This window comes from Erwinia sp. GW821-FHT03D09 (assembly GCF_059420805.1).
Genome location: NZ_JBWKUK010000004.1, coordinates 1 through 57,274, shown reverse-complemented (window position 1 = coordinate 57,274; position 57,274 = coordinate 1). Strand labels below are relative to the sequence as shown.

The following is a 57,274-nucleotide window of genomic DNA, read 5'->3' as shown; positions in this document are numbered from 1 at the left end:
GGAGTATCTGGTAAGAGTAAATTTGTTTTTTCTTCCCCGCGTAAATATATCCAGGGCGCAGGCATGATTACCCAGCTGGGTGAAAATCTTGCCGACCTCGGCAGTAGCGCATTCATCGTCGCCGATAAGATCGTCTGGGGGCTGATCGGCAAGCAGGTTCGGGAATCCCTGGCCGCCAGCCACGTTGAGTTTCACTATGAAGAGTTCAACGGCGAAGCCTCCAGCAACGGAATCACCCGCCTCGCCAAACTGGCGAAAAGCAGCGGCACCGCCGTGGTAGTTGGTCTTGGCGGCGGGAAAACCCTCGATACGGTGAAAGCCGTTGCCGACGAGCTGAAACAGCCCGTCGCCATCGTGCCCACCGTCGCCTCTACCGATGCACCGTGCTGTCGGTGATCTACACCGACAGCGGCGTATTCGAAATACGTGCGCTTCTATCGCGCCATTAACATGCCGACCACGCTAAAAGAGCTGCATCTCGACAATGCCAGTTGGGAAAGCCTGTTAAAAATCGGTGAACTGGCCAACAGCGATGGCGATACGCTGAAAAACCTTAACCCGAACCTGAGCGCCGAAGATATCGCCAATGCCATTCTGGCCGTTGATACGTTCAGCCAGTCGGTGAAATAACCCTGCCCGGGACCGGTCTTACGGCTGGTCCCAGTATTCATAGCGGCTCGCGGCGGCGATATTGCGCCGGAACATGCCCACCGCCGACACTTCCATCTCCCGCGAATAGCTCAGCGTACAGTTTCCACGCTCGTCCCACAGCTGGCATTCGTCCAGCGTCGTGGTGGCGCTAAACGGGTTATATTCGCGGATATTCACCCCCAGCTCGCGCCCCTGCTTATCATAATTCCACTGAATAGTACTGCGTTCAGACCCTGACGACACCAGCTGATTTTTATCATTCCAGCGATAGAGATATTCGCCGTTACTGCTGTTGTCCGTCCCGCGGGCAACGCTGCGGATCAGCCGGTCACGGCGGTCATAATCGTTGACCGTCTCCGTGAAGCCCTCTTCTCCCTGCATCACAAACTGCTCGGATGCGCTGGTAATGCTGCCATTCCGCCCGGCGAAATAGAGTGTGGTGCCCTGCTTATGGTGCAGCACCGCTTCAGCGTCATCACGCAGGGCGAAGACGGTAATCTCGTAGCGCGCCTGCCAGCCGACACTGACCCGTTCTATTTTCATATCGAGCTTGAATCGGGTATTGGCGTCCTGCTTGTCGTAGCTGATATCGGCCTGTGTCAGCACGCCGCAGCGATCAAACTTTCCCAGCATGCGCTTTTGCTGATCGACATCTTTACCGAACTCACCGACGATAAACTGTTTCATCGGCCCTTTGGCCGTGCCGCCAAGCAGCAGCAGATTATTGTTGTCATTTATTTGCTGCTGATTAACCGCACAGCGGGGAAGCTGGACTTTCGTTTTGTTTGTCGCCGCAGTGGCCGTTTGCATAACCAGTAAACCTGATATTAAGACCAGGACACAGCTCGTCTTCCTCGTTCTCATCACGACTCTCGCAACAGTCTGAAAATCCATAGGGATAAGTGTATAAGCAACCGCCTTATATCGGCATTGCCATGATGCTTAAACGGCAAAAAAAACCCCAACAAATCATGCTGGGGTCTGGTACTTGCAAACATCACGTCAGGGTTCGGCGTGCTGCGCGGCAAAATCTTTTATCATCAGGCGACTCGTATCGGTGAACCCAGAGTGATAACGCTTTTCATGGCTTCTACTACGTCACCATCGACCACACTGCGGCTGAACTCATCGTTTTCAGCCTCGGAACACATAGAAACACCGGCTTTACGGTAGCGCATCGGTGATGAAATTCGCTGGCTGGCAGAACTGTGCAGTTCAGTAATACCCGCATCAATAAACTTCTGTAAATTGCTTAAGCGTACTCCCGCACCTGCCATGATTTTTGGACCTTGAGTAATACGAGTTAGTTCCCTTAATAACGGTAATCCGCTTTCGGCACTTTGCTGCTGACCAGAAGTCAGTATCCTTGCCACACCCAAATCCGTAAGCTGTTCAAGCGCCATCAGCGGGCTGTGGCAGAGATCGAACGCACGGTGAAAGGTGACGTCCATCCCGGTGCATAAAGGCATTATTTGCAACATGCGCGTCAGATCGATATGTCCGTCGAGATCCAAAAATCCCACCACTACGCCGGGGAAACCCAGCTCGCGGATAAAAGCGATATCCGATTTAATCTGCTCAAATTCAGTGACACTGTAACAAAAATCCCCACTGCGCGGACGTACAATTGGATGAACCGGTATGGACACGTGCTCTCTTGCGGCCATCAGTGTTCCCGCTGACGGCGTTAATCCCCCCTCAGCAGGGGACGCGCAAAGCTCTATTCGATCGGCACCAGCTTGCTCCGCTACCCGTGCGCAATCCACCCCATAGCAGCATACTTCCAGTTTTTGCATTCCATTCTCCTGTTAATTACTGCTGGCTGGTTGTTTATTCACAGACAGATCTCTAGTCTGGCGTGAAGCAATACTGATTTATATTTTAACGGGAATCATTAGCATGGCATTCGATTTTGACCAACGGATAGACCGCCGTCACAGCGATAGTCTTAAATGGCGAAAATATGGTGATCGGGATATCCTTCCGCTGTGGGTGGCCGATACCGATTTTCGTTCGGCAGACTGCATTACGGCAGCACTTCAGCAGCGTGTTGCCCATGGTGTGTTCGGTTACGGTTTTCCGCCGGAAGCGCTGATCGAAGTCGTTATTGAGCGCATGGCACGTCGCTATGGATGGCAGATCCAGCCGGAATGGCTGGTATTTTTACCCGGCGTCGTTTGCGGCCTTAATCTGTGCGTGCGGGCATTTACCTCGCCGCAGGAAAGCACCCTCGCCCCGACGCCGATCTATCCCCCATTCCGCCAGGCGGCAAAACTCGCCAACCGCGCACAGCTGAATATTCCTCTGCGACTGCAGGAGCAGCGCTGGGTGCTGGATCTGGACGCGCAGGAATCGCAGCTGAACGGCACTGAAAAACTGCTGATGCTCTGCAATCCGCAAAACCCCGGCGGTACGGTGTATCGCCGCGAAGAGCTCGAAGCACAGCTGCGTTTCGCCCAGCGCCATAACCTGATCGTTTGTTCAGATGAAATTCACTGCGATCTGCTGCTGGAGCCCGGCGCAAAGCATATTCCGTTCGCCAGCCTCAGCGAAGATGCCGCTCAGCGATCCATTACCCTGATGTCGCCGTCAAAAACCTTCAATATTGCCGGGCTGGGTGCGTCGGTAGCGATTATTCCTAATCGCGAACTGCGCGAGCATTTTTCCCGGGAGCGCAAAGGCATGGTGCCGGATGTTGACGTGCTGGCCTACGTCGCCGCTACCGCCGCCTGGCGCGACGGACAGCCGTGGCTTGACGAAATGCTGGGCTATCTGAAGCGCAACCGCGATACGCTGGTCAATCACATTAACACCCTGCCGGCGCTGAGCATGGTGTCACCGGAAGGCAGCTACCTCGGCTGGATCGATGCAGGAAAGCTGGACGTCGCCAACCCGCAGCAGTTCTTTGAACGCCACGGGCTGGGATTCAGTGCCGGAGGGGATTTTGGTGACGAGAACTTTGTGCGCATTAATTTCGGCTGCCATCGTCTGCTGCTGGATGAGGCGCTGCGCCGCATCACGCTGGCGGTGTCTTCGCACAGTCAGGCAGACTGGTAAAACAGAGAGCCGAGCTGGTGAACCGGAAACGTCACCATCTCAGGTTAATTAATGCTGCCCGCGGCCGATCGCAGCATTTGCCGGGGCGGTTAACCCGATCGGTTTCAACTGACTTCGCTGGCGACGATCTCTTTCAGGCTCCACGGATGGAACTTGATGGTCACCTGGCCGTCGGTCACCGCCAGCGTTGGATTCGGCAGGCGTTCCCCTTCCCCTTTCGGCGCACTGCTTTTCACCGAAATGCCCTGTTGAATCAGCCCGTCATCCGCCATTAACGCCAGCGCGCGCGAACCCAGCTGTGCCTCGTCGCCGCGCAGGACGATCTCAACGTGCTCCCAGCCTTCGTGGCGATACAGTTTTGCGCCCGGCCACGGCAGTTCGATCACGCTAATCTGCCACGGGCCAACGGCCAGAGGCGTATGGAGTTCAAACAGCGCAATCGGCCTGCCGGCAATCTCCTTTTCGGAGAACAGCGTACCGCACTGTAAAAGTCCCTGCTTCCAGCGCTCGGCGGTAGTGTTCTGATGGCAGCGGACCGCAATATGGTCGGCCTCCAGAGTAGTAAGATCCAGGCCAAGGCGGCCAGCAAGATGGCTAAGGGCATTAACGAAACGCGCCAAATCTACGCTTAAATCCTGCAGTTCGGGCTGAGTAGTAATATCGGTCATCTGAAAAATCCCTGGTTACGGCTCTGGCCACGCTATGAAGGCATCTGGCGCAGAGTACGCTTTCTGTGGTTGCAGCGTATGTTACCCGAAAAGACGACAAAAACTCACCCCGTCATCGCGTTAAGGTTCCTGGAAAAACCGGCGCTAAATGCAGTATACTTCCCCCCTTGTTTTTTTAACGGCGCTGCCTCGGGTGCATTTGCCCTCGCAGGCGGCGTTGCGATCGCGGCGCGCACCCTTTGCGTGTGGGCATCTTCAGCATAATTAAGGTAACTCGGTGAATATTCAGGCCCTTCTCTCAGAAAAAGTCAGTCAGGCGATGATCGCAGTGGGTGCTCCAGCGGACTGCGAGCCTCAGGTGCGTCAGTCAGCCAAAGTGCAGTTTGGTGATTATCAGGCAAACGGCATGATGGCCGTGGCTAAATCACTGGGCATGCCGCCACGACAACTGGCAGAAAAGGTTCTGGAACAGCTGGATCTGAGCGGCATTGCCCGTAAGGTTGAGATTGCCGGTCCTGGCTTTATCAATATTTTTCTCGAACCCGCCTGGCTGGCCCAGCAGGTAGACAGCGTGCTGGCCGCGCCAAAGCTGGGTGTGGCTGACGTTAAGCCGCAGACCATCGTTATCGACTATTCCGCGCCAAATGTGGCAAAAGAGATGCACGTCGGTCACGTGCGTTCCACCATCATTGGTGATGCCGCGGTGCGTACGCTGGAGTTCCTCGGCCACAATGTCATCCGCGCTAACCACGTGGGCGACTGGGGCACGCAGTTCGGCATGCTGATCGCTTTCCTGGAAAAACAGCAGAACGAACATCATGAAGATATCGCGCTGGCCGATCTGGAAGCCTTCTATCGCGAAGCGAAACGTACCTATGACGAAGACCCGGCGTTTGCCGAGCGTGCACGTGGCTACGTGGTGAAACTGCAGGGCGGCGACGAATACTGCCGCGCCATGTGGAAAAAGCTGGTCGATATCACCATGTCGCAGAACCAGCTGATTTATGACCGCATGAACGTGACCCTGACGCGCAAAGATGTGATGGGTGAAAGCCTGTATAACGACATGCTGCCAGGCATCGTTGCCGACCTGAAAGCGAAAGGCATGGCGGTAGAGAGTGAAGGTGCCACCGTCGTATTCCTTGATGAGTATAAAAACAAGGAAGGCGAACCGATGGGCGTGATCATCCAGAAAAAGGATGGCGGCTACCTGTACACCACCACCGATATCGCCTGCGCCAAATACCGTTATGAAACCCTGCATGCCGACCGCGTGCTGTACTACATCGATTCCCGCCAGCATCAGCACCTGATGCAGGCCTGGACGATCGTGCGCAAAGCGGGCTACGTGCCGGATTCCGTGCCGCTGGAACACCATATGTTCGGCATGATGCTGGGCAAAGACGGCAAGCCGTTCAAAACCCGCGCGGGCGGTACCATCAAGCTTTCCGACCTGCTGGATGAAGCGGTGGATCGCGCTACCAAACTGGTTGCGGAAAAGAACCCGGATATGCCAGAAGATGAGCTAAACAAGCTGGCGAACATTGTGGGTATCGGCGCCGTAAAATACGCGGATCTGTCGAAAAGCCGCACCACCGACTACATCTTCGACTGGGACAACATGCTGGCGTTTGAGGGCAACACCGCGCCGTATATGCAGTATGCCTACACCCGCGTGCTGTCGGTGTTCCGCAAAGCGGGCATCGACGAGAACGGCATCAGCGGCACAACGCTGATCGCTGAAGATCGTGAAGCCGCGCTGGCCGTTCGACTGCTGCAGTTCGAAGAAACCATCACCCAGGTGGCTCGCGACGGTACGCCGCACGTGATGTGCGCCTATCTGTACGATCTGGCCGGCCTGTTCTCGGGCTTCTACGAACACTGCCCGATCCTCAGCGCGGAAGATGAAGCCACTAAGCAGGGCCGTCTGCGCCTGGCGCTGCTGACGGCTAAAACGCTGAAGCAGGGTCTGGATACGCTGGGTATTGAAACCGTAGAACGTATGTAAACTGTGCGCGGCGGCAGGCCCGTTATACCTGCCGTCCTGTAGCAAAAAAACCCAGCCGGATTCAACCGGCTGGGGTTTTTTATGGCTTACCGGTCAGGCGAGTCGGGTGAAGCTCACCACCTTCTTTTCTTCACTCTCCTGCTCGCTGCGCGGCTTCAGCGCCTTAAGATCCTGCAGATAGCTTTTACGCCAGTGGGAAATGTCATTTTGCCGCAGCACCGCCATCATGTCGTTGTAGCGTGAAATACGCTCGGTGCGCGACATGGTCAACGCGCGGTCCAGCGCGGCTGCCACTTCATCGCGGTCGTAAGGATTAACGATTAACGCCGAGGTCAGTTCGTTTGCCGCACCGGCAAAGCGTGACAGCACCAGCACGCCGGGGTCGTCCGGGTCCTGTGCGGCAACGTACTCTTTTGCCACCAGATTCATACCGTCTCGCAACGGCGTGACCAGGCCAATATCGGTCAGGCGGAAGATCTTCATCAGCAAACGACGGTCAAAATGCTGATTCAGATAGTAGAGCGGGGTCCAGCCCAGGGTACCATATTTACCGTTGATCCGCCCTGCTTCGGTTTCCAGCTGGTGGCGAATATCCTGATAGGCCTGCACGTCACCGCGTGAAGTCGGGGCAATCTGCGAGTAGCGAATTTTCCCACGATGCTGCGGGAAGTTTTCCAGCAGCGCTTCATAGGCAAGGAAACGTTCCGGCAGACCTTTAGAGTAATCCAGCCGCTCGCAGGCGATAATATTCTGCGCATCGCCGAGATCCTTCTTCATCGCCACCATTTTCGGCGGCAGCGGGCCTTCAGCCATCTCTTTAATACTGTCCGGCTCTATCCCGATAGGATACACCTCGGTAGCAAAGCGATTGCCGAAGGCACGATGCTGTTTCCCCTCGGTTTGTAGCGAAGTCAGCAGAGAGACACACTCCAGAAACGCAATACGGTCGCTTTCAGTCTGGAAGCCCAGCAGATCGTAGTCGCACATCATCTCCAGCAGTTCGGCATGGGGCGGCAGCGCGTTGAAAATTTCCGGCGTCGGGAACGGAATATGTAAGAAGAAACCAATGCGGTTAGCCACCCCAAGTGCTCGCAGCTCGGCGGCAAACGGCAACAGATGATAGTCATGTATCCACAGTACGTCATTCGGCTTCAGCAGCGGCATCAGGCGCTGTGCCAGCAGTTTATTCACCCGGCTGTAGCCTTCCCAGGCTTCACGCTGAAAATTAACCAGATCCAGACGATAGTGAAAGGCAGGCCACAGCACCGCATTGGAAAATTGCAGATAGTAAAGATCGTAATCATTTTGATTCAGGCCAAACGACGCGTAGGTGATACCGTCGTGCTCCAGCATCGACAGCTCATCATCATCTTCCCCGATCTCGTTAATGTTACCGTTCCAACCGAACCAGACGCCGCCGGTGGTTTTCAGTGCATCAACGATGCCCACCGTTAAACCTCCGGCGCTAACCTTACTGCCATCGGGAACAGCAATTCGATTCGATACGACCACTAAACGACTCATAACGTTTCACTCCTTACCGACGCCTGCGCGCCCTGATCTAATTTTAATCTTGTGAGTTCCAGCCAGTGCCAGACCGCGCTAACATCCGGCAAATAGCCGCGTGCTTCGCTGGTGCCTGCACCCACCTTCACGGAAACGCCCTCCATTGCGTTAACAACCTTAAATCCGGCCTCATCAGTTAAATCATCTCCGACGAATACCGGGATGCGCCCCAAAAACGGGGGCTGCTTCATAAAGTACTTGATTGCGGCACCTTTGCTGACGCCGTCCGGCTTCAGTTCAATGACGCATTTTCCCGGCTGCTGAACCAGCTCAGGAAAGCGGGCAACCAGCCCCTCCGCCAGTTGCTGAATGGCCTGCTGATGCTCCGGTGCCCGCCGGTAATGCAGCGCAAACGCCATGCCTTTGCTTTCCAACTGGGTTCCGGGCAGCGCGGCAATAGCCGGTTCCAGTTCGGCGGTCAACAGGCCAACCGTCTCAGGTGACAGGGCGATGCGATTGATATTCCCCTCGCCATCGCGCCTTTCGGCACCGTGTACGCCCGCCAACGGCAGTACAAGCGGCTCCACCAGTGCATCCAGCTCCCGCATCGGTCGTCCGGAAATCAGCGCCAGCGCGCCGTTGCAGTGGCTGGCCAGCCGCGCCAGATTATCGCGCACCGGGTCCGGGACAGAGACATCCTCAGGCCGCGATTTAATCGCCGCCAGGGTACCATCCACATCAAAAAAGAACGCATAACGTGCCGGTTCCAGTGGGGGAACGAATTCTGTTTTGCTCACACATTCCTCCTGATTAGGCATAGGGAAACCATTCGCGCGAGAAGGGGAAAACTCAGTGAAATTGTGATCGTCGGGCAGGATAAAAATGGCCTGAATGGAGGTAATTCTCGACTACGGTGTTTCTCTCCCTGATAGAAATCAGACTCTGTGCGATGGAGTACTACCCTCATCCCCGACGTCCCTCAATGCGCATAACGTCAGCATTCAGTATAGTCAGAGATCGGGGGGCTGCCAGGTTTATTGAAAAATCAGTAGGTTCACGGCATAAGCGGCTACAGTGCAACCGACAAGACTCATCCCGCTAATCCGGCCGCATCAGCAGCGGGTTTACTTCCCCATGCAGATAAGACTCATTCCGTAAACCAGAGAATTTCCCGGTGATTAAATTCAGTGTGCTTTACCCCAATGCCAGCGACGCCCACTTTGACCATGATTACTACCGCAATGTGCATCTGCCGCTGATCAAAACGCGGATGGGTGATGCCTGCCTCTCTTATGAGATTGACAAGCCCTTAGGTGAAGACGCACCGTTTATCGCCGCCTGCCATATCTACTGCGCAAGCCTGGAAGCGTTTGAGCAGGTGATGGCCCCGCACGCGGAAGAATTTACCGCCGACGTGGTGAATTTTACCAACGTGACGTCGGTGAAGTTTATTTCAGAGGGGTAGTTAAGGGGTAACCGCGTTAGCGAGCATAGCCAGAAGCAGAAAGCCGAGCACACGTCAGGCGACAAATTCCAGCCCTAAAATAAACAGGCGGACCGGTGAGGTCCGCCTGACACGTCGATGACAGGGGTAACAGCCTTTACAGCAATTTTCTTTCCGCCAGATCCAGCGCAAAGTAGCTAAAGATAATATCCGCACCGGCACGCTTAATTGCGCCGAGGCTTTCCAGCACCACGTCGGTTTCACTGATAGCGCCAGCTTGCGCGGCAAACTTAATCATCGCGTACTCACCGCTCACCTGATAGGCGGCCAGCGGCAGACGGCTGTGCTCGCGCACGTCGCGCAGAATATCCAGGTAAGCACCCGCCGGTTTCACCATCAGCGCGTCGGCGCCTTCGGCTTCATCGATCAGCGACTCGCGAATGGCTTCGCGGCGGTTCATCGGGTTCATCTGGTAAGTTTTACGATCGCCCTTCAGCGAGGTCCCGGCCGCTTCACGGAACGGGCCGTAGAAGGATGACGCGAACTTGGTGGAGTAGGACATGATCGCCGTGTCGGTGAATCCGGCAGCATCCAGCGCCGCGCGGATCGCTGCAACCTGGCCATCCATCGCCGCGGATGGCGCGATAAAGTCGGCACCGGCCTGCGCGGCCACTACCGCCTGCTTGCCGAGGTTAATCAGCGTCGCATCGTTATCCACGCAGTGGTCGTGCAGCACGCCGCAGTGGCCGTGGCTGGTATATTCGCAGAAGCAGGTATCGGACATCACAATCATCTCCGGCACCGTGTCTTTACAGATACGCGACATGCGCGCCACCAGGCCATTCTCATTCCAGGTATCGCTACCCGTCGCGTCGGTATGATGAGAAATACCAAAGGTCATCACTGAACGCACACCGGCTTTGGCAATCCGCTCGATCTCATACGCCAGGCGCTTTTCAGGAATACGCATCACGCCCGGCATCGCGGCGATCGGCTTGTAATCATCCAATTCTTCCTCAACGAAAATGGGCAGCGCCAGATCGTTCAGGCTGAGGCTGGATTCCTGGAACAGGGAGCGAAGAGAAGCGGACTGGCGTAAGCGTCTAGGACGCTGGATGAGAGAATTCGTAGGCAAAACAACCTCGGTTTAACGACTCAGTCACCGGCAAAATCACGCGGCGGTGATGATAAAAGTGAATAGTGCGCTAACACTATACCTCCGGGCAACAGATGACAATCTTTGTGGAAATTAAAATTACCTGCGCCTTAACGGCACAGAGTGCTTTGTTCGCTACAGAAAATTCACAATTTTTCCCCCTTCCCTTCACAGAGGCTGGTATTCTGCTGTGGCTCCTGCCGTTTTGACTTTCATTATGAACATCAAAGGGAATCAAACATGTCTGACGTTCGTCCGCTCAAATTCGTGACTCTACTGGGCAGCCTGCGCAAAGCCTCGCTCAATGCCATTGTTGCTCACAGCCTGCCCGAACTGGCACCTGCCGGAGTGGAAATCAGTCCGCTGGGTTCCGTGGCTGACTTCCCCCACTACGATGCCGATATTCAGGCGGAAGGTTTCCCGGAAGCCGTGCTGGCCATGGGGGCGGCAATTGCGGCCGCTGACGGGGTGATTATCGTCACGCCGGAATATAACTATTCGGTTCCCGGTGCGCTAAAAAACGCCATCGACTGGCTGTCGCGCCTGCCGGACAGCCCGCTCTCGGGTAAACCGCTGGCGATCCAGACCGTCTCCCCCGGTGCTATCGGCGGCGCGCGTGCGCAGTATCATCTGCGCCAGAGCCTGGTGTTCCTCAATGCTAACGTCATTAACAAGCCGGAAATCATGATCGGCCAGGCGGGCAGCCGTATCGACGCGGAAAAAGGCACCGTCAGCGATGAGAGCACCCGCCATCATCTGACGGCGCAGCTGGAAGCACTGGCTAAGCTGGCCCGCCTCCCGGGCTAAGCCTCCCGGTCAGCCCGGGTTTTCAGCAACAAAAAAAGCCGGGATAATCCCGGCTTTAACAATGCAGACGATCAGAAGAAGCCGAGCGGCTGCACACTGTAGCTGACCAGCAGATTTTTGGTCTGCTGATAGTGATCGAGCATCATTTTGTGGGTTTCGCGGCCAATACCGGATTTTTTATAGCCGCCAAACGCCGCATGTGCCGGGTAAAGGTGGTAACAGTTAGTCCACACGCGTCCGGCCTTAATAGCCCGTCCAACGCGGTAGGCTCGATTGATATCGCGGGTCCAGACACCCGCCCCCAGGCCATAAATCGAGTCGTTGGCAATCGCAATCGCCTCGGCTTCATCTTTAAAGGTGGTAATGCCCACGACCGGCCCAAAGATCTCTTCCTGGAATACGCGCATGCTGTTATTCCCTTTCAGGAGCGTCGGCTGAATGTAATAGCCGCTATTCAGATCGCCCTCCAGTTTTTCTATCCCGCCACCGGTCAGCACTTCAGCGCCCTCTTTCTGCGCGATGTCCAGATAGGAAAGAATCTTATCAAACTGCTGCCGGGAGGCCTGCGCGCCGACCATGGTATCGGTATCCATCGGATCGCCACGCCGGATGGTTTTCACCCGCTTCATCACCGCCGCCATAAAGGGTTCGTAGATGGATTCCTGCACCAGCGCGCGTGAAGGACAGGTGCAGACTTCGCCCTGATTGAGGAAGCCAAGCACCACACCCTCCGCCGCTTTTTCGATAAACGACTCTTCCGCCTGCATGATGTCTTCGAAGAAGATATTCGGTGATTTGCCACCCAACTCAACGGTGGACGGGATCAGATTTTTCGCCGCCAGTTCCAGAATATGGCCCCCGGTTGCCGTTGAACCGGTAAAGGCCACTTTGGCTATGCGCGGGTTGGAAGCCAGCGCTTCACCCGCCTCTTTGCCGTATCCGTGGATCACGTTGAGCACGCCCTTCGGCAGCAGGTCGGCAATCACCTCGACGAACAGAGTGATGGACAGCGGCGTCTGCTCGGCCGGTTTCAGCACCACGCAGTTGCCCGCGGCCAGCGCCGGGGCCAGTTTCCAGGCCGCCATCAGCAGCGGGAAGTTCCAGGGAATAATCTGCGCCACCACGCCCAACGGCTCGTGGAAGTGATAGGCGGCGGTAAATTCATCAATTTCAGCGGCGGTGCCCTCCTGCGCGCGCAGACAGCCGGCAAAGTAGCGGAAGTGATCCACCGCCAGCGGCATATCGGCGGCCAGCGTTTCACGCACCGGCTTGCCGTTATCCCAGGTTTCATTCACGGCGAGGTATTCCAGCTTCTCTTCCAGCCGGTCAGCGATTTTCAGCAGGGTCAGAGATCGCGCCTGCACCGAGGTTTTACCCCAGGTATCAGCGGCGGCGTGGGCAGCATCCAGCGCTTTTTCAACATCGTCTTTATCGGAGCGCGGAAACTGGCCGATATCCGAACCATTAACCGGCGAAGTATTAGTAAAATACTGACCGTTAACCGGCGGCACAAACTCACCGTTGATGAAGTTGCCATACTGCGGTTTAAGCACGATCAGGGAATCTTTACTGCCCGGATAAGCGTAGCGCATCATCGTTCTCCTGTTGAAATTCACATCACTCGGCTACATTGATTAACAATGAAGTAATTAATTATTAACATTGTTGATAAAGGCGAGAATGCCAGATCGCGCCAGCGGAAACTGTGACGAAGCCGGAAGGAAATGTGGATTTTACGGATCGGATGTGAGGTGGCTCACGAAGAGCCACCGGCTAACTCGGGGGATGCCTAAGCGCGTTTCGCCGCAGGCTGCTGCAGCTGCCAGAAGTCCTGCAACAGCTGGCGTGGCCATTCCGGCTCCGGCTGATTGTGCATCAGTTTTCTCGCCTGCTCTTCACCCAGGCTGTTGTGCAAACAGGCGGTCATGATCTCGCCGGTAAATTCAGGGTGAAACTGTACCGATAGCGCCTGCGGGGAATAGCGGATAACCTGGCAGGGCTCCAGCGCAGAACGGGCCAGAATCTGCGCGCCCGGCGGCGGGGTCAGCACCGACTGACGATGGGAGAGCCAGGCGGAAAAATGCTGCGGCAGCGAAGCCAGCAGCGGGTCCTGATGCCGCGCCGCACTGGATTCCAGCTGCTGTAGCCCGCGCTCCCAGCCGTTCGGATTATCGCCAACCTTACCGCCCAGCGCATAGGCCATCAGCTGATGACCGTAGCAGACGCCAAGCAGCGGCAGCTTTTCCGCCACCAGATGGCGCACCCAGGCGGCGGTGCGTTCACTCCAGTCGGCATGATCGGTCACCATCGCCCAGGAACCGCTCAGAATGGCGGCGGAAATGGTTGCCGGGTCGGGCAACGCTTCGCCCAGATCCGGCCGCACCACGATATACTCACCGGCAGACAGGCCAAGCGCCTGCACAAACCACAGCTGCTGATCGCCCACCAGCTCACTGACCGGCAGCGGCGGCGTTTCAAGTTGGATAATGGCTAACGGTAACTTCACGCTTATCTCTCCTGGCTGAGTACGATTCCCAGTCTCTTATCCTGACACTTTGCTTGCTAACTGTCTTATAACTTTTCTGGCAAATTGTAAACAAAGCATCAGCTTAAGCCGCCGCGTATTTAGCGCCTTTTACGCGATGGCGTGCTGAAAAAAAGTGGCACTTTAGCGCTTCATTTGCTGTATTTCATGCCATGATATTCAGGAGTGAAACGTTATTTTAAGGATTGTGCAGTGGCGCTGCGGCATTTTTTTCTGATACTTCTGGTGGTATCAATCTGGGCATTCAACAATATCGCCATCAAATGGGGCCTGATGGACCTTCCCCCGTTGATGATCACCACCCTGCGCTTTGTGGTGGTGGCGCTGATTCTGGTGCCGTTTACCCGCGTGAATCTTCAGCAGCTGCGTTATCTTATCGTCCTGGCCTTTACCTTTGGCTTTATGCACTTTTCGCTACTCTTTATCAGCCTCAACAACACCGATGCCGGAACGGCGGCGGTGATTGTCCAGCTCGGTACGCCGATTGCTATGCTGCTGGCGATGGTGATCCTGAAAGAGAAGCTGCGGCTCGTCCAGCTGGCGGGAATCGCGATTTCACTGAGCGGCGTGGTAGTGCTGTCCGGCAGCCCGACAATCCCCAACTGGTGGGTGCTGGTTCTGCTGCTGCTGAGCGCGCTGGGCTGGGCGATCAGCAATATGATTGTGAAAAAATCACCGCCAATCAGCCCGCTGACGATGACCGGCTGGCTGTCATTTCTGGCGATACCCATCGTTGGCTGCGCTTCCTGGCTGACCGAATCCGATCAGCTGACGCTGCTGGTTAACTCTTCCTGGCGTGGCTGGTTCAGCATTCTGTTTAGCGCTATAGGTTCGTCGATTGTGGCGTATTCGTTGTGGTACAGCCTGCTGAAGCACTATAACGTCAACCTGATCATGCCTTACTCCCTCCTGACGCCGGTGCTGGCGGTGATCATGGGCGTGCTGGTGCTCGGCGATGAGATGAACGGTTTCAAGGCTGCGGGCTCGCTGCTGGTTATTCTTGGAACGGCAATTGCGGTGATCAACCTGCGCAATCTGCGTATGCATGCAAAACTGGCGCGGTTCCGCTATGCGGGGCGCAGCAAACGACATTAAATATTTCCGGGGGTTGATATGAACGATCGGATAACCGCCGAGCTCTGGCAGCAGCTGTGGCAGGGATTGCGCAATTCATTATCTCCTCCGCCCCCACTGACGATAACCGGCCGCCAGGCGCTGGTGTCCGCTTATCCGGTCAGTGAACTGGCCACCACCAGCATCGCGCTGGCTGCCCAGGCCGTCGCCAGCCTGATCGATAACCCCCAGCCGCTGCACGTTGACTATGCCCTCTCGTCGCGCTGGTTCCAGCATGCCATTCGCCCGATTAATCGCCCGCCAGTTTCGCTGTGGGACCCTTTTGCCGGGGATTACGCCTGTGCTGACGGTTGGACTCGCCTGCATACCAATGCCCCGCATCACCGCGAGGCGATGGAGCGCGTGATGGGCAGGCACGCGAACCGTCAGGCCCTCGTCGAGACGGTAACGCAATGGGACCGCTTCACTCTGGAGCAGGCGGTGGTGGATGCCGGTGGTTGCGCCGCCGCACCTTACGCGCAGCCAGCAATTGGGAAGATAACGCCCAGACAGGCTGCGCTGCAAAGTGGTGCTTACTCGGCTTCGCCGCCCTGCTGCTCTTCCAGCTCGGACAGCTCATCGCGCATTGCCTGCAGGGCTTCACGGCTGATTGCCGCCAGCGTGCGGTAAAACGCCGTTGAGGCGTGAGCCTCAACCTTGCCGAGAAACGCGCCGCACCACGGCATCAGGAACTCATCAAACAGAGTGACCTGTGCCAGAAACTCATCGGCCTCAGACTGATCTTCCAGCCAGGAAGAAGCCAACAGCAGTGCGCCAAAATGATCCGCCGGTCCTTCGCCCAGCGGCATACCGCGGCTGGTCAGAAAAGCGCGAACCTCCACTTCCTGCGGCCCTTCCGGCCACTGCGAACCGTACGGCGGCACCTTGCACTCGCTGCCAACAAACAGCGCGTTATAGTCAGCTGCCAGCAGCTGCGGATCGCTGTTTTCCTGCAGGCGGGTCAGCAGCTCATCCTGCTCCAGCGGCCAGTGCTGTTGCAGCTTACCTGACTGAAGCAGCGTAAACAGCGGCACCAGCAGCGGGTCCTGCGGCTGGCGGTTATACAGCGAGCCAAGGATGCGGCAGATGACAGAAAACTCATTCATTAGTTCGATTCCAAAAGTATGTCAGGGCTGAATCATACTATAGATTCGGCGGCGGCTGGGTGAAAGCGGAACTGACGCTGGCGGATTCACTCACAATCGCAGCCACTCGCACCCGCACAACCCAACTAAAACTCCGCAAACTCTTCTATAGTTTTGCCGGTGCGCAACGCGAGGAAATCGAGCAGGCGGCGCGGCGTGACGTTCAGCACGCGATCTTCCGGGAAATCCACCTCACGTATGATGCGCAGGCAGTGTTCGAAGTTACCGAGGGTAAAAGCGGTATGGGAATCGGAGCCCAGCGCCAGCCAGCCACCCGCTTCTTTTACCGCTGCGGTAACCGCGCGGCAGTTGGGTTCGCTGCCCTTGCGTGAGGTGGTAAAGGAAGAGTTGTTCAGCTCCAGCGCCACGTTGTACTTCGCCGCCGCTTCCGCTACCGCCTGAATGTCGATGGGATACTTCGGGTTGCCCGGATGGCTGATGATATGCACCAGCCCGTTAGCCATGGTGGCAATCATCGCTTTGGTATTATGTTCTTTATCCTGCGGTTGCAGCACCGGCTCGTGGAATCCGGCAACGATAATATCGATCGCTTCCAGCATCGGTCCGCTGCAGTCAATCTCGCCTTCGTTGTTTTTAATGTTCGCTTCAATACCACGTAAAATACCCACGCCGTCAATCACCCGCGGCCAGACTCTCATATTGACGAAGTGCCAGTAGTGCGGCGCATCGGCCATATCCGGGCCGTGGTCGGTGATCGCCAGCAGCTTAACGCCGCAGGTTTGCGCCTGAAGCACGTAGTCGCGGAGCGTACTGTAGGCATGGGTGCTGGCAACGGTGTGCATATGAAGGTCAACGGGATACATGTTTTTCTCCTTAATGATCAGGGCCGCGCCGCTCACTGGGCGGCCCTTATAGTTTAGTAACCGCGTTCTAAATCAACGCGGCCTTCCGGCATATGATTATTTTCAAACTGCGTAATCGCCCCTGCGATATAGTCCATAGCTTCCTCGGGTAAGGTTACAGCCGCATTATGCGGGGTGATGGCGATATCAGGATGCGACCAGAAAGGATGGTCGGCGGGCAGAGGCTCAACGTTAAAGACGTCCAGCGCGGCGGCTTTGATTTCCCCCGCCGTCAGCGCTGCCAGCAGATCGTCATCAACCACGTGCGGCCCGCGGGCCAGATTAATCAGGAACGCGCCGGGCTTCAGCTGGCTCAGCAGCTGGCGATTGATAATGCCAACGGTCTGCGGCGTATTCGGCAGTAAATTAATCAACACCTGGGTGCCGGACAGAAACTCGCCCAGCTGTTCCTGACCGTGGAAGCTGGTAACGCCGTCGATCTGCTTCGGCGAACGGCTCCAGCAACGCACCGGAAAACCCCAGTCCAGCAGACTTTTCGCCACGCTACCGCCCAGCACACCCGCGCCCAGCAGCCCGATGGAGAACGCTTCACGCTGGTTATTTTCCAGATGCTTCCAGCGGGCTTCGCGCTTCAGCTGCTGATATTCGTTAAACCGACGGAACCAGCCGAGCACGTGATAAACCGCATACTCCTGCATCTGGCGGCCCATCCCGGTATCTTCCAGGCGGAAAAGTGGGATGCCGGGTGCCAGCATATCAGGATGCCGCTTTAACTGACCGAGAATATCATCCACCCCGGCCCCCAGCGCAAATACCCCTTTCAGCTGGCGTCCCTGCAGCATGGCAACGGGCGGTTCACGCACCAGTGCATAATCAGCGGGGAGGTCGTCGCCCGGCTGCCACAGTCGGACCCGGGCACCCGGCAGCCGGCGCTGAATCCCGTCGATCCAGGTCTGGGCATTAAATGAGGGATGGTAATAAATGATATCCACGTTTTTTCTCCTGTTTTTCTTTAAGGCTCGGGGAAAACGCCACATCTGGCAAGAAAAAAATTGGGGGTGAATCTCAGTTTCTGAGCAGGTTTAGCCGCTCTGCTGCCGATTTTATCGTCAAAGTGATTTAAAACTGATTAAACGCACGCAAAAGCGTTGAAAGTCAGTTGACCGCAGCGAGGCTTTTCCCTACATTAGCGCCCGTCGATAACGCAGTTTCGGCAACAATATGGTGAGGTGTCCGAGTGGCTGAAGGAGCACGCCTGGAAAGTGTGTATACGGCAACGTATCGAGGGTTCGAACCCCTCTCTCACCACCACATTTAAAGAGAAAGCCTTAACTCACGTTAAGGCTTTTTTTTATGCCTGTAAAACGGCGGATATTCCTCGACAGGGTTCGACAAAACCGCAGGATTGACGTTTTGCACAGCCGCAGCCGTTGTTTTAATCTGCTACCGTCTTTGCTTTTGCCTGCGGCACAGCCAACTATACCCGCCCCACCTGGAGCGCCACATAGCACAGGGCGAACATCCAGCCGCGCTCGCCAAACGCCTGCGGCATCGCCGAGGAAGCAAACAGGCCGAGCAGCATCAGTACAAACAGCAGTTCGGTAAACGTGACCGTAGCACCATGACCATCACGGGTGCGCAGCAGGCTTTGCGGCATAAGGAGATTCCTGAAAGGGAGCGCCGCTTAAAAAGTAGCGAAGCTCCCCAGACAGGTGAATATTTACTTAATATCCAGTGCTGATTTCATGGTGTAGAACAGATCGGTCTGGTCGGTCAGGCCCACCACGTTTGCCGCATGTGGCCCGAAGGCGGCAATACGCAGCTGGGTACCGGTGTGGCCCTGAGAATCCTTTTCTGAGTTACCGTAGCTGATGGTCATCAGCCCGCCCTCACGGGTATTCAGCGTCTGCGTCAGGCCCGGTGCCTTGCTGTCATTGGCGATAATCTGGCTGGAGTGGGCATGGTCAGCGGTAACAATCACCAGCGTGTTGCCGTCTTTTGCCGCGAACTCCAGCGCTTTTTGCACTGCTTCATCCAGATCCACGGTTTCGCCGATCTGGCCGCACGGGTTAGCCGCATGATCCTGCTTATCGATCGATGCACCTTCCACCTGCAGGAAGAAGCCCTGCGGCTTATCCTCAAGCAGCTGGATCGCCTTCTCGGTCATCTGCGCCAGCGTTGGCGTTGAGGCCGGGCGTTCGGCATTCACTTCACAGGTTACCGGCTTGCCATCAAGATTGCCGTGATAAGTTGCCTTTGGCCCCTTCCAGCGCACCGGCATATTGCCGTCGGCGAACAGGCCCAGCACCGGTTTGCTGTCGTCAGCCACAGTCAGGGCATTCATGCCGTCCAGATCGTTAACCAGCTGGTAACCGCGCAGTTTTGCCTGCTCCAGCAAGGTTTTCCCCTGCCACTCACCAGCCTTCGCCGCTTCACTGAAGGTTTTACCGCCGCCACCCAGCGTGACGTCGGCGCGGGCGTTCAGCAGCTGCTCGGCAATTGAGCCTTTACCGCCTTTCTCCAGCGCGTTGCTCTGGCACAGCTCGCTGGTTTTCTCCGGGCCGTAACACTTACGGGAGGTAACATGCGCGATCTGCGCCGCCGGAGTCGCATCTTCCAGTTCGGCGGTAGAGACGTTACCGGTGGCCTTACCGGCGGCTTTTGCCAGTTCCAGCAGAGATGGATGATCCTTGCCGTTCACATCAACACCAATCGCACCGTTATAGGATTTTACGCCAGTGGCCCAGGCGGTAGCGGAAGCAGCGGAGTCGGTCACGTAGTCCGGCTTGTGGCTCTTTTTATCCAGCGCATAGTGGGTGTACTGGCCGGTCAGCGGCAGCGCATCAATTCCCTTAAAGAAACCGCCCGCTCCTTCGGCATAGTTACGCGCGGCGGTAATTTCAGAATCGCCCATGCCATCCCCGATCAGCAAAATCACGTTTTTCGCGGTCTTATTGTTCAGCGAGGCTTTAATCGCCTCGGTTTGATCGCCGGTCAGGCGGCGCGCGCCGCCCGGTTCGGTGATATCGCCCTGTGCGGCACGATTCCATGTGGCAAGGTCCGCCGTCGCGGTAGTGCACACCAGTGCAGCGAGCAGCGAGAGGGCAAAGGCTTTCTGTTTCATTGTTACGATTTCCATAAATAAATTTTTCTAATGATTTCAGCAAGTCAGTCTGCGATACAACAATGTCAGTTTTGTGTCCGTCGAATGACAGTAAGATAACAGGCGCGGCGCTTAGCCTCCATTACCCCGCAGCTGTTCAGGAGTTAACCGAACGGAAGCACAGGGAAAAATACTACTTGACCGGTAACAGCTGACTGCCTATAGTAGCGCCCCGTCGCCGCCAAGTGGGTGATGATTTGACAATATGGTGAGGTGTCCGAGTGGCTGAAGGAGCACGCCTGGAAAGTGTGTATACGGCAACGTATCGAGGGTTCGAATCCCTCTCTCACCACCATATTAGAAGAGAAAGCCTGAGCGAAAGTTCAGGCTTTTTTGCCTGTTCCCCAGTGAGTGAGGGTGAGGCAAAACGGCAGGATTGACGTTTTATAAAGTATTTAAGAAAGCGCCTCACGTTAAGGCGCTTTTTTGTCTTCTCCACCCGAGCCACGATCGCTTTTGCACACGGCCCTGCGCACCAAAGCGACGATTTGCCGCATTAGCCAGAAGATCGAGTAACAGGCAGAAGACAAAATAAACCAGCGCCACAAACAGGAACACCTCCATCGGGTAAACCATGCTGCGGTTATTCACCTGTGTCGCCAGGAAGGTCAGCTCACCCACGCCGACGATGTACGCCAGCGAGGTATCTTTGATCAGCGCAATCCACTGGTTGATAAAGGAAGGCACCATCATCCGCAGCGCCTGCGGCAACACGATTGTCACTAGCGTCTGCCAGCGGGTGAGCCCCAGAGAAAGCCCGGCCTGCCACTGCCCGGCCGGGATCGCCGCAATACCGGCCTTAACCGCATGGGCCAGATAGGCCGACGCGATCAGCGCCAGCGCGCACACCACCGTGGTGATTTCCGGGATCTCAACGCCAAATACCATCGGCAGCAGGAAGTAGGTCCAGAAGATCAGCATAATCACCGGGATCGCGCGGAAGAAACCCAGCACCGCCGCGAGCAGCCCGGCAGGCACGCCCCGCGACATCGCCAGCAACACGCCAAAAACAATCCCCAGCGCCGCCGATGCGGCACCGGCCATCAGGCTGATTGCCAGGGTCAGCGCTGCCCCGCCCAGCGGCCCGTCCGGCCAGGTGCCCCACAGCATATAGCCCAGATTATCGCGAATAATGCTGAAATCCATTTTAATGTCCTCCCAGCGGTTTACGCTGCTGCCGCCACATGCCCCAGCCTTCAAGCAGCGCGATAATAGCGATATACAGTATCGTGGCCACGCCGAATGCCTGGAAAGTGCGCAGCGTTTCGGTCTCCACCTGGCGGGAAGCATAAGAGAGCTCGGCCACACCAATCGCCATGGTTAGCGACGAGTTTTTGATCACATTCATGTACTGGCCCAGCAGCGGCGGCAGCGCAATTTTCAGCGCCTGCGGCAGCACCACGTAGCGCATCGCCTGCCAGCCGGTCAGCCCCATCGCCAGCGCGGCATTTTTTTGGCCGCCCGCCACGCCGCGAATACCGGAACGGATCTCTTCGGCGATAAAGGCGGAGGAATACACGGTCAGGCCGAAGAAGCCGGCAAGAAACTCGAACGAAGGCCAGGCAAACGGACCCGCCTGATGGGGCATGTTCAGCCAGTCCATTGCCGCGCCCGGCAGGATTTGCCCGGCGGCAAAGTACCAGAAGAGCAGCTGCACCAGCAGCGGGGTATTACGGAAAAGGGAGCTGTAGCCCATCGCCAGCCAGCGCAGCGGTTCCAGGCTGCTGTCACGCATTGCGGCCAGCACAAACCCCAACAGCGTCGCGGCAATCCCTGCGCAGGCGGATAGCCAGAGGGTCAGTAAGAAACCGTGCCACAGCCAGTTGAGGTATTGTGGCGCCAGCAGCCAGTCCAGGTTCATGTTCTGTCCTTGTTTTATAAAATGCATCAGGGGCGCAGCAAGCTGCGCCCCTCTCATCCGTTACCGACGAACCGTCCGTCAGGCTTTAGGTTGTTGATCCAACGGCCCGATTTTGAAGTCGCCGCGCGGCTGTGCAGCGTTAGTTTGCGGCCCGAACCAGCGGTCGTAAATTTTAACCGCCTCGCCGTCTTTTTCCAGTGTGATCAGCGTGTCGTTCACCGCGTCGGTCAGGCGATCCTCACCCTTAGGAATGCCGACGCCCTGATATTCTTTCGTCAGGCTGAACGGAGAGATTTCAAACTCCGCCTTCTGCGCCGCCGGCAGGTTACCCAGCAGGCCGACCAGTTTTGCATCGTCCTGGGTGATTGCCTGCACGTTACGGTTACGCAGCGCCACGAAGGCCAGCGGGGTGTCATCGTAGGAGATCACTTTGGCGGTCGGATAGCGTTCACGCAGGGTGATTTCCTGCACCGTGCCTTTATCCGCGCCGATACGCAGGGTTTTGATATCGTCCGGGGTTTTCAGCACGCCCTTGCGCGCAATAAATTTCTGACCGGTGGCGAAATACGGCACGCTGAAATTCACTTCTTTCGCGCGCTCGTCGGTAATGGTGAAGTTAGCGGCGATCAGGTCCACCTTCTTCGAGACCAGCAGCGGGATGCGGTTGGCCGGGTTGGTGGCACGAAGCTCTACTTTCACGCCCAGGGCCTTACCAATAGCATCGGCGAAGTCCACATCGTATCCCACCAGCTTTTTGCTTTGCGGGTCGATATAGCCAAACGGCGGATTGCTGTCGAACACCGCAATGCGCACCACGCCGGCCTGCTTGATATCATCAAGTTTGTCAGCTTGTGCGGCACCGGCGGCAAGACCGGTAATACTGGCTAGCAACGTTAAGACCAAAGCGCGATGTTTCATTGAAAGCTCCTGAATGGTTGGATTCCTGCACGCAGATAAGCTAGCAAGGGCCACTCGGCTCAGGAAATAATATAAAGAACTATATTTATGTTTTTTATCTATTTGTAATATCTGGATATATCATGACAGGCATGGGTAGCGAGCAATCGGGTTTCATCTGCGGTGTAAGGTGAAAAATGTGATCTCCGGCACAAAGTGGCAAACTGTGCTGTTCTGCGTCAGTTATCTTCGCACTTTAAATTAGTTTACCCGGTTTATTATTGATGAATAGCACAACACAACTCTTGAAAGACCACCGCAGCGACCGTAGCTACCTGACCAAACCCATTGATGACAGCATTCTTGATGACATTATCGAATGCGCGTGGCGCGCTCCGACTTCGGTCAACTCCCAGCAGGTATCGGTGATCGTCACCCGCGATGCCGCCACCCGCGCACGTATTGCCGAGCTGGCCGGTGGGCAAAAGTGGATTGCTCAGGCTCCGGTGTTTCTTACCTTTGTACTGGATATGCATAAAAGCCAGCTGGCGATTGCCGCCGAAGGTAAAGAGCAGATCGCCCATCAGAGCCTGGAAAGTATTGTTTCAGGCGCAACCGACGTGGGTATTGCGCTGGAAGCCGTCATGACCGCCGCCCGTTCACACGGCTTAGGCGTGGTGCCAATCGGCGGAATTCGCATCAACCCAACGGCGATGATCGAACTACTGCAGCTGCCCGAACTGACCTTCCCTGTAGCAGGCGTGGTGCTGGGCTATGTCGATCAGCCTGCCCCGCAAAAACCGCGTATGCCGATGGCAGGCTTCCGCCATGAAGAGCATTACCACCAGGATGTGCTGCCTGAAGCGATCCGCAGCTACAACCAGACGATGGTAGAGCACTGGCAGCAGACCGGCCGCACCGATGGCGATAACTGGGGCAACAACACTGCCAGCTACTACCAGCATATCTATTTCCCCGCCGTACAGCCGGCCATTCTGCGTCAGGGTTTTGGCATCGATAAATAGGCAAATAAAAGCCCGGCACAAGCCGGGCTTTATATCAGATTTACGCGTTAACCGTAGGCAAGCAGCGTACGCTGGCACAGCTGAGAACGTACGCAGTCTTCTGCGGTAAACCGCACCACCCCAATCATCTCATCTTCCTCAAAGCGGGCCATGGCGTCGCTGAGGCCGGACTTAACATGGGCAGGCAGGTCGCACTGGGTGATATCGCCGTTAACGATGACGGTGACGTTTTCCCCAAGGCGCGTTAAGAACATTTTCATCTGCGCGGCGGTGACGTTTTGCGCCTCATCGAGGATCACTACCGCATTTTCAAAGGTACGGCCACGCATATAGGCAAAGGGAGCGATCTCTACTTTACCAATTTCGGGACGCAGACAGTACTGCATAAAGGAAGAGCCGAGACGTTTAACCAGAACGTCGTAGACCGGGCGGAAATACGGGGCGAATTTTTCTGAAATATCCCCGGGAAGGAATCCCAGATCTTCATCCGCCTGTAGCACCGGTCGGGTCACTATGATCCTTTCCACATCCTTATGAATCAGAGCCTCCGCCGCTTTCGCGGCACTAATCCAGGTTTTACCACACCCGGCTTCACCAGTAGCAAAGATCAGTTGTTTGGTTTCTATGGCGTTGAGATAGTGCGCCTGAGCTTCATTTCTGGCGGCAATCGGGGAATGGTCGCGGGTATCTCGCGCCATGCCAATTGCATCCAGTCCACCCATTTGCACCAGCGAGGTGACCGATTCTTCTTCACGCTGACGGTGACTGCGCGAATCGCTACGAAGCACACGTTTTGCTTCACGACGAGCTTTGATCACTGCTTTCTGTCTTCCCATAGTGGCACCTTACAGTTGGTTTCATTTCCCGCATCAGGTTGGCGATGCGATTACGTGAACGCTTTAGAGGTTTTGGCTTCCTTTTAAGCCGTGTCTGGCCGTTGCAACAGATGCAAAGCCGCGCCGGGGCGCAGAGTGCACCGGAAAGCAATTAACAGGGTTGATGGAACGATGAATTGTTAAAGAAGAGAATGCTGTAGAGGAAATGAACTCCTCGCGTATTACGGCGATGGTTGACTTTCTGTTTACGGGTCCGTTAAAGGACTTGGGCATTCGCTATCTCCATAGTGGGATACTTAATGCGAAAAGATACTACGATTTCATTCCAGCATATCGGCACGAAATTGCAACATATTTTTTACTGTTATTATTTTCCAAAAATTAAACTTAGTAAATACAGAATGTTAAATTAATTACTTATTTAACATTACTGTCATAATTAAATTGTATGGTGCATTTTTTAATCAAAAAGGGAGAGGGCAATTGAAACAAAAAATGCCAGGCGACATAACATAGAATAGCGGGCGCGCGGCACCCGATATTATTAATCAGGCCTCAAGCAGCCCCTGCGCAAGATAGTGCTGAGCATCCACTACGCCCGGCAGAACAAAGAAATATCCTCCACCGATCGGCTTGATATACTCCTCCAGCGCTTCGCCGTCTAAACGCTTTTGCACGGTCAGGAAGCCTTTTTCTAAATCGTGCTGATAGCAGACAAACAGCAACCCCATTTCCAGCTGACCTGATTTAGACACGCCGAGGGAATAACTGTATCCCCGACGCAGCATCAGGTTACTTTGCGTTTCTGCCGTTCGTGGATTCGCCAGACGAATATGCGCATCCAGCGGCGTGACCTTACCTTCCGGATCGTTGACGTAGTCCGGTACATCGTGCTCGTTTTCCATTCCCAGCGGCGCGCCGCTGTGCTTCACGCGGCCAAAGATCGTCTGCTGCTCACCGAGCGGCGTACGGTCCCAGAATTCCACGTGAAACTGGATGATCCTCGCGGCCTGATAGCTACCGTTCAGCGCCCACGCGGGTTCGCCCTGATCTTTGGTCACCCACAGGATATTATCCATCAGCGACGCATCGCTGGTATCCGGGTTGGCCGTACCGTCCTTAAAGCCCAGCAGATTAATCGGCGTCTCTTTGCCTTTACTGCGCGCGGCGTGATCGGAAATAAAGCCTTCACGACGCCAGCGCACGCTAAGCAGATCCGGCGAGTGCTTAATGATATCGCGCAGCGCGTGGATCGCCGTATCGTTGGTATTGGCGCAGATTTGCAGCAGCAGATCGCCGTGGCACAGGCTGGCGTCGAGTGCATCATTGGGGAAACGCGTCATGCGCTGCAGCTTCAGCGGCTTATGCGCCTGCAGGCCGAAACGCTCATCAAACAGCGACGCGCCGACGGAGGCGGTGATGGTCAGGTTGTCGGGATAGATATCATCGCCGAGAATACCGGAATCCATAGGCGGCAGCTGCGGATTGGTCACCGGCGGCGCTTTACCGCCGGTGGTCAGAAACGCAATGCGGTCGGTCAGCAGCTTAAACAGGCGCACCAGATCGTTTTTATCCGCGGCCAGCACGTCAAACGAGACCAGCATCATTGCCGCCTGCTGCGGCGTGACGATCCCGGACTGACGCAGGCCAAAGAACGGCTGGCTTTCACTACGAGCGGAAGGGGAAACGGTGCCCGGGGACGAAACTTTCCCGTCCCCGGCTGCATGGACCGGACAACCGCCGGTCACGGCGAGGGCCCCCCCCAGGATGCCCACACCTTTCAACAAACGTCGACGTGAACTTGACGCCACGTCATCAACGGGTTTTGCCATATCTGATTAATCCAGCCCCAGCGTTCCACGCAGCAGGGAAAGGTCTTCGGCCAGCGCCGTAATCGGGCCTTTCAGAGCGTTGCGGTCAGCATCGGTCAATTTTTCGTAAGACTCATAACCGTCTTTGGTACGGTACTTCGCCAGAATGGTGTCCACTTTTTTGAAGTTACCGTCCACTTTCGCCAGCAGGTCCGGATTGGCTTTCTGCAGCAGCGGGCGCAGCAGGTTCACAATCTTCTGCGCGCCGTCAACGTTCGCCTGGAAGTCCCACAGGTCAGTACGGCTGTAGCGATCTTCTTCACCGGAGATTTTGCTGGAAGCGACTTCCTCGATCAGGCCTGCCGCACCGCCAACCACTTTGCCCGGAGGGAAAGCCAGCTCGCTGATACGAGTTTGCAGATCCTGCACATCTTTGTACAGTTGGTCGGCAAATTTATCCATATCTTTTGTGGTGTTATCAGCAAATAAGACTTTTTCCAGACGGTGGAAGCCGGTGAAGTGCGGATCTTCCGCTTTCTTCTCGAAGTCATCTTCACGGGCATCGATGCTGCCGTCCAGATCGGAGAACAGTTCGGCAATCGGTTCAATGCGCTCGTAGTGCTGGCGGGTTGGTGCATACAGCGCTTTGGCTTTTTCCAGATCGCCCGCTTTCACCGCATCGGTAAAGGCTTTGGTACCGGCTACCAGCTGATCGACTTCTTTCATCACGTAGACTTTATAGTCGGCAATTGGCCCAACCAGCTGCAGCACGTCCGGCTTGCCGTCGTTCACTTTGCTGCCGTTGGCCTTCACAATCAGCTTACCTTTCGGGTTGCTCAGCAGGCCGCAGGTAATATCGTATTCCCCGGCTTCCAGATTGGCAGTCAGCTTCTGGGTAAAGGATGGGGCGATGTTTTCACGCTCTTCCACCACCATCACGCCTTTCAGGATCTCCCACTCCAGCGCTTTCTGGCTGTTGTTCTTAATGATGAACTGGGTTTTACCGGCATCCACCGTCAGTGTCATTGGTTCGCACTGCTTGTCGTTGACGCTAACCTTGACCTGCGGAATATCAGCAGCCAGCGCCGCCCCTGAAGAGGTCAGAACGGCCAGCAAAGCGGCATTCAGTGCGTGGCGGCGAAAGTGTGTAGTCATCGTGTAATCCCTGTCAAAAAGTTGAACCGGCAGGCGGCTGCCTGCCCGGTCAGTTTCAGCGCGTGCTGCGCGCCGCAGAGGTAGTTGCGCGTGCCGGCAGCATAAACAGCAGCAGCGCAGGAATCAGATAAATCAGCCAGACCGCCACTTCGCTCACGCTCGGGGCTTCCTGGTAGCCAAGCATGCCTTCCATCAGCGTACCGAATACGCTGTGGGTGGAGAGCACATTGCTAAAATCGAACGCGACGTCCTGGAAATGGTTCCACAGTCCCGCTTCGTGGAAAGCGCGGATCGCCCCCGCCACCAGACCGGCAGCAACAAAAATAATAAACAGGCTGGTCCACTTAAAGAAGCTCGCCAGGTTGAGCCGCACGCCCCCCCAGTAGATCAGTATTCCTAAGACCACTGCCGTGCCCAGACCGAGCATCGCGCCCAGCGGCGGCGCGTAGCCCACATCCTGTTGGAAAGCGGCCAGCAGGAAGAACACCGACTCCAGCCCTTCTCGGGCAACGGCAAGAAACACCATCAGTACCAATGCCCAACCGCTGCTGTTGCCCTTCTTCAGCGCGTTATCCACCGCATCTTCCAACTGGGCCTTGACGTTGCGCGACACTTTGCGCATCCAGAACACCATCCAGGTCAGGATCACTACGGCGATGACCGCCACCAGCCCCTCAAACAGCTCTTGCTGTTTCTGCGGGAATTCACCGGTGGTTTCATTGATGAACCAGCCAAGCGCCAGGCACAGCGCAGCGGCTACCACCACACCGACCCACATCGCGCCAAACCACTGGCTGCGCTGGGTGCGCTTCAGATAGCTGGCAATCAGGCTGACAATCAGCGCCGCTTCCAGCCCTTCGCGCAGCATAATGAGAAAAGGAACAAACATGCCAACACCCTCAAAAGTGTTAAATACGGTCAAGTGCAGTAAAGATAAGTAAAATACAAACGATATCGATTATCATTATCGGACAAGGAATTACAAGCATTTCAGGCGAAATATTGCTGTTTCCGAGCGGGAATTATTTAAGGAAATGTAACGGAGGGAAACTTCTTTCATTCAACCTGAAAAGGTGATTGCTGAGAGAGGGAATGGGGAAATCTGGCTACTGACAAGCCTTAATCACTTAACGGTCGCGCATTCAGGGTCAGGCCACTATGCGCGAACTTTTGGGCCGTATTTACCGTACAGGATTTTGTGGAAAGCAGGTTCCCCATTTTGAGGAACCCTGCCAGGAAAAGTAGAGCCATTCCGCTACGGGGCAGAACGGCTCAGGCGTTTATCAGCTGTGATATTCCGCTTCCGCTGCGTCAAAACGCTGTTGCGCGGCGGCGGAAGGAGCTTTACCGATCAGGCTAAAGACCACAATGGCAATACTGCCGAACAGGAAGCCTGGAATGATTTCGTACAGTTCCGCATAGCCGTAGCTCTTCCACAGCAGTACGGTAGCCGCACCAACGATCATCCCCGCCAGCGCACCGTTACGGGTCATACGACGCCAGATCAGTGAGAACAGCACCACCGGCCCAAACGCCGCGCCGAAGCCCGCCCAGGCGTAACTGACCAGGCCCAGCACGCGGTTATTCGGGTTAGCAGCCAGAGCAATAGCCACCACCGCCACCAGCAGCACCATCAGGCGCCCTACCCACACCAGCTCACGCTGGCTGGCGTTTTTACGCAGGAAGTTTTTGTACAGATCTTCCGTCAGCGCGCTGGAGCAGACCAGCAGCTGGCAGCTCAGCGTTGACATTACCGCCGCCAGAATCGCCGACAGCAGCACCCCGGCAATCCACGGGTTAAACAGAATACGCGTCAGCTCAATAAAGATACGTTCGCCGTTTTCATTAACCCCGGCGGCCAGCTCCGGATGGTTCTGGAAGAAGGCAATACCGAAGAAGCCTACCGCCACTGCACCGGCCAGGCACAGGATCATCCAGGTCATGCCGATACGGCGCGCCGTACGGATAGAACGGTGGGAATCCGCCGCCATAAAGCGGGCCAGGATATGCGGCTGGCCGAAGTAACCCAGACCCCAGCCCAGCAGCGAGATCACCGCCACGAAGTTCAGGTTTTTCAGCATATCGATATTTTCAATACTCTTCGCTTCAATCACCTGCAGAGAATCGCTAAGGCCACCGACGGCAACAATTACAATTACCGGCGTGAGGATCAGAGCGAAAATCATCAGGCTGGCCTGCACGGTATCGGTCCAGCTCACCGCCAGGAAACCACCGACGAAGGTATAAACAATGGTCGCACCGGCACCGGCCCACAGTGCCGTTTCGTAGCTCATGCCGAAGGTACTTTCAAACAGACGGGCACCGGCTACCACGCCGGAGGCACAGTAAACGGTGAAGAAGATCAGGATCACCAGCGCGGAGATCACTCGCAGCAGCTTGCTGCTATCCTCAAAGCGGCTGGAGAAAAAATCAGGCAGGGTCAGTGCATTGTCGTGGTGCTCGGTCTGCACGCGCAGGCGTCCGGCAACAATCTTCCAGTTCAGCCAGGCCCCCAGAGTCAGACCGATGGCGATCCAGCTCTCAGAGATACCTGAGATGAAAATCGCACCGGGCAGGCCCATCAGCAGCCAGCCGCTCATATCGGACGCACCGGCCGAGAGCGCGGTGACCAAGCTGCCGAGGCTGCGTCCGCCCAGAATATAATCGTCAAAGTTTTTTGTTGAGCGGTAGGCGATAAAGCCAATCAACACCATGCCGAGAATATAAACACAAAAGGTCACCATCATCGGTGTACTTACAGTCATTCAGGTTCTCCACTTATTATTCGTTTCCGTAGCGTTCAGGCTGCAAGGCATTTATTGCCCAAAGGCGCAATAACAGCAGCTTCGCAAGAGGGTGGCTTCCTGCCGGGGGCGGTATCCTGCCGTAAACGGCTACGGCGCACAATCGATTTAACACACTTCACACAGCCATTTCACCCGGTAGCAACCGCAAAATGTCAACAGGTTGCACTGAGTCACATTTAAGCGGGTTGCACCCGCACAACAGCCTCATAAAAACCAGGGAATATGCGGCATTCATACCTGGCTGGATTTTTGCAGCAATAACCATGCCGCTTTTTTATCGTTAACAAACGGCCGATTTTAAAGAGTGAGGAAAAGGTCACATTTAACGAGGTTGCACAAAGTTGCAACATCAGTGATATTGCTCGCTATCTATTATTCTCTCTGATTCAGGAGTTTTCAGGCATGGGCACAACCACCATGGGCGTAAAACTGGATGACGCCACGCGCGACCGCATTAAGCAGGCCGCCCAGCGGATTGACCGCACGCCGCACTGGCTGATTAAGCAGGCCATTTTTAATTATCTCGGGCAGGTTGAGCAGGGACAGTCCCTGCCCGAGCTGATCGCCGGTCAGGTAAACGGGGAAGAAGAAGAGCGTCCGCAGGAAGAGACGCACCAGCCGTTCCTCGACTTTGCCGAAAGCGTTCTGCCGCAGTCGGTTGCCCGCGCGGCTATCACCTCGTCCTGGCGCCGTCCGGAAAACGAAGCGGTGCCGATGCTGCTGGATCAGGCACGCCTTCCTGGTGTCCTGGCAAAATCGACCTATCAGCTGGCGCACCAGCTGGCGGACAAACTTCGGCACCAAAAAAGTGCAGGCGGACGCGCCGGAATGGTGCAAAACCTGCTGCAGGAATTCTCCCTCTCCTCTCAGGAAGGCGTGGCGCTGATGTGCCTGGCCGAAGCGCTGCTGCGTATTCCCGACAAGCCCACGCGCGATGCGCTGATCCGCGACAAAATCAGCAACGGCAACTGGCATTCACATCTGGGCCGCAGCCCGTCGATGTTCGTCAATGCCGCCACATGGGGCCTGCTGTTTACCGGCCGCCTGGTATCGACCCACAATGAAGCCAACCTCTCCCGCTCGCTAAACCGCATTATCGGTAAAAGCGGCGAGCCGCTGATCCGCAAAGGCGTGGATATGGCTATGCGGCTGATGGGCGAACAGTTCGTCACCGGTGAAACTATCGCCGAAGCGCTGGCCAACGCCCGCAAGCTGGAAGAGAAAGGTTTCCGCTACTCCTACGATATGCTGGGTGAAGCCGCCCTGACCGCCCGCGATGCCAAGGCCTATCTGCTCTCCTACCAGCAGGCGATCCACGCCATCGGCAAAGCCTCGAACGGACGCGGCATTTATGAAGGCCCGGGGATCTCAATTAAGCTTTCCGCCCTGCACCCCCGCTACAGCCGCGCCCAGTACGAACGGGTTATGGACGAACTGTATCCGGTATTGAAATCTCTCACCCTGCTGGCGCGTTCTTACGACATCGGCATTAATATCGACGCCGAAGAGGCCGACCGGCTGGAGCTGTCGCTCGATCTGCTGGAAAAGCTGTGCTTCGAACCGGAGCTGGAGGGCTGGAACGGTATCGGCTTCGTAATCCAGGCCTATCAGAAACGCTGCCCGATGGTGATCGATGCACTGGCCGATCTGGCGCAGCGTAGCCGCCGCCGTCTGATGATCCGCCTGGTGAAAGGCGCCTACTGGGACAGCGAAATCAAACGCGCCCAGGTTGACGGACTGGAAGGCTATCCGGTGTATACCCGCAAGGTGTACACCGACATCGCCTATATCGCCTGTGCGCGCAAGCTGCTGGCGGTCCCCAATCTGATTTACCCGCAGTTTGCCACCCATAATGCCCACACGCTGGCGGCGATCTACCAGCTGGCGGGCAACAACTACTATCCCGGCCAGTATGAGTTCCAGTGCCTGCACGGCATGGGCGAACCGCTTTACGAGCAGGTGGTCGGTAAAGTGGCGGACGGCAAGCTGAACCGCCCCTGCCGTATCTATGCCCCGGTCGGCACCCATGAAACCCTGCTGGCTTATCTGGTGCGCCGCCTGCTGGAAAACGGTGCAAACACCTCCTTTGTTAACCGTATTGCCGACACCAGCCTGCCGCTGGATGAACTGGTTGCCGATCCGGTTGAGGCGGTGGAGAAACTGGCGCAGGCCGAAGGTGCCGTTGGCCTGCCGCATCCTAAGATCCCGCTGCCGCGCGAGCTGTACGGCACACAGCGGCAGAACTCCGCCGGGCTGGATCTAGCCAACGAACATCGCCTGGCGTCGCTGTCCAGCGCCCTGCTGAACAGCGCCAGTGAGAGCTGGCAGGCCGCACCGCTGATCGACGCACCGCTGGAAACCGGCGACAGACTGCCGGTGGTTAACCCCGCCGAGCCGCTGGATATCGTCGGCTACGTGCGCCACGCTACGCCGGGGGAAGTTTCCGCCGCACTGGATGCAGCGGTCAACGTCGGTCCGATCTGGTTCGCCACTCCGCCGCAGGAACGTGCGGCGATCCTCGAACGCGCTGCCATCCTGATGGAAGGCCAGATGCAGACGCTGATCGGTATCCTGGTACGTGAAGCCGGAAAAACCTTCAGCAACGCCATCGCCGAAGTGCGAGAAGCGGTCGATTTCCTGCACTACTATGCCGGACAGGTGCGTGACGATTTCGATAATGAAACCCACCGTCCGCTTGGCCCGGTGGTCTGCATCAGCCCGTGGAACTTCCCGCTGGCGATCTTCAGCGGGCAAATTGCCGCCGCGCTGGCCGCAGGCAACAGCGTGCTGGCCAAACCGGCCGAGCAGACGCCGCTGATTGCCGCACGCGCGGTGGCGATTCTGCACGAGGCAGGCGTTCCGCAGGGTGCACTCCAGCTGCTGCCGGGCACCGGTGAAACCGTCGGCGCACAGCTGACTCAGGATGCAAGGGTGCGCGGCGTGATGTTTACCGGTTCTACGGCGGTTGCCACACTCCTGCAGCGCGGGCTGGCGGGTCGCCTCGATCCGCAGGGTCGCCCGACGCCGCTGATTGCCGAAACCGGTGGGATGAATGCGATGATCGTCGATTCCTCTGCGCTAACCGAGCAGGTGGTGACGGATATCGTTGCCTCGGCATTTGACAGCGCCGGGCAGCGCTGTTCGGCGCTGCGTCTGCTTTGCGTACAGGAGGACGTGGCCGATCACACCCTGACCATGCTGCGCGGCGCGATGGCCGAATGCCGCATGGGCAACCCGGAGCGCTTCTCTACCGATATCGGCCCGGTGATCGATGCCGAAGCGAAAGCCAATATCGACCAGCATATTCAGTCGATGCGCAGCAAAGGCTTTACCGTGTTCCAGGCCGCGCAGCAGCAGGCGCAGGACAGCCGGGAATGGCAGAGCGGCACCTTCGTCCAGCCGACGCTGATCGAACTGGATAGCGTGGCCGATCTGACGCGTGAAATCTTCGGCCCGGTGCTGCACGTGGTGCGCTTTGCCCGCAATACGCTTCCGCAGGTGATTGAGCAGATTAATGCTTCCGGCTACGGCCTGACGCTGGGCGTGCACACCCGCATCGATGAAACCATCGGTCAGGTCACGCAGAAGGCGCACGTCGGCAACCTCTACGTTAATCGGAATATGGTCGGCGCGGTGGTCGGCGTGCAGCCATTCGGCGGCGAAGGCCTGTCGGGCACCGGACCGAAAGCCGGTGGACCGCTCTATCTGTATCGCCTGCTGTCGTATCGCCCGGATAACGCGCTGCAAACCACGCTCGACCGCCAGGATCGCCTCAGCCCACCGGATGCGCAGCTGCGTCCGGTGCTGCTGACCGCGCATCAGGCGCTGAGCGAATGGGCGGCGGACCGCGAGGAGCTGGCGGCACTGTGCGCACGTTATGCCGAACTGGGCCAGGGCGGCACCGTTCGCCTGCTGCCGGGCCCCACCGGCGAGCGCAACACCTTTACCCTGCTGCCGCGCGAACGGGTGCTGTGTATTGCCGACAACGAGCAGGATACGCTGGTTCAGCTGGCGGCGGTCACCGCCGTGGGCAGCCAGGCGCTGTGGCAGGATGACGAACTGCACCGCACGCTGTGGCAGCAGCTTCCTGCGGGAGTGCAGCAGCGGATTGCGTTGGCTGACCGACCGCTGGAACAGGGGGAGTATGATGCGGCGATCTACCACGGCGATGCCGATCAGCTTCGTACGCTCTGCGAGGCCATCGCCGCGCGAGACGGTGCGATTGTGTCGGTTCAGGGCTTTGCCCGCGGAGAAACCAATCTGCTGCTGGAACGGCTGCTGCACGAGCGCTCGCTGAGTGTAAATACGGCCGCCGCCGGTGGTAACGCCAGCCTGATGACTATCGGTTAATCACTGCCGATTGATAAAAAAACCGGCACGGCCTTTACGGACCGTGCCGGTTTGCTCTCTCAGACTCCCGCAGCAGACATCACTTCCGGCTTTAGCGCTGACTTAACAGGCCTCCACTAGCTGCAAACCGCCTCACGGAACTCTGCAAGCAATCATCTCATTATGCAGCTAAGTTCCCACAGAGTGACTCAGATGCGCTCAACGTTGGTTTTACCCAATGGCACGCAGGCGATCCACTTCCGAATCCGCTACGGCTTCCCGCTGCTGATAGAGTGTGAAATCAAAATCGATCGAGGAGAAAGGTTTACTCAAATGGCGGGCCGCAATCTGCTCCGGCGCGGTAATTCGATTCACCTTCGGTACCAGCCCTTCCCGGCTGGCAAAAGCGAAATCGTCCCACAGATATTCATCGCCGGCGATATTGATCTGCGTGGTAAGTTTGCGATAGCCACTGGCGCTGATAAAGAAATGTATATGTGCTGGCCGCCGACCGTGACGACCGAGCTTATTCAACAGCTGCTGAGTGGGGCCTTCCGGCGGGCAGCCGTAACCGGCGGGCATTGTAGTACGAAAGCTGTAACACCCTTCGCAATCGGCGACGATGGTGCGGCGCAGATTAAATGCCGACTGCGTTTTGTCGAAAAACGAATAGTTACCGAGAGTATTGGCATGCCAGACTTCGACGGTGGCACCGGGGATCGGCTCTCCCTTCTCGCCACGCACGACACCCTGCATGAACAGAACGTCGGCGCGATCGTCTTCCGAACCATCATCCAGGCGAACATTGCCCGTGCAAACCGGCGCACCCGTCACGTACAGCGGGCCTTCGATAGTGCGCGGCGTACCGCCCCGCAGGCCCGCTTTAGTTTCGACTTCATCTACGCGAATATCTATAAAACGTTCCAGTCCAAGGCCTGCGGCCAGAAGGCCCACTTCATGCGATCTGCCACAGTCGGCAATATACTCCAGCCCTTTCCACACTTCGGTGGGCTGGAGATCGAGATCCTCAATCGCTTTAAACAGGTCGCGAAGCAGGCGAACAACCACCTTCTGCACTCGCGGCTCCACCTTTCCTCTGGCTTTATTGACGATAAAACTATCAACCAGTGCATCTATTTCATTGTGGTTCATTTTATTCACTCCTGTAGGGCATCGGTAATAAACAGGCGAAACGGCGACAATTTACCCGATCGTTTAATGTGTCCGATAACCGCGCCAAATCCCCTGGCAATGTGCTTAACGGCGGCATAAAGCCGCCACCTTTTCTTCATCGACGGCGATACCCAGCCCGGCACCTTGCGGTACCTGCAGCATAAAATCACGGTAGACCAGCGGTTCACGCAGAATATCTTCTGTCAGCAGCAGCGGCCCAAACAGCTCGCTGCCAAAACTCAGTTTGGGAAAGGTGGAAAACAGGTGTGCCGAGGCGGCGGTACCGACACCGCCCTCCAGCATCGTGCCGCCATACAGCGCAATACCTGAGAGAACGGCGATATCCGCCATCCTTCGCGCGGCGGTCAGCCCTCCGGGCGGGCTGATTTTGATCGAAAAGACATCGGCGGCGGCACGTCTGGCCAAATCAAGTGCGTCCAGCGGACTCTTCAGCGCTTCATCCGCCATGATGGCAATCGTAAATCGCTGCGCCAGACGCGCCAGTCCGGCACGGTTAGCGGCGTCAATCGGCTGCTCTACGGCATCAATGCCGCCCGCTTCAAGAAGCGCGATGCTGCGTTCCGCCTCGTACTCACTCCACGCCTGATTCACATCGACCCTGATACTTACGCCGTCGCCAAGTTCGCGTTGAATCGCCAGCACGTGGGCGATATCCTCCTCCGGCCTGCGGCTGCCAATTTTTAACTTGAATATCCGGTGACGGCGCAGCGCCAGCATGTTCTGCGCCTCGGCAATATCCTTCGCGGTATCACCGCTGGCCAGCGTCCAGGCGACCGACAGTTCATCGTGCAGCCTGCCGCCCAGCAGTTCGCTGAGCGGAATGCTCAGCCGTCGGGCCTGCGCATCCATCAGCGCCGTTTCCAGCGCGCATTTTGCAAAATGGTTGCCGCGCACGGCGCGATTCAGGCGGGTCATCAGACGCGCCACCTGGCTGGCATCGTGGCCGACCAGCAGCGGGGCCATCCAGCGGTCAATATTGACCTTGATACTTTCCGGGCTTTCCTCGCCGTAGCTCAACCCGCCAATGGTGGTGGCCTCCCCCCAGCCCTCAACGCCGTCGTCACATACCAAATGCACCAGAACCAGGGTTTGAACGTTGACCGTTGCCACCGACAGCCGATGTGGACGTATAGCCGGAACATCGATCAGCAGTGTTTCAACGCGGCTAATCAGCATATTTTCACCCAATCAATTTTGTGGATTTGCGATAAATAGACCATACGCGCCGTGTTATTACGGTCAAAGACCGTTGCGGCATGGGTTTCATACTCAAAAGGTATCCCGATGGAACTCCGTCACCTGCGCTATTTTGTGGCCGTCGCCGAAGAACGAAATTTCAACCGGGCGGCGGAGCGCCTGCACATCAGCCAGCCACCGCTAAGCCGTCAGATCCGTCAGCTGGAGGAGAGCCTGGGTGTAGAACTACTGGTTCGCGGTTCGCGCCCGCTGGAGCTGACGCGCGCCGGGCAGTTTTTCTATGACAGGGCCGTACAGTTTCTTGCTCACGGCATTGAACTGGAAAACATGACCCGACGCATTGCCGAGGCCCGGCGCTCGCTCACGGTGGGCTTTGTCGCTTCCACGCTGTACGGCATCCTGCCGCGCATGATCCGCCGCTTTCGCGCCAGCCATCCTGAAATCGCGCTGCAGCTATGTGAGATGACCAGCCTGGAGCAGCTACAGGCCCTGAAGGAAGGAAAAATCGATCTCGGGTTTGGCCGCATCCGCTATGAAAGCCCGGGAATTCGCCGAATAACGCTGCGCAATGAGCCGCTGATGGCGGCTCTGGTTGCCGACCATCCGCTCTCTGACCGGCCTTTCCTGACGCTAAAGGAGCTTCAGCCCGAGCCACTGCTGCTCTATCCGCAGTCGCCCCATCCAAACTTTGCCGATCAGGTGCTGGCATTGTTTCAGGAGGCGTTACTGGAGCCGTACAGCGTGATAACCGTACGCGAACTTCAGGTAGCGCTGGGGCTGGTTGCCGCCGGAGAAGGTATTGCACTGGTACCGGAATGCATGAGCAGCCTGCGCCGTAACGAGGTGGTGTTTAAAACGCTGAGTGAGCCGCAAATGGTGTCACCGATTATTATCAGCGTCCGCCAGTTTGACCGTTCGGCGGATATCCGCGCCCTGCTACACATGATTTATCAGCTATGTGAAGAAGAAGCGATCCCTTATCTGGAGCCGCTGCCGGCGCACTGGGAGGAGGAAAAATAGCCTGATATATCGATGACATTTATCATTTATAACCATTTTTCAGAGGGTTAAAAAACATAGCATTGAAACCAACATCACGCAAAAAGTGAGCGTTTAGAGTGTTTCTGTCATCAGGTAATACACCGGATGTCAGGAACGTTTCGTTCACACACTCACCGGAGGAGTAATGATCAACAAGAATCTGCATGCCACTGACGCTGCCGTCGCCGATGTGCAGGACGGTGCCACGATTATGATCGGCGGATTTGGTCCAGCCGGTCAGCCGTATGCGTTGCTGGAGGCGCTGGTACGCCATCAGCCCCGTAATCTGACGCTGATCAGTAACAATGCGGGCAACGGCGACAGTGGCCTGGCCGCGCTGCTTAAGGCCGGTTGTGTCGGTAAAATCATTTGCTCATTTCCACGGCAGACCGATTCATGGATTTTTGACGATCTTTACCGTCGCGGCAAGATTGAGCTGGAGCTGGTGCCGCAGGGAACCCTTGTGGCACGGATTCAGGCAGCCGGCTGCGGATACGGCGGTATCTATACGCCGACCGGTTTCGGAACAGAACTGGCGGCGGGTAAAGAGACGCGGGAAATTAATGGTCGCCAGTACGTGCTGGAAATGCCGCTCAGAGCGGACTTTGCGCTGATCGAAGCAGAGCGCGGAGACCGCTGGGGCAATCTGGTATACCGCAAGGCCGCACGTAACTTTGGGCCGATTATGGCGATGGCCGCCGCCTGTACCGTTGCCGAAGTCCACTTTCTGGCGTCACCAAGTGAACTTGACCCGGAAGCGGTGGTGACCCCCGGAATTTTTGTACAGCGCGTGGTTGTGACCGATCACCGCACAACCCCGCTTCTGACCTGAGGAGTACGCGAATATGGACATGGCTAAAATCAGCCACGAGGCGCTGGCGATGCGTATAGCGCAGGATATTCCCGATGGTGCCTACGTCAATCTGGGGATCGGGTTGCCCACCCTGGTCGCCAACTGCCTTCCCGCCAATAAAGATATTATCCTGCACAGCGAAAACGGCATTCTGGGGATGGGCCAGGCCCCCGCACCCGGGGACGAAGATCCCGATCTCATTAACGCCGGCAAGCAGCCGGTTACCCTCCTGCCCGGCGGCTGCTTTTTCCATCACGGCGATTCCTTCGCAATGATTCGGGGCGGGCATCTCGACCTCTGCGTGCTGGGGGCCTATCAGGTATCCCAGCGAGGCGATCTGGCTAACTGGAGTACAGGCAAATCCGATGCGATCCCCGCCGTGGGTGGCGCAATGGACCTGGCAATTGGAGCCCGACGCATTGTGGTGATGACGGAACATCTGACACGCAGCGGCGAATGCAAGATTGTTGAACAATGTAGCTATCCGCTGACCGGAATGGCCTGCGTCAACCGTATCTACAGCGATCGGGCGGTCATCGATGTCACCGAGAACGGGCTAATCGTGCGTGAAATCCTCAGTAATATCACGCCGCAACAGCTCCAGGATATTACGCCGGTTGAACTGACTTTCGCCTGCGATCGGGGAGGAAGATACCGATGAACAACGCCTGGCTTTGTGATGCCGTACGCACCCCTTTTGGTCGGCTGAACGGGGGCCTCGCCGCGATCCGTGCGGATGAACTGGCCGCACTGCCAATCAGAGCGCTGGTTGAGCGGCACAGCCAGATTGACTGGCCCGCGCTGGACGACGTGCTGTACGGCTGCGCGAATCAGGCCGGAGAGGATAATCGAAACGTTGGGCGCATGGCCCTGCTGCTTGCCGGGTTGCCCGCTTCCGTACCCGGTTGTACCGTCAACCGTCTGTGCGGTTCCAGCCTGGACGCGGTGGCCATGGCCGCCCGGAGTATCCATACCGGGGAAAACCATCTGCTGATAGCGGGTGGCGTAGAGCATATGACCCGCTCACCTTTTGTGATGAGCAAGGCCGCTAAAGCCTTCAGCCGTCAGATGCAGCTGGAAGACACCACTATGGGCTGGCGGCTGATTAATCCGCGTATGAAGGCACTGTACGGCGTAGAGTCGATGCCGCAAACCGCTGAAAATCTGGCGGCTAAATTCGATATCAGCCGGGAGGATATGGATGCGCTGGCCCTGCGCAGCCAGCAGCGCACTGCCGACGCGCAGAAAAAGGGGTTTTATCGCGATCAGCTGATGGCAGTGGAGATCGTGCATAAAAACGCCCCTTCCAGCTGGTTTTCTGAGGATGAACACCCGCGCCCCGTCACGCTTTCGATGCTGGAAAAACTGAAGCCGGTAACGTTTCCACAGGGGACGGTAACAGCGGGTAACGCATCAGTGCCTGCGCCCTGTTGCTGGCCAGCGATGCGGGCCTGCAACGACATAAGCTCACACCCCTGGCGCGCATTGTTGCCAGCGCAATTACGGGTATTGAACCCACAATTATGGGCCTGGGCCCGGTGGCAGCTATCCGCAAAGTGCTGGCGTTCACCGGCTTAACCCTTGAGCAAATGGATGTGATTGAGCTGAATGAGGCCTTCGCTGCCCAGGTACTGGCCGTCACCCGCGAACTGAGGCTGGCGGACGATGAAGCCCGAGTGAATCCGAATGGAGGTGCCATCGCCCTTGGGCATCCGCTCGGTGCTTCCGGCGGCAGACTGTTGATGAACGCCGCCTGGGCGCTACAGCAGAGCAACGGCCGTTACGGGCTGTGTGCCATGTGTATCGGCGTTGGCCAGGGAATCGCGATGATTATTGAGAGGAGTTAACATGCATATTGAGTATCGACTCGATGGTCCGGCTGGTGCCCCCGTGCTGGTGTTATCAAATTCACTGGGCACCACCTTCGCGTCGTGGCAGCCACAGATGGCCGCGCTAACCCGTCATTTCAACGTGCTGCGCTACAACACTCGCGGCCACGGCAATACGCCGTTACCTCTGTCATCGGTCACCCTCGAACTACTGGGCCGCGATGTTATCGATCTGCTGGACAGAGAAGGCATTCAGCAGGCCCACTTTTGTGGTGTTTCGCTGGGCGGACTCACCGGACTGTGGCTGAGCCGTTTTGCTGCACATCGCTGCCGGCGCGTGGTGGTCGCGAATACGGCTGCCCGCATCGGCCATTCTGCGCACTGGCTGCAGCGCGTCCGCCATATCCGTAAAAAAGGACTGTCCGCGATCGCAGCTTCAGCGCCTTCCCGCTGGTTCGGCGAAGATTTTATTCGTCATTTTCAGCCACAGGTCAGTGAAATGAGCGTGGCGCTGTCGCAGGCGAGTCCGGAGGGATATGCCGCCTGCTGCGAAGCGCTGGCCGCCGCCGATCTGCGGGAAGAGGTCAGGCGTATTATACTGCCGATGTTGATTGTGGCGGGTGAAAACGACCTGATTACGCCGGTCGCCGATTCAGAGTGGTTGCGGAGCCATATTCACGGTGCCGAGCTGACGCTGTTGCCCGCCGCGCACCTAAGTAACATTGAGTGCCCGCAGGCGTTCAGCGAACGGGTCTGTGATTTTCTGCTGGCCTGAACCAGTAGAATTGTTACCGGTACGCACGGCACCGGTAACATTGAACACGCTTAAAGTGGATGGTAGGCAAACAGCGCCGGAGCACCGCCGGTATGCACAAAAACAATCGGCCCTTCGCGACGGAAACGATTCTGAGCGATACCGTCAATCAGCCCCGCCATCGCCTTACCGGTGTAAACCGGGTCGAGGAAAATGCCCTCAAGCCGCGCCAGCAGTTTTACCGCTTCCAGGCCTTCTTCATTCGGTACGCCGTACTTAGGTGCAAAGTAGTCATCCCACAGGGTAATTTCCGCGCGACTGTTCAGCTCCAGCGACTGCGCCACCTGCTGGCGAAGTAATTCCACTTTTGGCAGCTGAGCGGCAGCTTTGCGGGAAACCGTGACGCCAACCAGTTCAGTATCCGGCAGCAGTTGCTCCAGCCCGACCGCCAGTCCGGCATGGGTCCCGGCGCTGCCGGATGCCACCACTACCGCCGCAAAATCCACTACGCCTTCGCTCTGGTGGGCAATTTCCTGCGCACATTCAACGTAGCCCAGCGCACCCAGTGCGCTCGAACCGCCTACCGGAATGCTGTACGGACGGAATCCCTGAGCCTCCAGCAGCATGGCCTGTTCTTCCAGCTGCGCGTCGGGATCGTGCAGCGCATCCACCATCACCACTTCCGCATTCATCAATTCCAGCAGCAGACGGTTACCGTTGCTGAGGTAGTTTTCTGCACGGGTATCGATGGGATTTTCCAGCAGCGCCACGCATTTCAACCCCAACTTTGCCGCCACTGCCGCCGTCTGGCGAACGTGGTTAGACTGAATAGCGCCGGCGGTAACCAGCACGTCAGCACCATTGCGCAGCGCATCGGCGGCGAGAAACTCCAGCTTTCTGAGCTTGTTACCCCCCAGCGCTACTGGCGTAACATCATCACGTTTAATGAAAATATCGCGTCCCAGATAGTCAGAAAGACGAGGCAAATGCTCGAACGGCGTTGGGGCACCCAGCAGCTCAACACGGGGAAAATTAACAAGATTATGTAAGGACAACGCGGCCTCCGCGAGATGTGCGTTCGAATTATTTCTTAGTGTTGCAGAAGATAGCGATCGGGTCATCTTTCATTTGGTGATATCTCAATGCCACGCTGAATAACGGTGAAAAATAATTACAGCTCAGATCACACTTTTCACACATGCTGCTCCATAATTCAGATCCCGAACTGATGAAAAATGGAACAAGGATATGCGCAATCCCACGCTGTTGCAGTTTTTTCACTGGTACTATCCCGATGGCGGCAAGCTGTGGCCTGAAGTGGCCGAGAAGGCTGCCAGTCTGGCCGAAATGGGCATTACCGATGTCTGGCTACCCCCGGCGTATAAAGGCGAGTCCGGCGGTTACTCCGTTGGCTACGATACATACGATTTGTTCGACTTAGGCGAATTCGAGCAGAAAGGTTCAAGAGCCACCAAGTACGGTGATAAAGAGCAGCTGCTGGCCGCAACCGCAGCACTGAAGTCCCATGGGATAGGGGTGATCCTCGATGTGGTGCTTAACCACAAGATGGGCGCGGATGAAAAGGAACGGGTGCAGATAAATCGCGTAAATCCCGAAAACCGTGAAGAAATTGACGATGAGGTGATTGAAGCCGAAGCCTGGACCCGCTTCACCTTTCCGGTTCGTGAAGGAAAATATTCAAAATTTATCTGGGATTACAGATGCTTTAGCGGCGTCGATCATATCGAAAACCCGGATGAAAACGGCGTGTTCAAGATCGTCAACGACTATACCGGCGAGGGCTGGAACGAACAGGTTGACGATGAGCTGGGCAACTTTGATTATCTGATGGGAGCCAATATCGACTTCCGCAACCATGCGGTGACCGAAGAGCTGAAGTACTGGGCGCGCTGGGTGATGGCGCAACTCCCTGCCACCACCGGCTTCCGGCTGGACGCAGTGAAGCATATTCCGGCCTGGTTCTATAAAGAGTGGATTGAGCACGTGCAGGAGGCCAATGAGGCCCCGTTGTTTATCGTCGCCGAATACTGGTCACACGAACTGGACAAACTGCAGCAGTATATTGACCAGGTAGACGGTAAAACCATGCTGTTTGATGCGCCGTTGCAAATGAACTTCCATAATGCTTCGCAGCAGGGCGCCGACTACGATCTGAGCCAGATTTTTACCGACACGCTGGTCGCAGCCGATCCGTGGCATGCGGTAACCATTGTCGCCAACCATGATACCCAGCCGCTACAGGCGCTGGAGGCCCCGGTCGATCCCTGGTTCAAACCGCTGGCCTATGCGCTGATTTTACTGCGGGAAAACGGCGTCCCTGCCCTGTTCTATCCCGATCTTTACGGTGCCCGCTATCAGGATGAGGGCGACGACGGCGAGCAGTATGAGATTGAAATACCGGTGGTTGCAGAGCTGGAAGCGCTAATCCGTGCCCGTCAGCTGTTTGCTCACGGCGTGCAGACCGAGTGGTTCGATCACGCTAACTGCATCACCTTTGCACGCAGCGGCACGGAAGAATTGCCGGGATGCGTAGTGATCATGTCCAACGGGGATGAGGGGGAGAAAGTGCTGGATCTGGGTGAGAATTTTTCCGGGAAGCGCTGGTCCGATTATCTCGGTCATCGTGAGGAGCAGGTTGAGAGTGACGTGAACGGTGTCGCGACGTTCCGCTGTAATCCGGGTAGCGTGAGCGTGTGGGTGCTGGGGGAGTAAAGTAACGGGTGGTGCCGGGCGAATTTGGCCGCAAGGACGCGGCCAAAAAGCACAGCCAGCACAGGCACCTTACGGTTTAACGCTGCTCGCAGCAGCAGCAGCAGCAGCAGCAGCAGCAGCAGCAGCAGCGAGACTATCCGCCAGCGCCTTCTGGCACTCTGCCGTCGGCTGATTCACCTTGCTCAGCGTCAGCTTATCGTAATGCAAAACGCTGCCTTCCAGCTCCAGCAGCATCACCCGCGACTGATTATTGATGTTTACCCAGTCACCGTCCAGCAGAGTGGTCTTACCCGGTTTAGCAATCACCCGCTGCCACTGACGGCAGTCAAGCGTATCGCCCGCGGCGGTAATAATCAGGCTGGCGCGCGCTTCAGGGCTGACCAGCCCTTTCTGCGGCCCCATCGTCTGCCAGTTACCCACCAGCGATGCCGGTGGTGGCGTTTTCACCGCGCTGCTGTAACCTTCCAGCTGCGCACACCCGCTCAGCGCGGTAACGGCCAGCCCTGCAATAATCCAGTTTTTCATGTTTTTCCCTGCTTTATGAATCACGCGCTACGTTATAATTTTTTCCCGCTACGCCGCAAGCTCGTTCGGCGGTTCACGACGGATTTCTGCCCTTCTCCCCTGACCTGTACCCGCGCCACACCTTTCCTTTTTCCGCCAGCCCCGTGTACACTGGCGGCCGAAATTCCCCAGGCAGGACCGCTATGAAAACTGTTGAAGAATATTACGCCATTGCTAAAGACCTGTTTCTTGAGGCACATCCGGAGCTGAAATCAGGTATTGAGAACCTCACAGCAGAACAGGCGGCCAGCGTCGGTATGAGCATTGAACAGCTTCAGGCGCTGCAAAAGGATCGCGCCTACGCGGCCTACGTGCGCGAGAAAAAACTGGACGGCGTTTTATTTGCCATTCAGCTGGCCGAGCCGGATAAAGCCGTGATGGTGGAAGCGATTGAAACCTATCTGCGCTCGCATGCTGAAGCGCTGGGATTGAGCTGGGAAGAGTTTTGTATTCAGAACGAACTGTGATCGGTCGATCCTCCCGAACAGACGCGCCAACACGTCTGTTCAGGGGTTGTAGCGCTTAACCGGCCAGGCGGGAACCTGACGTTGCCGCCAGCTCATCCTCGCGGAATGCTTCTCGCCTTACGCTAAAACCATCGTACCAACGGCATTCAACCATCCCGCTGGCAATACCCGTCACAATCATCACGGGTCCACCATCCTTGCGCTGCACTTCATTACTGATTATAAACATGACAAAGCACCTCCCTTTCGGTTAAAAGACAGAATAGTTATAGCATCTTGTTGATTTCGATGCCGTTAACCGAAGGTTAATAAATTGTTAAATGCAAATAAGCAGTTAAAAACTCGATAAATAAAAAAAACGCATAAGTTTTACAGGTTTCGTTTATGTGAAGCAGCTCTCACTTACACTTAGATTTTGCAACCTTCACAGTCCGCTTCATCGCCCAGGTCGGCTGGCAATTCTGCAGCTTTTTTCTCTGCATTGGCTTCCGCCTGTTCCAGCTGCGCATCAATATCAAATTCAAAAATATCGTCTTTCATCACATTGCTCCCACATTGGTAAAAAAACGGACCCGCCTGGCGAGTCCGCAAGCCGTACGTTATACCGATTAGCCGCGCACTCTGGCAACCAAATTTACCAGCGACAGCACGATCGACCCCACGATAAAACCTATCACCAGGTTGGCCCCGTTAGACGCCAGGACAGCAGCCAGCGCACCCAGTCCGGCGCTAAATCCTTCAATGGCATGATGCAGGAACGGCACACCGTGCACGATAATACCGCCGCCGACCAGAAACATTGCCACGGTACCGACAACGGTCAGAATTTTCATCAGCCACGGGGCCGTTGCAAGCAACACGCCACCGACCGATTTCGCCAGCGCCGAGCTTTTCTTCTGCAGCCAGTAGCCAAGATCGTCAATCTTGACGATGGCAGCCACAATGCCGTAAACACCCACGCTGACCAGAATCGCAATTCCGGACAGAATTAAGACCTGATTAAGCAGCGGGGCTTCCGAAACGATCCCTAAGGTGATCGCCACGATTTCGGCGGAGAGAATAAAGTCGGTACGAATAGCCCCCTGCACCTTTTTCTTCTCGAAGGCCGCCGGGTCCTGCTGCGCCACCTTCAGTAAACGCTGCTCTCGGGCCTCCGGGGTTTCATCACTTTTGCTTTTGTGCAGGCTGTGCAGCACCTTTTCCACCCCTTCATAACAGAGGTAGGCGCCGCCAATCATCAGCAGTGGCGTAATTGCCCAGGGCGCAAATGCGCTGATCACCAGCGCCAGCGGCACCAGGATCAGCTTATTGATGAATGAGCCTTTCGCTACGCCCCATACCACGGGCAGCTCACGGTTGGCTTTCACTCCGCTAACCTGCTGCGCATTAAGAGACAGATCGTCCCCCAGTACACCCGCGGTTTTTTTTGCCGCCACTTTTCCCATAACCGAAATATCATCAAGCAGCGTGGCAATATCATCCAGCAAGCTTAGTAAGCTACTTCCCGCCAAAGTGTGATTCCTTATTCATGTTCATCATGTTGACAGCAGGGACACCGCTCGATCTCCAGCACCGCCATATCGGCAATGCCTTCGCAGTCCCATTCAACGCGCACCGGCTGGCCCTGTCGCTCAGTATGGTGCAGATACTTACTTACCGGACTTTCAGTCATGCCGGTAATTTCTTCCGTGGCAATCAGCCGATCGCCGACGAAAATACGCGCAGTCGCCCGGGTGTTCACCATCCGTTCACCGCTCAGTTGATACAAACGCTTTACCGTCAGTTTGACACTGGCCATATCTCGCCCTGCGCTTCGCCGTAGAATGTGGGGATGATCTAAACAATTATGCGTAACAACTGCAAATTTTGTAAAAAAATTCCCTGTTGTGAAGAAAAACATTTCCCTATTCCGCGTTAAAAAACGAGAATTTAGCGCTGCAATTACTCAACCGGACTGAGCTATTAACATGAAGTTGCGTCGTATTCCTGCCTGGCTGCCACTGCTGGCGGCACTGTTCTCTCTCTATTTTATCTGGGGTTCAACCTATCTGGTTATCCGCATCGGCGTGGAAAGCTGGCCGCCAATGATGATGGCCGGGCTGCGATTCCTGCTGGCGGGCGTTGTTCTGCTGGCTATTTTGCTGCTACGTGGAGAAAAACTGCCGTCGCTTAAAGCCACCGGAAACGCGGCGATTGTCGGTATTTTACTGCTGGCGATGGGCAACGGCGCGGTCACCGTGGCCGAACATCAGCACGTGCCTTCCGGGCTGGCAGCGGTAATGGTGGCGACCGTGCCGCTATTCGCGATGTGCTTTAGCCGCATGTTTGGCATCCAGACCCGCTGGATCGAGTGGGTCGGGATCGGCGTGGGGCTGGTGGGTATCCTGCTGCTCAACAGCGGTGGACATATGGCCGGTAATCCATGGGGCGCGCTGATGATTCTGGCAGGCTCCATGACCTGGGCGTTCGGCTCCGTTTGGGGCTCACGCATTGAACTGCCGCAGGGAATGATGGCAGGAGCCGTTGAGATGCTGTCGGCGGGAATTGTGCTGCTGCTTGCCAGCACGCTGAGCGGTGAGCATCTGACCGGTGCACCAACGCTGCCGGGCATTCTGGCGCTGGGCTATCTCAGCCTGTTTGGTTCGATTATCGCCATCAACGCCTATATGTTCCTGATCCGCAACGTCACCCCGGCAGTGGCGACCAGCTATGCCTACGTTAATCCGGTGGTGGCGGTGCTGCTGGGGATTGGCTTTGCCGGGGAAACGCTCTCTTCACGCGAATGGCTGGCGCTGGCGATCATCGTACTTGCGGTGGTGCTGGTCACGCTGGGTAAATACCTGTTCCCGGCAAAACCTACTATCAAACCCATCAGCCGGGATTAACCGTTAAAGCTGGTGAATGCCTTTTTCATCGATCTCGCCGTTGCCTGCAGCGGCGCAGATCCACTCTTCAAGACGGGCGCTCAGGGCCTGTTCTTCCAGCCGCGTTTTACCGCGCAACGAGCACTCCCACACCAGCAGCACCTTCCAGCCGCCGTCGGTAAGCTCAGCAATATAGCGTTTATCGCGCGCCACGTTACTGTCAATTTTCCCCATCCAGAACGCCGTACGCGTGGCGGGCATCTTAAATAAGTGGCAATGATGATGGTGCCAGAAACAGCCGTGAACAAAAATGATTGCCCGGTAGTCCGGCAAAACAAAATCAGGTCTGCCGGGCAGCGACTTATCCTGCGCCCGAAAAGTGATGTCCAGTTCGCCCAGCAGCTCCGCCACGCGCTGTTCAATCGCCGTGTCGCGGGTGCGGATCGCTCGCATATTTTTACTACGCACGTCGGGTTTATGTACGTCAGCCATCCTGATCTTCCTTTGGCAACAGCATTTGAGTATAGCCCTTTATTGTCGCGCAGGATGCCTCTACACTTAGCCAAAATTCCAGTTAAAGTGGATCTGATTTAATGGGCCCTGTTGAACGAGAAAAGCTGATGCTGCCGAAAGGCGCGAATAAACTGCTGCTGCATTCCTGCTGCGCCCCCTGCTCTGGCGAAGTGATGGAAGCCCTGCAGGCATCAGGCATTGATTACACCATCTTCTTCTACAACCCGAATATTCATCCGCAGAAGGAGTATCTGCTGCGCAAAGAGGAAAATATCCGCTTTGCCGAGCAGCACGGCATTCCGTTTGTCGATGCCGATTACGACACCGATAACTGGTTTGCGCGGGCAAAAGGTATGGAGTGGGAGCCGGAGCGCGGCGTGCGCTGCACCATGTGTTTCGATATGCGTTTTGAGCGTACCGCACTTTACGCCTATGAGAATGGTTTTCCGGTCATCTCCAGTTCGCTGGGTATTTCACGCTGGAAGAACATGCAGCAGATTAACGACTGCGGTGACCGGGCGGCAGCGCCCTATGAAGGCATTAGCTACTGGGATTATAACTGGCGCAAAAAAGGCGGCGCGGCGCGCATGATCGAAATCAGTAAACGCGAGCGGTTTTATCAGCAGGAATACTGCGGCTGCGTCTACTCGCTGCGCGACAGCAACCTGCATCGCAAAAGCCAGGGCCGTCCGTTAATTAAGTTGGGCGTATTGTATTACGGTGATGAAGACGCTGAGGGAAAATCGTAAAGGATCGCCGCATTACTACAATCGTTGCGGGAGTGAGACGGGCGCCGCAGTAAGGCCGTTGTCAGGCAAGGCAGTGAGACAATCGCCAGGTGAGTAGCACAAACATAGCGACAAACCATCGATGCATGAGTTGTTCAAAACGCTGAAAAGAGATAAGTGTAACGCCCCTCACAACGAGGGGCGTTAATCGCAGCGGATACGCGAAACTTCCTCAGCGCTTATTTTTTCTTTTTACTCTTTTTCAGCAGCGCGCGAACCTGTTTCAGTTCTGCTGCGCTCAGCTGTTCTGGCAGTTCTTCAGCAGTATCCTGATTGTCCACTTCCGGCTCTTTTGCTCCTTCAAGCGTGATCAGCAGACGGCGGGTCACTTCCTGACTGACTGAAGTCTGGTTTTCCAGCGCAATGGCTTTCAGTGTTTCTTTTAATACAGGATCGATCTTTAACGTCAGGCTTACTGTCTCAGTCATTGTTGAATCTCCTGATAAATTTACACATCAAATTAGCCTGTTAAGCTAAATTTAACCATACTGTCATAAAAATTTAATATATTAGTGACTAACTGCAAACTCAGCCAGTACCTGCCGATCCGTGCCGCAGAAATCGCCCTGTAATTCCGCACAGAGTTTTGCCATATACGCCACTAAAAAATCAGCATTGATTTCTGCCAGACGTTTGCCTTCGGCGGTCTGCATAGTTTGCGGCAGCTTAAGCAGCTTTTTCTGGAAATGATCCAACGCCCATTCGGCATCATCCAGCGGCCTTTCACGGGCCAGCGGGTCATGGCTGTCAAACAACGAGCGCCCCAGCGCGCCGGAGACGTAAAACACGCGCGCCAGTCCAATCGCCCCCAGGGATTCCAGCCGATCTGCATCCTGCACGATTTTTGCCTCCAGCGTTTCCGGCGTGACGGCGGCGCTGAAGCTGTGTGCGTGAACCGCATGCATCACGGCGGCGATTTTCTCTGAAGGAAAATCCGGAAACTCCGTCAGCAGAACCCGGCGCGCTTCTTCGGCAGCCTGGGCGGAAGCCAGATGCCGTTGCGGATGGTTTTTCGGTAAGTTAACAATGTCGTGAAAATAGCAGCTGGTCAGAACCACCAGCGGGTCGGCCTCGCTTCCCTGCATAATGCGCTGTGCGGTTTGCCATACGCGCGCCAGATGCGCCACGTCATGCGCCTTATCCTCTTTCTGCCTGCTCTGGTGTAGCCACTGCTCAAAGCGCGATTGCCAGGTGTTCAGCATAATAGACTCTCCTTCATTCTTTGGACTTGTTGAGATTCTGGTGGCGCCAGGCCACGATTAAGGAGCTGTGCCAGCGTGGTAAAAGTGAGACCTTCATCACTATTAGTACATGTATTCATTATGTTACAGCATGATGGCATCCCGATACTTTCTGCCGCGCAAACAAACCGCTCTAATTATGAGCAAATCTTTAAGCAGCCATAATACAGTGCAAAGGTAACGAAACGTTTCACCTCTCAACTCATAGCAAAGATTATCGTTTGCTTTACATTACCCCCTCCAGGTAAACTCCACACTTTTCTGAATATTTTGAAAATGCCGCACTGCTTTAAAACATTGTAATTAAGCAACATGTAAAATATGTTACGCTGCAAAAATGACGTTGGCTTGCCGTTTAAAAACGCCCATTTTAGCGTCAGTACAGCGTCATCAGCGGGTGCGCGCCCTGCTATCTGGCCGTCAAAGTCAGACCCGGCGCATCATGAAATCCCAACCACCGGTTCAGGGTAATCATGAAGGCTGTTACGGGATTGACGTAAAGCGTAACCACCTGTAAGGAAACCTGGGGATGAGCATGGAGAACATCAGCCACCACAGCCCGCATGGGCAACCGGGTGACCGGCTATGGGTGCGAGCAACCTGGCGCGGGCTGGTGATTGCTCCCGAAGATGTTGCGCGATATCAGCAGGACCCGGCGGCGTTCAGAGACCGCAAATATTGCCGCTACCGGGCCGATACCCGCACCTGGGGCAGTGAAGACGGCGTGGGCCATCCCGGCTGGCAGGCAGGTATTCATATGCCGCGCTGGGCCAGCCGTATTGACCTGCTGATTACCCGCCTGCGCGTGGAAAAAATCCAGGATATCAGTGACGATGACATCATCGCGGAAGGTGTACAGTTCGACAGCCATTTTTTAAATAACTTTTTTACCATGCAGAGCGAAACCCACTCTCCAAAAGAGGCCTACCGCAAGGCATGGATCGCCCAGTATGGCGGAACCAGCTGGGAAGTTAACCCATGGGTATGGGTTATCGACTTTGAACGGATCCGATCGCTGTGAATGATGCGCGGCGCTGAAGTTTTTCAGCGTCGTTTGCGCTTCATCACAGACAATTCCTAATATAACTGGTTGAATATCCCCCTCAATTTGCCATCATTTTTGGCAACTATCATGATAATCGCACCCACCCACCGCTCAAATTTCGCGCAATGTATATTAACCCGTTGCAGCATTTGTGCGGCTGCGGCATGGTGTAAGAGGATTTTATTACCGCGCGGGGACAATATCAGCATGATCAAATGGCCGTGGAAAAGCGAGGATGACGCAGCGACCCGTGGATTACCCTGGCAACAGGCGCTTGAGATTCCGCTGCTGGCTCCACTTAATGAAGGTGAACGCCAGACATTGATCGCGCTCGCCGCACGCTTTTTGCGTCAGAAACGTATCGTTGGCTTACAGAATCTTGAACTGGACGAGTTAAAACGGTGTCGTCTGGCACTGTTGTTTTGCCTTCCCGTGCTCAACCTCGGCTACGACTGGCTGGATGGCTTTCTGGAAGTATTGATCTACCCTACCCCATTTATGGTTGATGACGAATGGCAGGATGAGTTTGGCCTGGTTCACCGTGAGCGAATGGTGCAGTCCGGTCAGAGCTGGGAACAGGGTCCGATTGTACTTAACTGGCTGGATATTCAGGATTCCTTTGACCGTTCCGGCTATAACCTGGTGATCCACGAGGTAGCACACAAGCTGGACGCACACGGCAGCGGTGAGTCAACCGGCATTCCGGCCATGGCACTACGCGACGTAGCAGGCTGGGAGCGCGATATGCTGGCGGCGATGAATGCTATTCAGGAAGAGGTCGATCTGGTTGGAGAAAATGCCGCGACCATTGATGCTTATGCCGCCAGCGATCCCGCTGAATGCTTCGCCGTGCTATCGGAATATTTCTTCAGCGCCCCGGAGCTGCTGCTGGTGAGGTTCCCACAGGTCTACGAGCGGCTGCGCCAGTTTTATCGCCAGGACCCTTATCAGCGTTTGGAGCAGCAGTTAGAACAGCAAAATCCGAACGGAATTGTTCATTAAAACAACGCTCTGCTGCAAACTACGCCATTCAGCTGGCACCGCTATTTTTGCTGTTGACAGGTAACAGGCAGATCGCTAATATGCGCCTCGTTCACACGATTCCTCTGTAGTTCAGTCGGTAGAACGGCGGACTGTTAATCCGTATGTCACTGGTTCGAGTCCAGTCAGAGGAGCCATATTTAAGGGAAGCAGACGTTCACTGACGTCTGCTTTCTGCATTTCTATCAGTTGGTTATCTCTCTTTAGTCGTTCACCCTCGTTCACCAAAAACCACTCGAAGCCATATCATATTGATGGTAAAAATGCTGGTAATACTGGTTCGATTTCCCTTTTACCAACAAACGAGGGGGTGTTTTCATGTCACTGACTGATATCAAAGCAAAAAATGCAAAACCCCTTGAGAAGGAATACAAGCTAACCGACGGCTTCGGCATGTTCCTTCGCGTTACCCCGAAAGGTTCCAAATACTGGCAAATGGCTTACCGCTTCGGAGGGAAACAAAAACTCTTCTCTATTGGTGTTTATCCTGCTGTTTCACTTGCTAATGCAAGACAACGCCGTGATGAGGCCAGAAGGCTTCTTGCTCAGGGTATTGACCCTAATGCAAAGAAACAGGCAGAGGTTAAAGAGCTAAAGGCCAAGCGTGATAAGACACGCACCTTCACTGTGGTGACAAAAGCTTGATTGTTCCTTGAAATACAATTAAAAAATGAAAAGGTCAAATAATATGACAATGAAATGTTAAATAGTGCTGTATGATTGCTTTAAACAATCACCTGCTGACAGGCTTGCCCTGTTAATGATGGGATTTATCCCGAAAAAATGGTGTTTTGGTTTTAAACATGAAATGTCAGTAAGCTCAAAATAAAATTATGCAACACAAACGAGTGCAACCACTAACATTGAATGCCTGATACTCTCCGCGTTACTTATTTTATCAAATCAAGGAAAATAATTTCACCTGTTGTTTTTAGATTCTGTTTTCATCTTTTAGCCTGTGAATTGTGCAACACATAAAAGCTATTGGTATTTTCATTATTTCACCTAAATTTCGCTTTCCCGCCTTACGGCGAGAGAGAAAAAAACCTAATGCTCAATATAACTACTTTACCTCAACCGTTTATCCGATTCTGCCTCAGTTAATTTCACAGACATTAAAACTAGCGTTATTATTTAACTATAGAAAAACTTTGCACATTGTCGTTATTTTTTAGCTCCTTCAGGAGATATAAAAATAAAGCAATGCCCACCTATACACTCACTTCGTGAGCGTGTGGGGTCTACCGACGGTTGCCTGCCGCAGGCTAACACTGTTTCCTTCGGAAACAAGGTCAACGTCAACATCAGAGTTTTTCTTACGAAAAACTAAAAATAGCATAGTCGCATTGGAGATTTATATTTTGGTTTAATATTTAAATTTATATTGAGGTTGTTTTTATTATATGGCTATTTTTCATCTTGATTTTAAAATTGTGAAACGTTCTGAAGGCAAGTCTTCCGTTGCAAAAGCTGCCTATCATGCCCGTTGCAGAATCACCGATGAAAGAACAGGTGATACCTATAATTATAGCCGCCGTACAGATTTATACGGGCATTTCATATTAGCACCTGTTAATGCTCCTCAATATATTGTAAAAGACTCTACAGCATTGTGAAATGAAGTTGAAAGGGTTGAGCGTCAACAAAATGGTCAAACAGCCCGTTTTTTCGATGTTGCTATTCCCACCGAGTTAAATAATGACGACAAGAAAAAACTTGTTCTTGAGTATTGCCAGAAAAACTTCGTTGATAAAGGCATGATTGCCGATATCGCTTTCCACGATCTCGATAGCGATAACCCACATGCTCACGTTATGTTGACATTAAAAACCATTAGCCCGGAAGGCTTCGGCAAAAAAGAAAGAAGCTGGAACGACAGAAAAATGTCTGTGTTGTGGCGTGAGTCATGGGCATCTATGGCTAACAGCTACCTTGCTGCTGCTGGTTCACCAGAACGTATTGATCATCGTTCCCTTCAGGTCCAGCATGAGGAAGCTCTATCAAATGCGGCGGCGACTCTGGATAATGAAGAACAAGCACTATGGCTTGCTAAAGCCGCCGAAACAAACCGTCCTCCAATGAAACGTATTCACAGTGCCAAATGGCGTAGTAAGGCGGCTCAGGAACAAAGAGCTGCAGAACAGGCTGTTCGTGATGCTGCTAAACAAGAAGCGGTTGAAGTCTACAAAACATTCAGGGAACTTGATCTTGAAATCGTCGTTGATGTTAGAAGCTTTACGATTACATATCTTGCTGAGCCAGAAGATATTGTATTACCAGAAACGCGCTCTGGCTCTTCTGACAGTGAAGCACAGAAACCTGTATTCATAGCGCCAGCTCCTCGTTTGCGTGGCGTAAAATCTTACCGTGATAAAGACAAAGTAAGTAAAGTTGTCATAAATAATAAGTTAGCACAAATCGTTTCTGATGCTGACAACAAAACTATTTTGAAAACATCTCAATCTAAAATCTCAAACAGGGCATCCAGAAGCGCCCCTGACCGTGTTAACAGGAAAACAGCTACCCCACCAGTATAATATCTTTAAACGCTTTACAGCTCTTTTGGTTGATTTTATCAGAGATAAATTCATATGGGCTAAAACAGACAAAACTAAAGTTGATATTATTAGTGAAGAACATGATAAACGTATTGCTGAAAACTACATCTTTGACGAAGTATTGGAGCGTCGTGTTCCTCGCGATGAATATGAGAAACAAGCCAAGTTTAACCAAGATGACTACAAGCCAACACAGGATGAGATCAGCCGTTTCTCAAGTCGTCCTAAGCTGGGCCAGCCAGATCACAGTATGGATCTCACCCCATCTATCCCACCTGAGCAGGTGAGAAGGTGAGAAGGTGAGAAGGTGAGAAGGTGAGAAGGAGTAACTATCCAAGGTTGAGGCCGCCGGGATATCGTCATAATCGTGATGATTAATAGCATAATCGATAAAAGATAAGAATTTCATTTAAACTCCATAGCTAGCTTTAGATTTCAGTATTTCTATACTGTGATCAAACCCATTATACTGTAAGAAATTAATAATATCGTTTTCTTTGAATTTATTATTTGGACCCAGTATTATTTTTGAAATGGCCTGTTTGGGGAAAGCAAACTCGTAATAAGATGTTATTTGATCATTGTATACTCTATACTTCAAGTCCTTAATTAAGGATGAATCTGGATGCTCATATTTCCCAATATCTAAAGTCTGATAAACTAACCTCACTTCTTTCTCTTCCTTAAATGCAGGATTTTTAGTGATAGTATTTAGGTGAATAACATTACCAATTAATCTATGGATTAATTCATCATAGCGACTAAATTTTGATGATGATATTATTTCATTCATGTAGTATTTTTTTATAAATGAATATCTTGACAATATTGATTCAACCAAAGAATTAACTCTCTTAATATCCATATACTCGACATCGGCTAGAGTAAGTCGATGCTTGGAGTCAAGGTGATTACCTATCATTCCATTGTAGACATTAATTTTAGTTCTATTGAACCCAATAGATACACCAAATCCATCTTTCGCATAAGCTCGCCATTGACTCAAAATATCCCCTGATTTAGATAGACAACAAGCAAACGGCGTCCCAATAGACATATTATCATCTAGATGTGTTATTAACTGGTTAAAGCAGTAAGGTTCTAAATTTTTGGATAAACAATCCCTCAAAGCAGTATGGAACCATTTTTTTTCCATGTAGTCGTTCATGTGATCCATAGAGCTTAACCATAAACGCTTATTCTGAATAATGCTGAAAAAGGAATCAGGGCTACAATAATGATAAATCATGCTCATTTTATTCAAGTCCTTTTATAAGAAACATCACTTATTGTTTTGTTTGATAGATAGAGATTATATCACGTAATTTCAGTGTCTGCGTGTCCGTTTCTAGCCCGAAAGTTGAGACCATGATTCATGATTGTAAGTATCCCACCAAAACGGCCCATTCACTTTTAGAGATCTTCCGACATACTATTTATGTCCCCGAGGAGATCGCTATGCGTAAAATCCGTTTCACCGAGCACCAGATCATCGCCGTACTGAAATCAGTCGAAGCTGGCAGGACCGTCAAAGATGTATGCCGCGAGGCCGCTATTTCCGAAGCCAGCTATTACAACTGGAAGGCGAAATATGGCGGGATGGAAGCCGCTGACATCAAAAAGATAAAAGATCTTGAAGACGAGAATCGTCGTCTGAAGCAGATGTTTGCCGATCTGAGTCTGGAATGCCGGGCGCTGAAAGACGTCATCGAAAAAAAGCTTTAAAACCAGCGATAAAGCGTGAGCTCGTCAGCTATCTGACCACGCAGTTTACGATGAGCATA

Annotated in this window: 50 protein-coding genes, 3 tRNA genes and 6 pseudogenes (1 of these 59 cut by a window edge); 26 read left to right on the top strand and 33 right to left on the bottom strand. The window is 54.9% G+C overall.

Annotated features, from left to right (window positions below; all coding sequences use genetic code 11):
• Nucleotides 1-630: pseudogene (locus tag AC07U6_RS04815) on the top strand (iron-containing alcohol dehydrogenase) (it extends 6 nt beyond the left edge of the window).
• Nucleotides 631-648: 18 nt separating this feature from the next.
• On the opposite strand, the gene AC07U6_RS04810 reads toward AC07U6_RS04815, so the two are convergent.
• Both AC07U6_RS04810 and cutC read right to left on the bottom strand, forming a co-directional pair.
• On the bottom strand, nt 649-1,461 hold the full coding sequence (locus AC07U6_RS04810) for a hypothetical protein (RefSeq protein ID WP_494762965.1): 813 nt from the start codon (nt 1,459-1,461) through the stop codon (nt 649-651).
• Between the two features lie 230 nt (nt 1,462-1,691).
• The gene (gene cutC, locus AC07U6_RS04805; protein ID WP_494762966.1) at nt 1,692-2,447 is read right to left on the bottom strand and encodes a copper homeostasis protein CutC; all 756 of its coding nucleotides are present in this window, start codon (nt 2,445-2,447) and stop codon (nt 1,692-1,694) included.
• A gap of 103 nt (nt 2,448-2,550) precedes the next feature.
• Here cutC and AC07U6_RS04800 point away from each other — a divergent pair, with 103 nt between their 5' ends.
• A complete protein-coding gene (locus tag AC07U6_RS04800; RefSeq protein ID WP_494762967.1) occupies nt 2,551-3,708 on the top strand; it encodes a MalY/PatB family protein in 1,158 nt (385 codons plus the stop codon).
• Between the two features lie 104 nt (nt 3,709-3,812).
• Here AC07U6_RS04800 and AC07U6_RS04795 read toward each other — a convergent pair whose 3' ends face one another.
• Complete coding sequence (locus AC07U6_RS04795) at nt 3,813-4,376, bottom strand: VOC family protein (RefSeq protein WP_494762968.1); 564 nt, start codon at nt 4,374-4,376, stop codon at nt 3,813-3,815.
• A 277-nt stretch (nt 4,377-4,653) separates the two neighbouring features.
• On the opposite strand from AC07U6_RS04795, the gene argS reads away from it, so the two are divergent.
• Nucleotides 4,654-6,384 carry an arginine--tRNA ligase gene (argS, locus tag AC07U6_RS04790; protein ID WP_494762969.1) on the top strand — a complete coding sequence of 577 codons (1,731 nt, stop codon included), beginning with the start codon at nt 4,654-4,656 and terminating at the stop codon, nt 6,382-6,384.
• A gap of 93 nt (nt 6,385-6,477) precedes the next feature.
• On the opposite strand, the gene otsA is transcribed toward argS, so the two are convergent.
• Both otsA and otsB read right to left on the bottom strand, forming a co-directional pair.
• On the bottom strand, nt 6,478-7,908 hold the full coding sequence (gene otsA, locus AC07U6_RS04785; RefSeq protein WP_494762970.1) for an alpha,alpha-trehalose-phosphate synthase: 1,431 nt from the start codon (nt 7,906-7,908) through the stop codon (nt 6,478-6,480).
• Nucleotides 7,905-8,708 (bottom strand): trehalose-phosphatase, encoded by an 804-nt coding sequence (otsB, locus tag AC07U6_RS04780; protein WP_494762971.1) that lies wholly within the window; start codon nt 8,706-8,708, stop codon nt 7,905-7,907. Before otsB ends, otsA begins: the two co-directional genes overlap by 4 nt.
• A gap of 356 nt (nt 8,709-9,064) precedes the next feature.
• On the opposite strand from otsB, the gene AC07U6_RS04775 reads away from it, so the two are divergent.
• The gene (locus AC07U6_RS04775) at nt 9,065-9,355 is read left to right on the top strand and encodes an EthD family reductase (protein WP_494762972.1); all 291 of its coding nucleotides are present in this window, start codon (nt 9,065-9,067) and stop codon (nt 9,353-9,355) included.
• 136 nt (nt 9,356-9,491) lie between these two features.
• Here the strand turns inward: AC07U6_RS04775 and hemB are convergent, their stop codons facing one another.
• Nucleotides 9,492-10,469, bottom strand: a complete 978-nt coding sequence (gene hemB, locus AC07U6_RS04770) for a porphobilinogen synthase (protein WP_494762973.1) — start codon at nt 10,467-10,469, stop codon at nt 9,492-9,494.
• A 261-nt stretch (nt 10,470-10,730) separates the two neighbouring features.
• On the opposite strand from hemB, the gene AC07U6_RS04765 reads away from it, so the two are divergent.
• Complete coding sequence (locus AC07U6_RS04765; protein ID WP_494762974.1) at nt 10,731-11,297, top strand: NADPH-dependent FMN reductase; 567 nt, start codon at nt 10,731-10,733, stop codon at nt 11,295-11,297.
• 71 nt (nt 11,298-11,368) lie between these two features.
• Here the strand turns inward: AC07U6_RS04765 and exaC are convergent, their stop codons facing one another.
• A complete protein-coding gene (gene exaC / locus AC07U6_RS04760; protein ID WP_494764504.1) occupies nt 11,369-12,889 on the bottom strand; it encodes an acetaldehyde dehydrogenase ExaC in 1,521 nt (506 codons plus the stop codon).
• A gap of 197 nt (nt 12,890-13,086) precedes the next feature.
• Nucleotides 13,087-13,809: a glutamine amidotransferase gene (locus AC07U6_RS04755; protein WP_494764505.1), complete on the bottom strand. Its 723-nt coding sequence runs from the start codon at nt 13,807-13,809 to the stop codon at nt 13,087-13,089.
• Between the two features lie 225 nt (nt 13,810-14,034).
• Between AC07U6_RS04755 and AC07U6_RS04750 the strand changes: the two genes are divergently transcribed.
• Both AC07U6_RS04750 and AC07U6_RS04745 read left to right on the top strand, forming a co-directional pair.
• A complete protein-coding gene (locus AC07U6_RS04750; RefSeq protein ID WP_494762975.1) occupies nt 14,035-14,937 on the top strand; it encodes a DMT family transporter in 903 nt (300 codons plus the stop codon).
• Nucleotides 14,938-14,955: 18 nt separating this feature from the next.
• Nucleotides 14,956-15,585, top strand: coding sequence for a hypothetical protein (locus AC07U6_RS04745; RefSeq protein WP_494762976.1), 630 nt, complete (start codon nt 14,956-14,958; stop codon nt 15,583-15,585).
• On the opposite strand, the gene AC07U6_RS04740 is transcribed toward AC07U6_RS04745, so the two are convergent.
• From AC07U6_RS04740 to ghrA, 3 genes are all read right to left on the bottom strand, one after another.
• Nucleotides 15,489-16,061 carry a TorD/DmsD family molecular chaperone gene (locus AC07U6_RS04740; RefSeq protein ID WP_494762977.1) on the bottom strand — a complete coding sequence of 191 codons (573 nt, stop codon included), beginning with the start codon at nt 16,059-16,061 and terminating at the stop codon, nt 15,489-15,491. The genes AC07U6_RS04745 and AC07U6_RS04740 overlap by 97 nt on opposite strands.
• A gap of 125 nt (nt 16,062-16,186) precedes the next feature.
• Nucleotides 16,187-16,924: a phosphatase gene (locus AC07U6_RS04735; protein WP_494762978.1), complete on the bottom strand. Its 738-nt coding sequence runs from the start codon at nt 16,922-16,924 to the stop codon at nt 16,187-16,189.
• Between the two features lie 53 nt (nt 16,925-16,977).
• Entirely contained in the window at nt 16,978-17,916 is a 939-nt protein-coding gene (gene ghrA / locus AC07U6_RS04730) for a glyoxylate/hydroxypyruvate reductase GhrA (RefSeq protein ID WP_494762979.1), read from the bottom strand.
• Nucleotides 17,917-18,147: 231 nt separating this feature from the next.
• Between ghrA and AC07U6_RS04725 the strand changes: the two genes are divergently transcribed.
• A tRNA-Ser gene (locus AC07U6_RS04725) sits at nt 18,148-18,235 on the top strand.
• 166 nt (nt 18,236-18,401) lie between these two features.
• Here AC07U6_RS04725 and AC07U6_RS04720 read toward each other — a convergent pair.
• Nucleotides 18,402-18,581 carry a hypothetical protein gene (locus AC07U6_RS04720; RefSeq protein WP_494764595.1) on the bottom strand — a complete coding sequence of 60 codons (180 nt, stop codon included), beginning with the start codon at nt 18,579-18,581 and terminating at the stop codon, nt 18,402-18,404.
• A 63-nt stretch (nt 18,582-18,644) separates the two neighbouring features.
• Nucleotides 18,645-20,048: an alkaline phosphatase gene (gene phoA / locus AC07U6_RS04715; protein ID WP_494762980.1), complete on the bottom strand. Its 1,404-nt coding sequence runs from the start codon at nt 20,046-20,048 to the stop codon at nt 18,645-18,647.
• 246 nt (nt 20,049-20,294) lie between these two features.
• On the opposite strand from phoA, the gene AC07U6_RS04710 reads away from it, so the two are divergent.
• Nucleotides 20,295-20,382 (top strand) — tRNA-Ser (locus AC07U6_RS04710).
• Nucleotides 20,383-20,495: 113 nt separating this feature from the next.
• Here AC07U6_RS04710 and AC07U6_RS04705 read toward each other — a convergent pair.
• From AC07U6_RS04705 to AC07U6_RS04695, 3 genes are all read right to left on the bottom strand, one after another.
• Nucleotides 20,496-21,233 carry an amino acid ABC transporter permease gene (locus AC07U6_RS04705; protein WP_494762981.1) on the bottom strand — a complete coding sequence of 246 codons (738 nt, stop codon included), beginning with the start codon at nt 21,231-21,233 and terminating at the stop codon, nt 20,496-20,498.
• 1 nt (nt 21,234) lies between these two features.
• A complete protein-coding gene (locus AC07U6_RS04700) occupies nt 21,235-21,948 on the bottom strand; it encodes an amino acid ABC transporter permease (RefSeq protein ID WP_494762982.1) in 714 nt (237 codons plus the stop codon).
• Between the two features lie 78 nt (nt 21,949-22,026).
• Complete coding sequence (locus AC07U6_RS04695) at nt 22,027-22,866, bottom strand: ABC transporter substrate-binding protein (protein ID WP_494762983.1); 840 nt, start codon at nt 22,864-22,866, stop codon at nt 22,027-22,029.
• A 263-nt stretch (nt 22,867-23,129) separates the two neighbouring features.
• Between AC07U6_RS04695 and AC07U6_RS04690 the strand changes: the two genes are divergently transcribed.
• Nucleotides 23,130-23,870, top strand: a complete 741-nt coding sequence (locus tag AC07U6_RS04690) for a nitroreductase family protein (protein WP_494762984.1) — start codon at nt 23,130-23,132, stop codon at nt 23,868-23,870.
• Between the two features lie 47 nt (nt 23,871-23,917).
• Here AC07U6_RS04690 and phoH read toward each other — a convergent pair whose 3' ends face one another.
• The 5 genes from phoH to putP form a co-directional block, all read right to left on the bottom strand.
• Nucleotides 23,918-24,706 (bottom strand): phosphate starvation-inducible protein PhoH, encoded by a 789-nt coding sequence (gene phoH, locus AC07U6_RS04685; protein WP_123329080.1) that lies wholly within the window; start codon nt 24,704-24,706, stop codon nt 23,918-23,920.
• A 548-nt stretch (nt 24,707-25,254) separates the two neighbouring features.
• Complete coding sequence (gene efeB / locus AC07U6_RS04680) at nt 25,255-26,538, bottom strand: iron uptake transporter deferrochelatase/peroxidase subunit (RefSeq protein ID WP_494762985.1); 1,284 nt, start codon at nt 26,536-26,538, stop codon at nt 25,255-25,257.
• Between the two features lie 6 nt (nt 26,539-26,544).
• On the bottom strand, nt 26,545-27,672 hold the full coding sequence (gene efeO / locus AC07U6_RS04675) for an iron uptake system protein EfeO (RefSeq protein WP_494762986.1): 1,128 nt from the start codon (nt 27,670-27,672) through the stop codon (nt 26,545-26,547).
• Nucleotides 27,673-27,727: 55 nt separating this feature from the next.
• A complete protein-coding gene (gene efeU / locus AC07U6_RS04670; protein ID WP_494762987.1) occupies nt 27,728-28,561 on the bottom strand; it encodes an iron uptake transporter permease EfeU in 834 nt (277 codons plus the stop codon).
• Between the two features lie 394 nt (nt 28,562-28,955).
• Nucleotides 28,956-30,437 carry a sodium/proline symporter PutP gene (gene putP / locus AC07U6_RS04665; protein ID WP_494762988.1) on the bottom strand — a complete coding sequence of 494 codons (1,482 nt, stop codon included), beginning with the start codon at nt 30,435-30,437 and terminating at the stop codon, nt 28,956-28,958.
• 444 nt (nt 30,438-30,881) lie between these two features.
• On the opposite strand from putP, the gene putA reads away from it, so the two are divergent.
• Nucleotides 30,882-34,829, top strand: a complete 3,948-nt coding sequence (putA, locus tag AC07U6_RS04660; RefSeq protein ID WP_494762989.1) for a trifunctional transcriptional regulator/proline dehydrogenase/L-glutamate gamma-semialdehyde dehydrogenase — start codon at nt 30,882-30,884, stop codon at nt 34,827-34,829.
• A 210-nt stretch (nt 34,830-35,039) separates the two neighbouring features.
• On the opposite strand, the gene catA is transcribed toward putA, so the two are convergent.
• Together catA and AC07U6_RS04650 are read right to left on the bottom strand one after the other, a co-directional pair.
• Nucleotides 35,040-35,960: a catechol 1,2-dioxygenase gene (gene catA / locus AC07U6_RS04655; protein ID WP_494762990.1), complete on the bottom strand. Its 921-nt coding sequence runs from the start codon at nt 35,958-35,960 to the stop codon at nt 35,040-35,042.
• Nucleotides 35,961-36,065: 105 nt separating this feature from the next.
• Nucleotides 36,066-37,178 (bottom strand): muconate/chloromuconate family cycloisomerase, encoded by a 1,113-nt coding sequence (locus tag AC07U6_RS04650; protein WP_494762991.1) that lies wholly within the window; start codon nt 37,176-37,178, stop codon nt 36,066-36,068.
• A gap of 108 nt (nt 37,179-37,286) precedes the next feature.
• On the opposite strand from AC07U6_RS04650, the gene AC07U6_RS04645 reads away from it, so the two are divergent.
• The 5 genes and pseudogenes from AC07U6_RS04645 (at nt 37,287) to pcaD (ending at nt 41,697) form a co-directional block, all read left to right on the top strand.
• Complete coding sequence (locus AC07U6_RS04645; protein WP_494762992.1) at nt 37,287-38,219, top strand: LysR substrate-binding domain-containing protein; 933 nt, start codon at nt 37,287-37,289, stop codon at nt 38,217-38,219.
• 166 nt (nt 38,220-38,385) lie between these two features.
• Nucleotides 38,386-39,072 (top strand): 3-oxoacid CoA-transferase subunit A, encoded by a 687-nt coding sequence (locus AC07U6_RS04640; RefSeq protein WP_494762993.1) that lies wholly within the window; start codon nt 38,386-38,388, stop codon nt 39,070-39,072.
• 19 nt (nt 39,073-39,091) lie between these two features.
• Complete coding sequence (locus AC07U6_RS04635; protein WP_494764506.1) at nt 39,092-39,754, top strand: 3-oxoacid CoA-transferase subunit B; 663 nt, start codon at nt 39,092-39,094, stop codon at nt 39,752-39,754.
• Nucleotides 39,751-40,940: pseudogene (pcaF, locus tag AC07U6_RS04630) on the top strand (3-oxoadipyl-CoA thiolase). The gene AC07U6_RS04635 and the pseudogene pcaF overlap by 4 nt, the downstream one beginning before the upstream one ends.
• Nucleotide 40,941: 1 nt before the next feature.
• Nucleotides 40,942-41,697 carry a 3-oxoadipate enol-lactonase gene (pcaD, locus tag AC07U6_RS04625; RefSeq protein ID WP_494762994.1) on the top strand — a complete coding sequence of 252 codons (756 nt, stop codon included), beginning with the start codon at nt 40,942-40,944 and terminating at the stop codon, nt 41,695-41,697.
• Nucleotides 41,698-41,747: 50 nt separating this feature from the next.
• Here the strand turns inward: pcaD and AC07U6_RS04620 are convergent, their stop codons facing one another.
• Nucleotides 41,748-42,731 carry a D-cysteine desulfhydrase gene (locus tag AC07U6_RS04620; protein WP_494762995.1) on the bottom strand — a complete coding sequence of 328 codons (984 nt, stop codon included), beginning with the start codon at nt 42,729-42,731 and terminating at the stop codon, nt 41,748-41,750.
• Between the two features lie 193 nt (nt 42,732-42,924).
• Between AC07U6_RS04620 and amyA the strand changes: the two genes are divergently transcribed.
• A complete protein-coding gene (amyA, locus tag AC07U6_RS04615) occupies nt 42,925-44,409 on the top strand; it encodes an alpha-amylase (RefSeq protein WP_494762996.1) in 1,485 nt (494 codons plus the stop codon).
• A gap of 69 nt (nt 44,410-44,478) precedes the next feature.
• Here the strand turns inward: amyA and yedD are convergent, their stop codons facing one another.
• A complete protein-coding gene (gene yedD, locus AC07U6_RS04610; protein ID WP_494762997.1) occupies nt 44,479-44,934 on the bottom strand; it encodes a lipoprotein YedD in 456 nt (151 codons plus the stop codon).
• A gap of 182 nt (nt 44,935-45,116) precedes the next feature.
• Between yedD and AC07U6_RS04605 the strand changes: the two genes are divergently transcribed.
• Nucleotides 45,117-45,440: a DUF6388 family protein gene (locus tag AC07U6_RS04605; protein WP_105591609.1), complete on the top strand. Its 324-nt coding sequence runs from the start codon at nt 45,117-45,119 to the stop codon at nt 45,438-45,440.
• A gap of 55 nt (nt 45,441-45,495) precedes the next feature.
• On the opposite strand, the gene AC07U6_RS04600 is transcribed toward AC07U6_RS04605, so the two are convergent.
• From AC07U6_RS04600 to AC07U6_RS04585, 4 genes are all read right to left on the bottom strand, one after another.
• Nucleotides 45,496-45,669, bottom strand: a complete 174-nt coding sequence (locus tag AC07U6_RS04600; RefSeq protein ID WP_494762998.1) for a YodC family protein — start codon at nt 45,667-45,669, stop codon at nt 45,496-45,498.
• Nucleotides 45,670-45,848: 179 nt separating this feature from the next.
• On the bottom strand, nt 45,849-45,980 hold the full coding sequence (locus AC07U6_RS04595) for a hypothetical protein (protein WP_255416823.1): 132 nt from the start codon (nt 45,978-45,980) through the stop codon (nt 45,849-45,851).
• 68 nt (nt 45,981-46,048) lie between these two features.
• A complete protein-coding gene (locus tag AC07U6_RS04590; RefSeq protein ID WP_494762999.1) occupies nt 46,049-46,951 on the bottom strand; it encodes a DUF808 domain-containing protein in 903 nt (300 codons plus the stop codon).
• 11 nt (nt 46,952-46,962) lie between these two features.
• Entirely contained in the window at nt 46,963-47,238 is a 276-nt protein-coding gene (locus tag AC07U6_RS04585; protein ID WP_105591606.1) for a hypothetical protein, read from the bottom strand.
• 169 nt (nt 47,239-47,407) lie between these two features.
• Here AC07U6_RS04585 and yedA point away from each other — a divergent pair, with 169 nt between their 5' ends.
• The gene (gene yedA / locus AC07U6_RS04580; RefSeq protein WP_494763000.1) at nt 47,408-48,325 is read left to right on the top strand and encodes a drug/metabolite exporter YedA; all 918 of its coding nucleotides are present in this window, start codon (nt 47,408-47,410) and stop codon (nt 48,323-48,325) included.
• A 3-nt stretch (nt 48,326-48,328) separates the two neighbouring features.
• Here the strand turns inward: yedA and AC07U6_RS04575 are convergent, their stop codons facing one another.
• The gene (locus AC07U6_RS04575) at nt 48,329-48,796 is read right to left on the bottom strand and encodes a very short patch repair endonuclease (protein WP_494763001.1); all 468 of its coding nucleotides are present in this window, start codon (nt 48,794-48,796) and stop codon (nt 48,329-48,331) included.
• Nucleotides 48,797-48,897: 101 nt separating this feature from the next.
• On the opposite strand from AC07U6_RS04575, the gene AC07U6_RS04570 reads away from it, so the two are divergent.
• The gene (locus AC07U6_RS04570) at nt 48,898-49,566 is read left to right on the top strand and encodes an epoxyqueuosine reductase QueH (RefSeq protein WP_494763002.1); all 669 of its coding nucleotides are present in this window, start codon (nt 48,898-48,900) and stop codon (nt 49,564-49,566) included.
• A 218-nt stretch (nt 49,567-49,784) separates the two neighbouring features.
• Here the strand turns inward: AC07U6_RS04570 and AC07U6_RS04565 are convergent, their stop codons facing one another.
• Both AC07U6_RS04565 and AC07U6_RS04560 read right to left on the bottom strand, forming a co-directional pair.
• Nucleotides 49,785-50,033, bottom strand: coding sequence for a hypothetical protein (locus tag AC07U6_RS04565; RefSeq protein ID WP_494763003.1), 249 nt, complete (start codon nt 50,031-50,033; stop codon nt 49,785-49,787).
• Nucleotides 50,034-50,114: 81 nt separating this feature from the next.
• Entirely contained in the window at nt 50,115-50,810 is a 696-nt protein-coding gene (locus AC07U6_RS04560) for a phosphohydrolase (protein ID WP_494764507.1), read from the bottom strand.
• Between the two features lie 373 nt (nt 50,811-51,183).
• Here AC07U6_RS04560 and AC07U6_RS04555 point away from each other — a divergent pair.
• From AC07U6_RS04555 to mobQ, 5 genes and pseudogenes are all read left to right on the top strand, one after another.
• Nucleotides 51,184-51,867, top strand: a pseudogene (locus AC07U6_RS04555) (hypothetical protein).
• Between the two features lie 231 nt (nt 51,868-52,098).
• A complete protein-coding gene (gene mtfA, locus AC07U6_RS04550; protein ID WP_494763004.1) occupies nt 52,099-52,893 on the top strand; it encodes a DgsA anti-repressor MtfA in 795 nt (264 codons plus the stop codon).
• A 100-nt stretch (nt 52,894-52,993) separates the two neighbouring features.
• A tRNA-Asn gene (locus AC07U6_RS04545) sits at nt 52,994-53,069 on the top strand.
• A 181-nt stretch (nt 53,070-53,250) separates the two neighbouring features.
• A pseudogene (locus AC07U6_RS04540) lies at nt 53,251-53,574 on the top strand (Arm DNA-binding domain-containing protein); the annotation flags it as partial.
• A 761-nt stretch (nt 53,575-54,335) separates the two neighbouring features.
• Nucleotides 54,336-55,868: pseudogene (gene mobQ, locus AC07U6_RS04535) on the top strand (MobQ family relaxase).
• A 31-nt stretch (nt 55,869-55,899) separates the two neighbouring features.
• Here mobQ and AC07U6_RS04530 read toward each other — a convergent pair.
• Nucleotides 55,900-56,646 carry a DUF2971 domain-containing protein gene (locus tag AC07U6_RS04530; protein WP_494763005.1) on the bottom strand — a complete coding sequence of 249 codons (747 nt, stop codon included), beginning with the start codon at nt 56,644-56,646 and terminating at the stop codon, nt 55,900-55,902.
• Nucleotides 56,647-56,948: 302 nt separating this feature from the next.
• On the opposite strand from AC07U6_RS04530, the pseudogene AC07U6_RS04525 reads away from it, so the two are divergent.
• Nucleotides 56,949-57,274, top strand: a pseudogene (locus AC07U6_RS04525) (transposase); the annotation flags it as partial.

Excerpts from the sequence above, each read along its gene's own strand:
- AC07U6_RS04810 (WP_494762965.1), bottom strand. The coding sequence starts at position 1,461 with ATGCAAACGGCCACTGCGGCGACAAACAAAACGAAAGTCCAGCTTCCC.
- cutC (WP_494762966.1), bottom strand. The coding sequence starts at position 2,447 with ATGCAAAAACTGGAAGTATGCTGCTATGGGGTGGATTGCGCACGGGTA.
- AC07U6_RS04800 (WP_494762967.1), top strand. The coding sequence starts at position 2,551 with ATGGCATTCGATTTTGACCAACGGATAGACCGCCGTCACAGCGATAGT.
- AC07U6_RS04795 (WP_494762968.1), bottom strand. The coding sequence starts at position 4,376 with ATGACCGATATTACTACTCAGCCCGAACTGCAGGATTTAAGCGTAGAT.
- otsA (WP_494762970.1), bottom strand. The coding sequence starts at position 7,908 with ATGAGTCGTTTAGTGGTCGTATCGAATCGAATTGCTGTTCCCGATGGC.
- otsB (WP_494762971.1), bottom strand. The coding sequence starts at position 8,708 with ATGCCTAATCAGGAGGAATGTGTGAGCAAAACAGAATTCGTTCCCCCA.
- AC07U6_RS04765 (WP_494762974.1), top strand. The coding sequence starts at position 10,731 with ATGTCTGACGTTCGTCCGCTCAAATTCGTGACTCTACTGGGCAGCCTG.
- exaC (WP_494764504.1), bottom strand. The coding sequence starts at position 12,889 with ATGCGCTACGCTTATCCGGGCAGTAAAGATTCCCTGATCGTGCTTAAA.
- AC07U6_RS04745 (WP_494762976.1), top strand. The coding sequence starts at position 14,956 with ATGAACGATCGGATAACCGCCGAGCTCTGGCAGCAGCTGTGGCAGGGA.
- AC07U6_RS04740 (WP_494762977.1), bottom strand. The coding sequence starts at position 16,061 with ATGAATGAGTTTTCTGTCATCTGCCGCATCCTTGGCTCGCTGTATAAC.
- AC07U6_RS04735 (WP_494762978.1), bottom strand. The coding sequence starts at position 16,924 with ATGTATCCCGTTGACCTTCATATGCACACCGTTGCCAGCACCCATGCC.
- AC07U6_RS04720 (WP_494764595.1), bottom strand. The coding sequence starts at position 18,581 with ATGCCGCAAAGCCTGCTGCGCACCCGTGATGGTCATGGTGCTACGGTC.
- phoA (WP_494762980.1), bottom strand. The coding sequence starts at position 20,048 with ATGAAACAGAAAGCCTTTGCCCTCTCGCTGCTCGCTGCACTGGTGTGC.
- AC07U6_RS04705 (WP_494762981.1), bottom strand. The coding sequence starts at position 21,233 with ATGGATTTCAGCATTATTCGCGATAATCTGGGCTATATGCTGTGGGGC.
- AC07U6_RS04700 (WP_494762982.1), bottom strand. The coding sequence starts at position 21,948 with ATGAACCTGGACTGGCTGCTGGCGCCACAATACCTCAACTGGCTGTGG.
- AC07U6_RS04695 (WP_494762983.1), bottom strand. The coding sequence starts at position 22,866 with ATGAAACATCGCGCTTTGGTCTTAACGTTGCTAGCCAGTATTACCGGT.
- AC07U6_RS04690 (WP_494762984.1), top strand. The coding sequence starts at position 23,130 with ATGAATAGCACAACACAACTCTTGAAAGACCACCGCAGCGACCGTAGC.
- phoH (WP_123329080.1), bottom strand. The coding sequence starts at position 24,706 with ATGGGAAGACAGAAAGCAGTGATCAAAGCTCGTCGTGAAGCAAAACGT.
- efeB (WP_494762985.1), bottom strand. The coding sequence starts at position 26,538 with ATGGCAAAACCCGTTGATGACGTGGCGTCAAGTTCACGTCGACGTTTG.
- efeO (WP_494762986.1), bottom strand. The coding sequence starts at position 27,672 with ATGACTACACACTTTCGCCGCCACGCACTGAATGCCGCTTTGCTGGCC.
- efeU (WP_494762987.1), bottom strand. The coding sequence starts at position 28,561 with ATGTTTGTTCCTTTTCTCATTATGCTGCGCGAAGGGCTGGAAGCGGCG.
- putP (WP_494762988.1), bottom strand. The coding sequence starts at position 30,437 with ATGACTGTAAGTACACCGATGATGGTGACCTTTTGTGTTTATATTCTC.
- putA (WP_494762989.1), top strand. The coding sequence starts at position 30,882 with ATGGGCACAACCACCATGGGCGTAAAACTGGATGACGCCACGCGCGAC.
- catA (WP_494762990.1), bottom strand. The coding sequence starts at position 35,960 with ATGAACCACAATGAAATAGATGCACTGGTTGATAGTTTTATCGTCAAT.
- AC07U6_RS04650 (WP_494762991.1), bottom strand. The coding sequence starts at position 37,178 with ATGCTGATTAGCCGCGTTGAAACACTGCTGATCGATGTTCCGGCTATA.
- AC07U6_RS04645 (WP_494762992.1), top strand. The coding sequence starts at position 37,287 with ATGGAACTCCGTCACCTGCGCTATTTTGTGGCCGTCGCCGAAGAACGA.
- AC07U6_RS04640 (WP_494762993.1), top strand. The coding sequence starts at position 38,386 with ATGATCAACAAGAATCTGCATGCCACTGACGCTGCCGTCGCCGATGTG.
- AC07U6_RS04635 (WP_494764506.1), top strand. The coding sequence starts at position 39,092 with ATGGCTAAAATCAGCCACGAGGCGCTGGCGATGCGTATAGCGCAGGAT.
- pcaD (WP_494762994.1), top strand. The coding sequence starts at position 40,942 with ATGCATATTGAGTATCGACTCGATGGTCCGGCTGGTGCCCCCGTGCTG.
- amyA (WP_494762996.1), top strand. The coding sequence starts at position 42,925 with ATGCGCAATCCCACGCTGTTGCAGTTTTTTCACTGGTACTATCCCGAT.
- yedD (WP_494762997.1), bottom strand. The coding sequence starts at position 44,934 with ATGAAAAACTGGATTATTGCAGGGCTGGCCGTTACCGCGCTGAGCGGG.
- AC07U6_RS04605 (WP_105591609.1), top strand. The coding sequence starts at position 45,117 with ATGAAAACTGTTGAAGAATATTACGCCATTGCTAAAGACCTGTTTCTT.
- AC07U6_RS04600 (WP_494762998.1), bottom strand. The coding sequence starts at position 45,669 with ATGTTTATAATCAGTAATGAAGTGCAGCGCAAGGATGGTGGACCCGTG.
- AC07U6_RS04595 (WP_255416823.1), bottom strand. The coding sequence starts at position 45,980 with ATGAAAGACGATATTTTTGAATTTGATATTGATGCGCAGCTGGAACAG.
- AC07U6_RS04585 (WP_105591606.1), bottom strand. The coding sequence starts at position 47,238 with ATGGCCAGTGTCAAACTGACGGTAAAGCGTTTGTATCAACTGAGCGGT.
- yedA (WP_494763000.1), top strand. The coding sequence starts at position 47,408 with ATGAAGTTGCGTCGTATTCCTGCCTGGCTGCCACTGCTGGCGGCACTG.
- AC07U6_RS04575 (WP_494763001.1), bottom strand. The coding sequence starts at position 48,796 with ATGGCTGACGTACATAAACCCGACGTGCGTAGTAAAAATATGCGAGCG.
- AC07U6_RS04570 (WP_494763002.1), top strand. The coding sequence starts at position 48,898 with ATGGGCCCTGTTGAACGAGAAAAGCTGATGCTGCCGAAAGGCGCGAAT.
- AC07U6_RS04565 (WP_494763003.1), bottom strand. The coding sequence starts at position 50,033 with ATGACTGAGACAGTAAGCCTGACGTTAAAGATCGATCCTGTATTAAAA.
- mtfA (WP_494763004.1), top strand. The coding sequence starts at position 52,099 with ATGATCAAATGGCCGTGGAAAAGCGAGGATGACGCAGCGACCCGTGGA.
- AC07U6_RS04530 (WP_494763005.1), bottom strand. The coding sequence starts at position 56,646 with ATGGAAAAAAAATGGTTCCATACTGCTTTGAGGGATTGTTTATCCAAA.